We start from the raw sequence: 56069 nt of genomic DNA, 5'->3' as shown, positions 1-56069 counted from the left end.
GCCCCAGCAGTACGCGGCCGGCGCGGGCTCGGCCGGACCGGGTGCCCAGCCGCAGCCCCAGCCGCAGTCCGCCCCCACGGGGGCGCAGCAGGGGGCCTCCGCGGCGCCGGCGTCGCCGCTGCCCGGGGAACGGCAGGCACAGCAGCCCGCCGGGCCCTACCACCCGCCGCAGGCCTACCAGACGCCCGCTCCGGCGAGTGCCGCACGTCGGCCGCGCACAGGAGCGAGCACGACGCCCCGTACCCGCAAGGCGCGCCTGCGTGTGGCCAAGGCCGACCCGTGGTCGGTGATGAAGGTCAGCTTCCTGCTCTCCATCGCGCTGGGCATCTGCACGATCGTCGCGTCCGCGGTGCTCTGGATGGTCATGGACGCGATGGGCGTCTTCTCGACGGTCGGCGGAACGATCTCCGAGGCGACCGGCTCCAACGAGTCGAACGGCTTCGACCTGCAGTCCTTCCTGTCGCTGCCGCACGTCCTGACGTTCACGTCGATCATCGCGGTCATCGACGTCGTCCTCGCGACCGCGCTGGCGACACTCGGCGCGTTCATCTACAACCTCTCCGCCGGCTTCGTGGGCGGCGTCGAGCTGACGCTGGCCGAGGACGAGTGACCTGCTGCTAAACCGCGGCTGACCGTCCCCCGACAACCGATTTTGGGACTGCCCCGGTCGTGCGCTAATCTTCAGGAGTCAGCGCGCGGCACACACACCGCAGAGCGCGGCGGGGCTATAGCTCAGTTGGTTAGAGCGCATCCCTGATAAGGATGAGGCCACAGGTTCAAATCCTGTTAGCCCCACCAGCGAAAAGACCCCCGGTCCACACGGCCCGGGGGTCTTTCGCATGTCCGGTTGTCAGTGGCGGATGAGAGCCTGACGCAATGATCGTCGAACGGGCATACGCGCATGTCGCCGAGGGCGAGCTGGAGGAAGGCGGCCAGTGGCCGTGGTCGGTGCCGTGCGTGCGGCAGCTGCTGGACGACGGCCTGAAGTTCACCGCGCCGGTGACGTTCCTGGTGGGGGAGAACGGCTCGGGCAAGTCGACCCTCGTCGAGGCGCTGGCCGAGGGGTTCGGCCTGGACTCCTGGGGCGGATCCGCGGGCTACAAGTACGCGAGTCGGCGTGAGCCGTCGGCGCTGGGCGGGCGGATACGGTTCGAGGCGACGCCGGCCGGCCGCCGTATGTTGCGGGGGCCTCGGACGCGCCGCAGAGGCTTCTTTCTGCGGGCGGAGACCGCGCTGGACGCGCTGGGCCGGGAACAGGAGACGGGAAGGCTGTCCGGGGCCGCGGACGAGATGAGCCACGGCGAAGGCTTTCTGATGGCCTTCCGGGAGCGGTTCCAGGAGCCGGGGCTCTATGTCCTGGACGAGCCCGAGGCCGCGCTGTCCTTCGCTTCCTGTCTTCAACTGGTCGGGCATCTGCATGAACTGGGGCGTTCCGGTGCGCAGATCATCTGCGCCACGCACTCACCCGTGCTGACGGCGCTGCCCGGCGCCGAGATCATCGAGGTGGGCGACCACGGAATGCGTCCCGCCGACTGGCGGGATCTGGAAATCGTCGACCACTGGCGGCGCTACCTCAATGATCCGTGGGCCTATCTCCGGCACATCGTCCAAGAGGGATGAAGCACGCCATAGGGGCCGTCGTCGTGAGCGGTGCTGCATGAGCGGTGCTGCAAGAGCGGTACGGCGAAAGCGGTACTGGGTAAGCAAGCTCGCTGTGAACGAGCGGTCTGCAGTCAACAGGCCTTGCGCATTGGGATAAGGGGTGACGGCTCAGGGGCGAGCCGTCGGTTCAACGCTGGTGCGGAACGAGTGGCTGCCCCGAGGAGCCGGCGTGTGCGCACTCCCGGGTGGCCGAGCCGGAGGTGGCCGCGTCCGCTGCCGCTTCCGTGTCCGAGAGGGGGCGGTGCCGGCAGCTGGGGGTCTTGCCGTGGGCCTCGGCTCGGATGCGCTGCTTCATCGTGGGAGGCAGCGCCCTCGCATAGGACCAGGCCCATTGGGGCATCGCCGGCACCGTCAGCTCCGCGCTGCGGTCCTTGTCGTCGCTGTTGCTCTTGCGGGACGTCTCGGTGTGCGGTACCGCCGCGGCGGAGGTGGTCGAGACGAAGCCGAGCGCCGTGAACAGCGCGAGGAAGGCGGTGACGATGGTGGTCCACAGCTTCATGACCGTGTTTCGGGTCATGGCCCCTCACTTTCGGGTTGGGCGATTTGCGTACTTTCCTCATGATGTGTATGGGGGCCGAGAAGTCATGGACCGACGCCCATGACGCGGCGATCTTCAGATGAACACCACTCGAATGGGCGCAAGAAGCACGAAGAGTGCGGAAAGGTGGAGGAAGGGGAGCGAAGTCACCGTCTGTCGGGGTGTGATCACCCTCCGATCGGAGCGATGTAATCCGCTTCTACTGCGGTGTTCCGGACGGAAGTTGAGCGCCCACGCAGGTCACCGATCGGTATCGGTCGGTGTGTATAGTCGGGCGCCAGAGGTCCCCTACGTCAAGGAAAGACGAGGTCGCGCGGTGAAGAAGCTTCTCCTGGTCGCACTGGCCGCCATCGGCGGGCTCCTCGTGTACCGCCAGATCCAGGCGGATCGCGCCGAGCAGGATCTGTGGACGGAGGCGACTGACTCCGTGCCCACGGGTTCGTGAGTCACCACATCGGAATCTGAAGCAGACCCCGGCCGCCCAGCGGTCGGGGTTTTGTGTGCCCGGGGTGCGTGTGTGCCCGGGGTGCGTGTGCGCTCCGGGTCCTGGCTTGATCGGGGTCCTTGGCGTGATCGGGCCGCGCAGCGTCATGACTTCGAGTTGCGGGAGCCGCTCGGAGCCCTTAGAGACGGGCGTATCGGACGGTCGTACGGATTGGGTGGGTGGCGAGCGGCCGGGCTGGGCAGGATGGGCGACGGTCCATGGTCCGGCGGCGACGAGGGGTGGCGCGTGATGAGGCGGCGGCGTACGGCGCGGTGGCGCCGGGCGAAGGTGCGGCGCGGTCATCTCCCGGCACGCGCGCGCGTGGCCGTCGTAGGGGCGCTGTTGCTGTGCACGACAGCCGCCCTGCCGGGCGGGTCCGCACTCGCGGCCGGCACCCCCAGCCCTTATGCCTTCGCGCCGGACGCCCGGTCCGTCACCGGTGCGGCGGGCACCTCGGACGCCGCACCCCTCACACCTGGCGCGACGTACCGGAGCTCCCTGCCGAGCGACGGAAGGACGTACTACAGCCTCGAACTAGACGCCGTCTCTGACGTATATGTCTCCGCGACCGCCATCCCCGCCCCCGGCAGCACCGTCCGTGCGGGCGACGGGATCAAGGTCTCCGTGGAGGATTCCGACGGCCGCTCCTGTTCCTCCGGCACCAAGACCTTCGGCATCGTCAGCACCCCGCGGCCGATCGCGGCGTGGGGCGCGCGCGAGATCTCCGTCAAGCGGTCGCGCTGCGAGACCGCGGGCACCTACTACGTGATCGTCGAGCGCGTCAGTACGGCAACCTCCACGCCGGGCACCTGGGACCTGGAGCTCTTCGCCACCTCGGAGCCGCCCCTGAGGCAGACCGGCGCGACGACGGCCCCCGAGGCCTGGGATTCCGCCTCGCAGGCACCCCTCACCGGTGAGGCCACCCGCCGCGAGGGCGGCTCCGGCTTCGCGGCGGCGGAATCCATCGGCACCGGCGTCTGGAGCTCCGACATCGAGCCCGGCCGGACGCTCTTCTACAAGGTGCCGCTCGACTGGGGGCGCCAGCTGTACGCCACCGCCGAACTGGGCAGCTCGAACAGCGGCGCCGGCAACGCGGGCGGCGCCCTGAATCTCTCGCTCTACAACCCCGTGCACGGCTTCGTCGACGACGCGAGCGCCACCTACGACGGCCGCCAGAAGACCGCCGAACTCGATCCCCTGCCGCCGGTCACGTACGAGAACCGGTACGCCGGACCCGCCCCGCTCAGCGCGATGCGGTTCGCCGGCTCCTACTACCTCGTCGTGCACCTCGCGGCTGGAGTTGCCGAGAAGTTCGGCGAGGGGCCGTTCCGGCTGACGTTGCGCGTGCGGCTGGAGGGTGCGGCGCAGTCCGGCCCCGCATACGCGGGGGCACCTGAGCCGCGGGGCGTCATCGAGGCGGGGACAGGTGACTGGGGGGCTGCTGCCGGGGGTGGGGCCGGGAGCGGAGCCGGGGGCGGCGGTGACGCTGCGATGACCGTGCTCGCGGTGAGCGGGATCGGCACGGGGACTGTGGTGCTGGTGGTGCTGGGGGTGTGGACGGTGGTGGCTCGACGGAGGGCTGGAGCCGTCTAGGGCGGGGCAGCGGAGGGACAGCGCGAGGGACAGCGGCGAGGCCTCGGCGGACTCAGATGCGGGTCAGCGCCCAGAAACCCACGGCGTAGCAGGCCAGCGCCAGCAGCAGGAGCGGTACGGCCACTTTGGCGGGCGGTCCGGGACGGCGCCGTGCCAGGCCGTGGGCTCTGCGGCGGGCGGCGCGGTGGCCGCCGCGGCGGTGCGGCTGCGCGATTGAGGGCGCCGAAGGTGGAACCTGTGGGCTCTGAGCGGTGTACGAAGCAGTAGAGGCATCGACGCGTTGGTGTTGCACCGGCGTCGGGGGCTGAGTCGGGTACTGCGGTGCGCGTGGTTGAGGGGAGGCGAGGACGTGCGTGGTGTCGTAGGGAGAGGTGTGGGGCGAGCGGTGCTGGGCGCCCTGGTGCGCCTGGCCGGTCTGGCCCTGTCCCTGGCCCTGTGGCTGGTTCTGTACGTGTGCCTGTGCCTGCACGTGTGCCGGGTGCGGCTGTGGCGGGGGCGTTTGAGTCTGCGGGGAGAAGGCGGTGGGCGGGGGTGGCAGATGGAAGCTGCCGGTGTCCGACATGCTGAGGGGTCCGTCCTTGGGGCCGGACCGCGAGGGGACGGACGATTCCTCGGAAGCCGGGGCCGGGGTGGCCACGCCCTGGCGCGGATCGCTCGGTGTGGTGCCCCTCGGCGCCGAGTCGGTGCCGGTGGCCCCGGATCCGGTGTCGGGCGCCATCGACCCGGTACCCATAGGCCAGGAGCCGGAGTTGACCGAGCCCGCAGGGCCGGAGCCGGGTCCGGAGCCCGTGCCGGACTGCCGCAGGCCACCCGTGTCACCTTCGACTCCAGGCGCGCGTTTCAGTGGTCCGCCCGCCTCGAACCCCGTTGGCAGGGGCCCGATTTGGTCGAAGATCTCGATGAGCTCGTCGTCGGGACCGGGTTCCGGCAGCAGCTCGGCGGCCGAGGCGAGCGCCTTGCGCGCACCCGTGGCCGTGCGGAACCGCGCCTGCGGATCCGGCTGCAACAGCGAGGCCACGACCTGCCACAACGGTTCCGGAATGCCCGTGGGCGCACTGGGAGTTCCGTGCTCGGCGAAGTACTGCACGAGCGCTTTGACGTCAGGCTTGGCGCCCTCCAGCAGATACAGGGCGACGAGTCCCACGGCGAAGAGGTCGGCGGGGAAATCCGGTTCCGCTCCCATGAGTTGCTCGGGCGCGAGATAGCCAGGGGTTCCCACCACGAGGTTGGTCTCGGTCAGGCGGGGCTCACCCAGCCGCATGGCGATGCCGAAGTCGGACAGGCGCAGCCGTGGGCGCCCTGTGCCGGTGGCTTCGAGCAGCAGGTTGGCGGGCTTGATGTCACGGTGGACGACACCCTCCGCGTGCACCGCGGCCAGCCCCGAGAGGAGTTGGTCGAGGAGCGTGCAGACGAAGGAGGGCGGCAAGGGGCCGTAGTCCCCGACGAGATGGACCAGCGAACCGCCGGCCACGAGATCCATGGTGAACAGGACCTTGTCGTCGTCGGCGGCCCAGCTGGCGGGCGCGAGTACATGGGGGTGATCGATCCGGAGGGCCTGTTCGCGGACGAACCGCAGCAGAGAGTGCGCGTCACTCTGCTGGAGCACCTTGGCGGCCACATACCGGCGTCGGCGGTGGTCCCAGGCACGCCAGACGGCACCGACGCCGCCGCGCCCGATCGGGTCGACCAGTTCGTACCGGCCGGCGAAGACCTCACCCATGGTTGTGCGTCGCTCCTCCCCCTTCGGTTACCCCCCTTGCTTCCCCCTCGACGAGCGATATGACTCCCCCTCGCTGAACCGCGTTCGCGCCTTCCACGGTGAGGGACACGCCCCCGTCGTGCCCGTCGTGATCAGACCGCGCGCGACCAGACCCCGCGTGACCTCGCCGATGAGCCGCACGACCCCTCGTGCCGCTCAGGACGTAGGCCGTCGGCCCGGTTGCCGAACCCCCTTCGGCGACCGGGCCCCGGAGTCAGTTCTGGTGGGACTGGTAGTGCGTGACCGCGTCGGAGGTGCGGCCGGCGCCGTACACCCGGAGGAACTCTGCCAGTTCCGGGTGGCTGGGGGCGAGGGTGTCCGCAGCCTCGATGATGTCTCCGGCGGCCGCGACCGAGCGCAGCAGCGACTGGATCTCACGGACCACCCTCTTGACCGTGGGTGCGCCCGAACTGCTCGTCGTCTGCGTCGTGTTGCTCAGCACCGAGCCCCCCTGCGACTTCTTGATCTCTTCCATGCGCTCGGTGGCCTCGGCCGCGCTCACGCTGCCGTCCGCCACCTGCCCCGCCAGGTCCTGGAGCAGTTGCACCCGCTGGACCACGGCGGGATTGCCGATCTTCGCCCGCTGACCGCTCATCAGCTGCGACAGCATCGGTGCGGACAGTCCCAGTACCCCCGCGAGACGAGCCTGGTTGAGACCAAGATCGTCGATGAGCTTACGGAAGAGCGTCCCCAGCGGCTCCCCGTACCAGTTCCGCTGCAGATCCCGCGCTCTTGCGGTGGCTTCCTGCTGTGCGGCGTCCATTGCGTCTCCCCATCGCTTCCCCAAAAACTGTGGTTCGCTGTAGCGAACCACGCCGAGCATCTTACGGAGAGTGGTCGTTCATCGGGACCCCCAATCTTTTTGCGAGATACGGGGGGCGACCCGGTAGTCTGGTCTGCGACGCCCGCCGGTACGTGGTTCTTCCGGTCGGACGCTTCTCTTCCGGGGCCTTAGCTCAGTTGGTAGAGCGCTGTCTTTGCATGGCAGATGTCAGGGGTTCGACTCCCCTAGGCTCCACACCTCGGACCGGTCAGACGCCGCATGGCCTCTGGCCGGTCTTTGCATGCCCGGGCTCCAACGGAAGCGACTCGCTGAGTGACGTGCGTCACGCGGTGGGGAGGTGCGGCCATTGCAGATATTTGCGCAAACGAGCGAGGCGGACGGAGTCCGCGGGTGGTTGCGCAGATGGCAGAGGCGGTGCCAGGGGGCGCGCTGGGATGCGGAGTCCCTGCGTGAGCTGGCACGAACGTGGTCGCGTAATCAGAAGGATACGGCCCGTTAAGGAAACCTGCGCGGAATCCTCACGTGCAGGCCGTTGCAAACGTCATCGTGCGGAAGGGCGTAAACACTCACCGGCGGACGGCGCTTCGGCGGTACACCCGCAGACCGTGACCCATGTTCCACGTGAAACATCGCTGTGGGGCGGGAGGCCCTCAAGTCTCCCGCCCCACAGCGCAGTTCGATGCGCGGGCCGTCACCGCACCTCACGTCATCGCTCTCACCTCACCGGCCCTCGTCGCGCCGGGCGGCCTCCTCTTCGGCTTCCTTCGCCTGGACCTCGGGGTCGAGGACGGACTGGCCGCTGCCGTCCACCGACGTGAGATGGCCCGACTCGGGGACCTCGGTCGCGGCGGGAGGCTCGACCAGCCAGTCAGGGTTGGCCTGCTTGTCCCACCACTTCCAGGCGGCGAAAGCGCCGCCCGCGAGGACGCCGAGCACCGCCAGCACCTTCGCGGCACGGCCGGCCTTGGCGCGCCGCTGATGCTTGCGGACCAGCTTCTGGATCTCCTTCGGCGAGACCTGACCGCGTAGCGCGGCCATCGCGGCGACACCGCGCGCGGTGGCCTCATCCCTGACGGGTCCGGCCGCGGCCGCCGCCTGCTCCAGCTTCGGCCGGGAGTAGTCGGCGGCCTGCCGGGCAGCCTTGCGGGTGCGGACGGCAGCCTCATGGGCGGCGTGGTCGACCTTCGGCGGCACATGTGTACGGGCCTGCTCCAGGCGTGGCGCGACATACGTGCCGTACTGCAGAAGAGCCTGTGCGCGGGCCTGCTCGGTGGCCTGCGTCACCTTCGGCGCGAGCCGTACGCGTGCCTCGTGGGCGTAGTGCGTAGCCCTGTCCTTGGCGGTGTCGGCGTAGGGCGCCACCACTTCCGCGGCGTGCAGCACGCTGTCCTTCGCCGAGCCGGTCGCGGCGCGCACGCTGTCGATGCGGGTCACGGGTTCCTCCTCCTCGGTGGCGTACGGTATTTCGACTTTCCACCCTTTTACGGATCATGCCTGCCGGGACGCTCTGCGGCATGTGAGGGCGGGCATATGGGTGCCGATGTGCTTGATCAAGTGCAATAACGGACCAATGCGGGGCAACGGTGGCTTGTCGTCGACAATGCCACGGTTCTCTCCGTCGCGCCCCCGCCACGGACCGACTCGATGGGTTTTCTGTAAGTAATCGGCCCGGTTGCGTGCGGGTGAACGAGTGCCGGGGGACGGGCGACGCCGTCCGTGCGAGGATCGGGGGGTCACAGGAAGACAACGGAAGGCAGATCGTGGCCGAGCAGCTTTACGCCACCCTGAAGACCAACCAAGGCGACATCGAGGTCCGGCTCTTCCCGAACCATGCGCCGATCACGGTCAAGAACTTCGTCGAACTCGCCCAGGGCGAGCGTGAGTGGACGAACCCCACCACCGGGGAGAAGTCCACGGCCAAGCTCTACGACGGCACGGTCTTCCACCGCGTCATCAGCGGCTTCATGATCCAGGGCGGTGACCCCCTGGGCAACGGCACCGGCGGCCCTGGCTACCAGTTCCAGGACGAGTTCCACCCGGACCTCCGCTTCGACAAGCCGTACCTGCTCGCCATGGCCAACGCCGGACCGGGCACCAACGGCTCGCAGTTCTTCCTCACCGTCTCCCCGACGACCTGGCTGAACCGCAAGCACACCATCTTCGGCGAGGTCACCGACCCCGCCAGCCAGAAGGTCATCGACGCCATCGCGACCGTCCAGACCAACCCGCGTACCGACCGCCCGGTCAAGGACATCGTCATCGAGTCGGTCGTCGTGGAGACCCGCGAGGGCTGAGTCCGACACCTCCCGCAGGGAACCAAACGCCCCGCTCGTCCGTAAGGATGAGCGGGGCGGTGTGCTGGGACGCGCACCGCGTACGACGACCTAGGGGACCTCATGGACCAGCCGGCAGGCAGCCCGCAGGACGCCCAGAGCCTGCCCGTCTGCTATCGCCACCCGGACCGCGAGACCGGCATCCGCTGCACCCGCTGCGAGCGCCCGATCTGCCCCGAATGCATGGTCAGCGCCTCCGTCGGCTTCCAGTGCCCCGACTGCGTCCGCGGCGGCTCCGGCACCGGACACGCCCCCAGCGCCTCCCGTCCCCGCACCATCGCCGGCGGCACCGTCACCGCCGACCCGCGCCTCCTCACCAAGATCCTCATCGGGATCAACCTGGCGGTTTTCATCGCCGTCCAGACCAGCGAATCGCTCCTGAACGACCTCGTCCTCCTCGGAGCATGGCCGCCGGCGCCGTTCACACCCACCGAGGGCGTCGCGGGAGGCGAGTGGTACCGCCTGGTCACCTCGATGTTCACGCACGAGGCGCCATGGCACATCGGCTTCAACATGCTCAGCCTGTGGTTCCTCGGCGGTCCCCTGGAAGCGGCCCTCGGCCGTGCCCGCTACCTCACGGTCTACTTCGTCTCGGGTCTGGCGGGCAGCGCCCTCGCCTATCTGCTGGCCACTCCGACCACAGCCACGCTCGGCGCCTCCGGTGCCATCTTCGGCCTGTTCGGCGCCACCGCCGTCCTGATGCGACGGCTCAACTACGACATGCGGCCGATCATCGCCCTGCTGGTGATCAACCTGATCTTCACCTTCAGTCCTGGGTTCAACATCTCCTGGCAGGCCCACATCGGAGGCCTCGTCGCCGGTGTCATCACGGGCTACGCGATGGTTCACGCCCCACGCGAGCACCGCGCTCTCGTGCAGTACGGAACGTCCGCTCTCGTTCTGGCCGCCGTGGTGCTCCTGACCGTGCTCAGGACTGCACAGCTCACCTGAGCACGGCCTTCTTCCACCTGAGCCCCCTTGTTGTCCACAGCGGGTGCCGGATCTTGTGCACACTGTGCGGGAACAACTGTGCCCCCTGTCAGAGACCTGCGTTTCCGCAGGTCAGGCAGGGGGCGAACAGGTTTTCGGTTACGGGGGTCCAGCCGGTAGTTCCGTCACACCGGCGTCAACAGTCGATGGGTTATCCACAGATCGTCTTTCTTTTTCAACACTGTGGAAAACGGCTGTGGATAACTCAGCGGATAGCCCTGGGCAGAGCTGTGTTCACCGCGAAGTGACCGCCCGTTCGACGGCTACTTCCACTGGGTGGAGACGCCGAATCCGGCGGCGATGAAGCCGAAGCCCACCACGATGTTCCAGTTGCCCAGAGCGTCGATGGGCAGCGAACCGTCGGTCACGTAGAAGACGACGATCCAGGCCAGGCCGATGAGGAACATGGCCAGCATCACGGGCGCGACCCAGGCGCGGCTGTTCAGCTTGATGGCGGTCGCTTGCTTCGACGGCGGCGGCGTGTAGTCGGCCTTCTTGCGGATACGTGACTTCGGCACGAGGGTCTCTCCTGTCGATGCGCTGCGTGGCCGCGCAGGGAACTGTGGCTGGCTCGGGGCAGCGTACAAGGGGACTCTGATTGCTCCCCCGGGCGTCCGTTAGCGTAGTGCTTCCGCGGCGTCGAAGGAGATAAGGGTACGTTGAGCAATTCTGCCGACTCCCCCGGGACGGGATCCAGTCCTCTCCGCGGCCGATTCCGGCCGGTGCGGGTGCTGACCGCGGCCGTCTTCGCTCTCGCCGGGCTCATATTCTTCACCAGTTTCAACACGGCCAAGGGCACCAACATCCGCACGGACGCCTCGTTGCTGAAGCTTTCGGACCTCATCCAGGAGCGCAGCCACAAGAACGGCCAGCTCAACGAGTCCAACGCGGTCCTGCGGGACGACGTGGAGGCGCTGGCCGAGCGCGACGACGGCAGCACCAAGGCCGAGGACGACAAGTTGGCGGCGCTGGAGCGGAACGCGGGGACGCAGAAGCTGTCGGGCGAGGCGATCTCGGTCACGCTCAACGACGCCCCGCCGGACGCCACCGCCAAGCTCCCCGGATACCCCGAGCCTCAGCCCGACTACCTGGTCATCCACCAGCAGGACCTCCAGGCCGTGGTCAACGCGCTGTGGCAGAGCGGCGCCAAGGGCATCAAGGTCATGGACCAGCGGCTGATCTCCACCAGCGCGGTCCGCTGCGTGGGCAACACCCTGATCCTCCAGGGCCGGGTCTACTCGCCGCCGTACAAGATCACGGCGGTCGGGGACCCGGAGAAGATGCAGAAGGCGCTCGCGGCCTCGCCGGCGATCCAGAACTACATGGTGTATGTCAATGTCTACGGTCTCGGCTGGAAAGTCACCGAGGACGGGACGGTGACTCTGCCGGGTTACTCGGGCACAGTGGATCTGCAGTACGCCAAGCCCGTGGAGTGAGCCCTCTCTAGCCCTCTCTGGAGCTGCCGGTGCGCGTCGTCGTCAGGACCGTCAGCGAACTGTGCATCACCGTCGGCGCCGTGATCGTCTTGTTCGTCGTCTATGTGCTGTTCTGGACCGGCGTGAAGGCCGACCACGTCATGGACGACCAGATCGACCGGTTACAGGAGCAGTGGGCACAGGGGGCCGTTCGCCCGACGGCCGCGGCTCCCGGCAGCGAGGCCGGTCCGGGCGAGGGCACGCAGGCGAGTCCGCCGACGCCCGCCCCGTACGCCGCTGACAAGCCCTTCGCGATCATGTACATCCCGCGCCTTGGTTTCACGTGGAACAAGCCGGTACTCGAAGGCACCGCCGCAAAGACCCTCAAGAAGGGCCTCGGCCACTACGTGGACACCGCCCAGCTGGGCCAGAAGGGCAACTTCTCGGTTGCCGGCCACCGGCGTACGTACGGCGACCCCTTCAAGGACTTCCCGCAGCTGCGCCCCGGTGATGCCGTGGTCCTGACCGACGGGACCACCTGGTTCACGTATCGGATCGACAAAGGCCCTTACAAAACGCTGCCCTCGGACATTGAGGTGATCGACGCTGTGCCCCGTAAGTCGGGGTACACGCGTGAGGGCCGCTATCTGACCCTGACCACGTGTGATCCGGAGTGGGGCCACAGCCACCGGCTGATCGTGTGGGCGCATCTGGACTCCACCCAGCCTGTGGAGGCCGGGAAACCGGAGGCGTTGCGCCGTTAGTCTGGTGGCTGTACGGCGTGAGTCTGGTGCCGTGGTGCGACGGAAGGGACGGCATGTACGGCTGGATCTGGCGGCATCTGCCGGGGAATGCGTGGGTGAGGGCGCTGATCTCGCTCGCTCTGGTCGTGGCCGTTGTCTACGTCCTGTTCAACTACGTCTTCCCGTGGGCCGAACCGCTGCTGCCCTTCAACGATGTGACGGTGGACAACCAGTGAGCGCGCGCATCCTCGTCGTGGACAACTACGACAGCTTCGTCTTCAACCTGGTGCAGTACCTCTATCAGCTGGGCGCCGAGTGCGAGGTGCTGCGCAACGACGAGGTGTCGACCGCGCACGCCCAGGACGGCTTCGACGGCGTGCTGCTGTCGCCGGGCCCCGGGACGCCCGAGGAGGCCGGGGTCTGCATCGAGATGGTGCGCCACTGCGCCTCGACCGGGGTGCCCGTCTTCGGTGTCTGTCTCGGCATGCAGTCGATGCAGGTGGCGTACGGCGGTGTCGTGGACCGTGCGCCGGAGCTGCTGCACGGCAAGACCTCGCTGGTCGAGCACGAGGGCAAGGGCGTCTTCGCGGGCCTGCCGACGCCCTTCACGGCGACCCGCTACCACTCACTCGCGGCCGAGCCGGGGACGGTGCCGGCCGAGCTCGAGGTGACCGCGCGCACGCACGACGGCATCATCATGGGCCTGCGACACCGCGAACTCCCCGTCGAGGGCGTGCAGTTCCACCCCGAGTCGGTACTGACCGAGCACGGGCACCAGATGCTGGCCAACTGGCTGGTCGAGTGCGGCGACCAGGGTGCGGTGGCGAGGTCGGCGGGGCTCGCCCCGGTGGTGGGCAGGGCCACGGCGTGACCGCGCTGCGCCCCGAGCGCGAGTCCGGCGCCACCTACGGGGAGTCCTTCACGGATTCCTACGGCGGCGCCGGCGACCAGGGCACCTCGTACGGGCAGCAGCCGTACGAGGGTTCCGGTGCGCTCGGGGAGTGGCCTGGCGGGGAGGACTACGTCACGCAGGCGCAGGGAACCGAGGAATACGGCGCCGACAGCTACGGCAGCGGCGGTCACGGCTACGACCACGGCCACGGCGGTGACACCTACGGCACCGAGGTGTACGGGACTGAGGGTTACGGAGCCGCGGGACACCGCGCTGAGGAGCCCGCCGTGTCCGAAGAGCCGTACGCGGAGCCGTACATACCGCCGGCCGACGACGAGACCGTGGCTCTGCGGATACCCGATCCGCCCCCCACCGGTGACTCAATATCGGCTTCTGCCGCCTCTTCCGCCGCTTCCGCCACAGGAACCCCTACGGGTGGCCGTGCGGCCCGCAGAAAGGCCGCCAAGCGGCGTCACGGGCGTCATGGGGGTTCCCGGGGGTCGTCGGAGGCCGCCGAGGCGGGTTCGGAGAGTTCCGACGCGCCCCTCTCTCGGGTGGAGGCCCGCAGACAGGCCAGGGCCCGCAAGCCCAGCCCGGGAGTGCTCGCCAGCCGCGCGATCGGCGAGATGTTCATCACCACCGGCGTGCTGATGCTGCTGTTCGTGAGCTACCAGCTGTGGTGGACGAACGTCCGGGCGCACGCGCAGGCGGACAAGGAGGCCAGCAGCCTTCAGGACGACTGGGCGAGCGGCAAGCGCAACCCGGGGACCTTCGAGCCGGGGCAGGGCTTCGCCATCCTGCACATCCCCAAGCTGGACGTCGTCGTCCCGATCGCCGAGGGCATCAGCAACAAGAAGGTGCTCGACCGGGGCATGGTCGGCCACTACGGCGAGGGCAAGCTGAAGACGCCGATGCCGGACGCCAAGTCCGGCAACTTCGGGCTGGCCGGGCATCGCAACACCCATGGTGAACCGTTCCGGTACATCAACCGGCTGGCCCAGGGCGACCCGATCGTCGTGGAGACGCAGGACAAGTACTACGTGTACAAGATGGCGTCGATCCTCCCGGTGACGTCGCCGAGCAACGTGAGCGTGCTGGATCCGGTTCCGCCGGGGTCGGGTTTCACCGGGCCGGGCCGCTACATCACACTCACCACGTGTACGCCGGAGTTCACCAGCAAGTACCGGTTGATCGTCTGGGGCAAGATGGTCGAGGAACGGCCGCGCAGCAAGGGCAAGCCGGATGCGCTCGTCAGTTAAGGGCAGATGAATAGTGGCAGCCACCACCGACGGCACCGAAGAGCACACGGCAGCCGCGTCCCGGCGCCCCCCGGCACGCCGCCGCGGCATGGGCCGGATCGCGACGGCGGTCAGCGTGTTCGGCGAACTCCTCATCACGGCGGGCCTGGTACTGGGCCTGTTCGTCGTCTACTCCCTGTGGTGGACGAACGTCATCGCCGACCGTGAGGCGGCCAAGCAGGCCGACAAGGTGCGTGACATCTGGGCCCACCAGGACGACGAGGACTCCGGTCGTCCCGCCGAGTTCGACTCCAAGAACGGCATCGGCTTCCTGCACGTCCCCACGATGAGCGGGGACGACATCCTGGTCGAGAAGGGCACGACGTCGAAGATCCTCAACGACGGCGTCGCGGGCTACTACACCGACCCGGTCAAGGCGACGCTGCCGACCTCGGGCAAGAAGGGCAACTTCTCCCTCGCCGCCCACCGCGACGGCCACGGCGCGGAGTTCCACAACATCCACAAGGTCGAGAAGGGCGACCCGATCGTCTTCGAGACGAAGGACAAGTGGTACGTCTACAAGGTCTACGGCGTTCTCCCCGAGACCTCGAAGTACAACGTCAAGGTCCTGTCGGCCATCCCGAAGGAGTCGGGGAAGACGAAGGCGGGCCACTACATCACGCTGACGACGTGCACGCCGGTGTACACGAGCCGGTACCGGTACATCGTGTGGGGCGAGTTGGAGCGCGTGGAGAAGGTCGACGCGGAGCGGACGCCGCCGCAGGAGCTGCGGTGACCGAGGACCTTGGGTGACCGAGGACCTTCGATGACCGAGGAGCGATCCGCTCTCGGTGATGCTCGTCCGAAATTGCGAACCGATTTCCGGTGACGCCTGACCCCCGCTAAATAAGGAATACCGCATTCCGTATTAGCCAGATCCGTGGATAACCGTAGTTCCAGGATAGGTCATTCAGGCACAAAAGGGTGCAACCCTCCGGGGAACCTCGGACGAGCTTTCGAAAATTGGTTGATCTTGCCCCGAGGCTTGTCATATTGTCGGGCTGCACAATTCCTTACCCGACCCTTCACATTCTCGGGGGCTTGAATGGCTGTGCTCCGTCGCCTTTCAGTTGCGGCAGTAACCGCATCTCTCGCTGTCGGCGTGTTCTCCGGAACCGCTTCCGCCGGCAGCTATAACGGCGTGTGCGAAAGCTCGAACGGCGGTGAGGTCTGTCTCTACGACGCCTCGAATACCACGGGCCGTGTCTATGACACGCTCTACAGCAAGCCGACGTACAGCGGCACGTATTACGGGACGAACGTCGGCATCGACAACACGGTGAACTCCACCTGGAACCGTGACCCGGACACCTACGTCTACTTCTGGCAGTTCGCGAACTACAGCGGACTGGGCCTGGGTCAGGCCGGTGGCACCAAGGAGAACTGGGGGGACCTCAGCGAGGCCAACTCCTGGAGCTCGCACTGCTTCTCCAGCAACTCCACCTGCCCGTACTGACAGGTAGCACACAGACCATCGACTGCGGCCTGCTCTGTGGAGCAGGCCGCAGTTTTCTGTAAGCATCGGTGATGAGCAGGTCACTTTCCATGAAAAGAAGTTCCACGGCGACACTTTTTCTCACAGTTGCAGCAGTTCTTTCGGGGTGTACCGCAGATCAGTCACCGAGTAGCGGAACGCCCTCTTCCGCTGTGACGATCAAGCCGGAGCCCGAGCTTTACCGGGGCGCCGCACCTGAACTGCCGCTCGATACTTACAGCCTCACTCAAGCACAGAAGCACGATTTGGAAGACGCGATCTATGTGCTTGCGAAGAAGTGTGTCGAGGGATTCGGCGGGTCCTGGCCCGAACCGGCGGATCCAGCCGGCGCCGCTACGGCGGCGTCGCGCCGATACGGTGTGGCGGACGAAAGGTTCGTGGACAAGTTCGGCTACAGCCCCCCGGCTCCCGAGGGAATGAGCTGGACGGAGATCGGGCAGGCTCGTGAGAAGTCACGCGAGCGGACGGCGGGCATACCGGAGGAGACGCGCAAGGTCTACACCGGGGAGGTCTCGCGAAGTGACGGAAAGAAGGTCCCGCAGGGCGGGTGCCGAGGTTCCGCGTATCGCGCCCTGGGCATGAAGGGGATCAGCGTCCCCTACTCCGACGAAGTCGATCGCATCGCGTTGTCGGCCTGGAAGGAATCGCGCGACAGCGAGATCGTCAAGAGGGCTGCACGGAAGTGGAGCCAGTGCATGCGTGAAGCGGGGTACCGCTACAACACGCCGGAAGAAGTGATTGAGAAGCCGGCGTGGAATCTGAAGGACTCCCCGCCCTCGTGGGTCGATCTGACCAAGCCGTCGGCAGGAGAAGTGCGCACCGCAGTGGACGATGTCCGGTGCAAGCGGAATTCGCTGTTCATCGAAAGCTGGAAGGCTGTGGAAACCGAGGAGCAGAAGGTTGCTCTCGAAGAGCATCGAGATCTGCTCAAGCGAGCCCGCACGACGATAAAAGATCTCAATGTCGATGTGCAGAGAATCATCGGCGCGAAGCAGTGAAGTGGCGGAGCCCCTGACCTCGAAGAACCGTCTCCGAGGCCAGGGGCTCCGCCGTGCAACGCACAAAATCACGGCCTGGAACTAAGCGCCATCACCCGCAGTGCGTCGCCTTGCTGGCGTAGCTGGCCACACCGCCGCTCGGGGACACGATGGTGCCGCCGATCAGGAGGCAGCGGCCCGCTGCGTTGAAGGAAACCGGGCCTCCGTAGTAGGAGTACTTGGTGGAGCTCCCGAACGGGGGGTCCTGCCGCTCGACGTCGACCGTGCAGCCGCCACCGGCACTGGTGCCGGCCACGCAGCGGTTCATGTAGACCATCTTGAACGTCGGCGTCCCATAGCCGCCCGCGCTGTTGGCCACGTTGACGGCGCAGTTCACCCCGGTTGACGAGTCGTAGTAGAGGTGAATGTAGCCGTAAACCGACCCGCCGTTCGTCTTGACGGCATAGGTGTCGATTTCTGAACCACCGCAGCCGTAGGCCCCCGCGTGCGCGGCAGGAGCAATAAACAGGCTGGCCGCCAGGGTGGCGAAAATTATCGAAAGTCGAGCCACTGCTTTCTTCAACTGGATTCCCGGTGAGTGAGTGATGTGATTTGCGTGACGATCCTAGCCAGGAGGTGAAGGGGTAGCAACGGATTTACGTATGCCGATGCGGGTAATGGAGGGCTTTCGGCCCGGCTCTTCTCCTGCATTTAGTCTGATTTAGCCGGGCGGGATGCATAACTGCCTTTTGTTATTTCCCGCGGCAATTATTTCGCGATATGGACGTCAAGAAACGACTGAGCCCGGGCACCCTCAGGGGGTACCCGGGCTCAGTCGTACGAGGGGCGGTCAGTCCTCCGTGCGGGCGGACGTTCCGGTCACGCCGCCGAAGATATTGCCGCCGTCGCCGCCGCCGTTGTTGCCGCCCTGGTCGAAGGCGACCAGGTTGACCGCCGTGCCCTTGGCGACGGGCGTGCCCGCCTGGGGGTCCTGGCTGAAGACGACGGCTTGGTCGTTCTGGGAACCGGTGATGTTCCCCACCGTCAGACCCGCGTCCTCAAGGGCCTTCTTGGCGTCCTTGAGCGACTGCTGGGTGACGGCCGGCACCGACACCTGCTCCTGCTCGGCGGCCTTGCCGACCTGGATGGTCACCGTGGAGTTCTTGTCCGCCGAGCTGCCGGCCTCCGGCGAGGTGCTGATGACCTTGCCAACCTGGTTCGGGTCCTGGGTCTCCACCTCGACACAGGTTCCGACCAGCTCATTGGCCGTCATCTGTGCCTTCGCCTCGTCACAGGTCTTGCCGAGGACCGCCGGAACGGTGGACTTCGCCTCTTCCTTGGCGACGGTGAGGGTGATCGTCGTGCCCTTCTCGACCTCGTCGCCGCGCGGCGGGTCCTGGTCGAGGACGGTGCCGGGATCGTCGGAGGACACCTCACGCGTCTTCGTCTTGATGTCGAACTCGTAGTCGTCGCCCGTGAGCTTTGTCCTGGCCTCTTCCAGACTCAGGCCGATCACGCTCGGCACGGTCACCTTCGGGGCCCCGGTCGAGATGACCAGGGTGACCTTGGACTGCTTCTTCACCTTCTGGCCGGCGTCCGGGTTCTGGGAGCAGATCTTGCCCTTGGCCTGGTCCTCGCAGGGCTTCGGCGTGAAGGTCAGTTTCAGTTCGGCGTTCGTGGCCGAGTCCTGCGCCTCCGCCTTGGTGTTGCTGACGAAGTCGGGCACCGTCGTGGTGTCGTTGGCCACCCCGTTGCCCGAGAAGATCCACTTGCCGATCAGGACCGCGCCCACCAGGACCAGCACAGCGGCGACGACCAGCAGGATCGTCGAGGTGTTGGACTTCTTCTGGCGGCGCCGGTCCACGCGGTCGTCGTAGCTGTAGCCGCCGTCGTCCGGGTTCATGGGCGGCATCATCGACGTGGAGCCGGCGTCCGTGGCGCGCAGTGCCGTGGTCGGCTGGTCGTCGGGGTAGCCGCCGTAGCCCACCGAGCCCATCGCGGCCGTGGCGGCGACGGGCTGGCCGTCGAGGCAGGCCTCGATGTCGGCGCGCATCTCGTCGGCCGACTGGTAGCGGTAGTTGGGATCCTTCGTCAGGGCCTTCAACACGATCGCGTCCATCTCGGGCGTGATCTCGGGGTCGAAGACGGACGGGGCCTGGGCCTCCTCGCGGACGTGCTGGTAGGCCACGGCCACCGGGGAGTCGCCCACGAAGGGGGGCCGCACCGTGAGGAGCTCGTAGAGCAGGCAGCCCGTCGAGTACAGGTCCGAGCGGGCATCCACCTGCTCGCCCTTCGCCTGCTCCGGCGAAAGGTACTGGGCGGTGCCGATGACGGCCGCCGTCTGCGTCATCGTCATGCCGGAGTCGCCCATGGCGCGGGCGATGCCGAAGTCCATGACCTTGACCTGGCCGTTGCGCGTCAGCATGACGTTGGCCGGCTTGATGTCGCGGTGGACGATGCCGCTGCGGTGGGCGTACTCAAGGCCCTGGAGGATGCCGATCGTCATCTCCATGGCGCGCTCCGGCAGCAGCTTGCGGCCGGAGTGAAGAAGCTCACGCAGCGTGGAACCGTCTACGTACTCCATGACGATGTACGGGATCGACACATTGTCGATGTAGTCCTCGCCCGTGTCGTAGACCGCGACGATCGCGGGATGGTTGAGCGAGGCGGCCGACTGGGCCTCCCGGCGGAACCGGGCCTGGAAGGACGGGTCGCGCGCGAGGTCCGCTCGCAGCGTCTTCACCGCCACGGTGCGGCCGAGGCGGGTGTCATGCGCGAGGTAGACCTCCGCCATGCCACCACGACCGAGCACCTGGCCCAGTTCGTACCGGCCGCCGAGGCGACGCGGCTCTTCCATAGCTACCTACCAGCCCTCTCCGTCGGTCCCGCCGTCACCCTTGTGGGTGTGGCGGTGGTCCGTCCGGGCATACCGTACCCGGCTCGTCTTGTGTGACCTGGCCAAGCCCGTAACCCGATACAGGACCGGTATCGCAACGTGCACCGATGTGAAGGGGACGTGAGCGGGGTCACTTCTTGCTGTCGATGACCGCCTCCATGACGCTCTTGGCGATGGGGGCCGCGAGGCCGCCGCCGGAGATGTCGTCGCGGACCGCGTTCTCGTCCTCGACCACCACGGCCACCGCCACCGGCGAGCTGTCGTCGCTGAGCTTGGCGTATGAGATGAACCACGCGTAGGGGTTCTCACTGTTGTCCACGCCGTGCTGGGCGGTACCGGTCTTGCCGCCGACCTTGACCCCTTCGATCTGCGCCTTCTTACCGGTGCCGTCCTGGACGACGGTCTCCATCATCGACTGCAGGATCTGCGCGTTCTCCGCCGACATCGGCTTGCTCAGCTCCTCGGGCTCGGTCTTTTCCAGAGCGTCGAAATTGTGCGTCTGGAGCTCGTCGACCATGTACGGCTTCATCAGCGTGCCGTTGTTGGCGATCGCCGAGGTGACCATGGCCATCTGCAGCGGGGTGGTGGCGGTGTTGAACTGGCCGATGGAGGACAGCGCGACCTCGGAGGGCGCCATGTCCTCGGAGAAGACCGAAGCGGTGGTGCGGACCGGCGTGAACTGCTCGGTGGTGAAACCGAACTTCTTGGCCTGCTCCAGCATCTCGTCGTTGCCGAGGTCGTAGCCGATCTTGCCGAAGACGCTGTTGCAGGACCACTGGAGGGAGACCCGCAGCGTCGCGTTCTTGCAGGGGATGTCCCCCTCGTTCTTCAGCGGCGTCACGGTGCCCGGCATGGTCCACGGCAGCGGGGAGTCCGTCTTCTCGTCCGCCGTCTTGTACAGGCCGTTCTCCAGCGCGGCCGCCGCGGTGACGACCTTGAAGGTCGAGCCGGGCGGGTAGACCTCGCGCAGCGCCCGGTTGAGCATCGGGTCGTCGGGGTTGTTCTTCTTCTGGAGCTTCTTCCATGCCTCTTCGTCGGAGGTGCTGCCGCCGGCGATCGTGGAGGGGTCGTACGACGGGAAGGAGGCGAGCGCCAGGATCTTGCCGGTGGACGGCTCGATGGCGGCGACGGCGCCCTTGCCGCCCTGGTTCTTCAGACCTTCGTACGCGGCCTTCTGCGCGGCGGCGTTGAGGGTGGTGACGACGTTGCCGCCCTCCTTCTCCTTACCCGTGATCATGTCGAGGGTGTTGCGGAAGAAGAGCCGGTCGTCGGTGCCGCTGAGGATGCCGTCCTGGACGGACTCCAGCTGGTTGGCGCCGTAGGCCTGCGAGACGAAGCCGGTGACCGGCGCCCACATGGCGCCGTCCTTGTACGTGCGCTTGAACTTGAAGTCGCCCGACGTGGTCTCCGTGTGCCCGGTGATCGGGTTGCCGCCGACGATTATGTCGCCGCGGGGAGTGGCGTAACGGGCGATGAGGACCCGGCGGTTGTGGGGGTCCTCCCGCAGCGTGTCGGCCTTGACGTACTGGAGCCAGTTGTCCCGGATGAGCAGGGAGAGGACGAGGAGGCCGCAGAAGATCGCGATCCGGCGCAGTGGCTTGTTCATGACGGGCGGACCACCTGGGTCATTTCAGCGTCGGGACTGGGTGCGGGGGCGGGTGCCGGGCGGCGCGCGGTGTCGCTGATGCGGATGAGTACGCCGATGAGCGCCCAGTTGGCGATGACGGAGGAACCGCCGTATGCCAGGAAGGGCATCGTCATACCGGTAAGGGGGATGAGGCCCATGACGCCGCCGGCGACGACGAAGACCTGGAGCGCGAAGGCGCCGGAGAGACCGACGGCGAGCAGCTTGCCGAAGGGGTCGCGGGCGGCGAGGGCGGTGCGCACGCCGCGTTCCACGATCAGGCCGTAGATCAGCAGGATCGCCATGATGCCGGCCAGGCCCAGTTCCTCGCCGAAGGTGGCGAGGATGAAGTCGGAGTTGGCGGCGAAGCGGATGAGCTCGGAGTGACCCTGGCCCCAGCCGGTGCCGAGGGTGCCGCCGGAGCCGAAGGCCCACAGGGCCTGCATGGCCTGCTCGGAGTGGACGATGCCGTCCTGGACCCCTTCCCGGCTGAGCGTGTACTCGCGCATCGGGTCGAGCCAGGCCTGGACACGGGTCTTGACGTGCGGTTCGAAGCTCGCCACGCCGACGGCGCCGGCCGCGGACATCAGCAGACCGAAGACGATCCAGCTGGTCCGCTCGGTGGCGACGTACAGCATGATGACGAACATTCCGAAGAACAGCAGCGACGTACCGAGGTCGGTCTCGAAGACCAGGATGAGGATCGAGATCATCCAGACGACGATGATCGGGCCGAGGTCGCGGCCGCGGGGCAGGTACAGGCCCATGAAGCGGCGGCTGGCGAGGGCGAGGGCGTCGCGCTTCACCATGAGGTAGCCGGCGAAGAAGACCGCCAGCACGATCTTGGCGAACTCACCTGGCTGGATGGTGAAGCTGCCGACCTGGATCCAGATCTTGGCGCCGTAGGTGATGTCGGCGCCGAGGCCCGGCACCAGCGGGAGCAGCAGCAGGAACAGCGCGCCGGCCATGGAGATGTAGGTGTAGCGCTGCAGGGTGCGGTGGTCCTTGAGGAAGACCAGCACCGCGATGAAGAGGGCGATCCCCATGGCCGTGTAGATCAGCTGGTTGGTCGCCTTGCCGCCGGCCTGTCCGATCTGCTGGAGCAGCTTGGACTGGTCGAGCCGCCAGATGGCGACCAGCCCGAGCCCGTTGAGCAGTGTGGCCAGCGGCAGCAGCAGGGGGTCCGCGTACGGCGCGAACTTGCGTACGGCGAGATGGCCGATGCCGGCCAGCAGGCCGAGGCCGATTCCGTAGCTCAGCAGGCCGGCCGGTACCTCGTCATTGATCGCCAACCCCACATTGGCGTAGGCGAATACCGGAATGACGACCGCGAACACCAGCAGCGCGAGCTCGGTGTTGCGCCTGCTCGGCGCACCGATGGCGCCGATCGTGGACGTGTGATGCGTCGGCGGGTTCGTAGTACTGCTCATCGTGTGACGGGGCCTCTCACGGCTTGCCTACTGCGTACCGCAGTTCGAGACGACCTTCTGCTCTTCCTCCGAGAGAGTGGGGCCGGGGCTTGGCGTCGCAGTCGCAGTCGGTGTCGGGGAGGTGGACGGGGGCGGGGACTTGGTGGACGCCGACGGGTTCGGTGTCGGTGTCGCCTTGGACGTAAGGGAGGTACGGGTGGTTCCCGTGGTGCCTCCGGCCTCGCCCTCGCCGGTCCGGGAGTTCTTGTCGCTCTCGGCGGACTGCTGCTCGGACCGCTTCTTGCACGCGGAGGCCTGCAGCGCGAGCTCGTCGATCTTCGTCTGGGCGTCCTTCAGGCCGCCCTCGGTGATCGTGTCCTCGACGAGCTTCTGCTGGTAGGGCGGCAGGTACTTGAGTTCGATCTCGGGGTGGTCCTTCTCCACCTTCGACAACGAGACCCAGGCCAGGTCCTGGCTGATCCCGCGGTAGAGGGCGACGTGCTCGTTGTTGGCGCCCACGTAGTACTGCGTCTGCGTCCAGCGCCAGCCGCCGTACAGGCCGCCGCCGATGACGGCGAGCGCGAGGGCCGAGTAGAAGGATCTCTTCAGCCACTTGCGGCCACGGCCGGGCTTGACGAAGTCGTCGTCGGTGTAGTCGCCGAAGCTGCCCGCCGGGACGTACCCGGTGGTGTCGCCGGAGCCGGGCGGGCCGAACTCGCCGCCCCCGCCGCCCTGTCCGGGCACCTGGCGGCCGAGCCCGGAGGCACGGCCCGCGGGGGTCTGCATGATGCCGTTGTCGTGCAGGTGGTGCTGCTGGTTCTCGGCGACCGCGCCGACCACGACCGGGGTGTCGGACAGCTGCCCGGCCAGGGTGTCGCCGGTGTCCAGGTCGAGGACGTCGGCGATGATCACGGTGATGTTGTCGGGGCCGCCGCCGCGCAGCGCGAGCTGGATCAGCTCCTGGACGGTCTCCTGCGGGCCCTGGTAGCTGGCGAGGGTGTCCTCCAGGGTCTGGTGGGACACGACGCCGGAGAGGCCGTCGGAGCAGATCAGGTAGCGGTCGCCGGCGCGCACCTCGCGGATGGACAGGTCCGGCTCGACGTGGTCGCCGCTGCCCAACGCCCGCATCAGCAGGGAGCGTTGGGGGTGGGTGGTGGCTTCCTCTTCGGTGATGCGGCCCTCGTCGACGAGGCGCTGCACCCAGGTGTGGTCCTGCGTGATCTGCGTGAGGACGCCGTCCCGGAGCAGGTACGCGCGCGAGTCGCCGACGTGGACGAGGCCGAGGCGCTGCCCGGTCCACAGCAGGGCGGTGAGCGTGGTGCCCATGCCCTCCAGCTGCGGGTCCTCCTCGACCATGGCGCGCAGCTGGTCGTTGGCGCGCTGTACGGCCGTACCGAGCGAGGTGAGGATGTCGGAGCCGGGGACGTCGTCGTCGAGCGCGACGATGGTGGAGATGGCCTCGGAGGAGGCGACCTCGCCGGCCGCGGCGCCGCCCATGCCGTCGGCGATGGCGAGCAGGCGGGGTCCGGCGTATCCGGAGTCCTCGTTGCCCTCCCGGATCATGCCTTTGTGCGATCCGGCGGCGAAGCGCAGTGACAGACTCATGCGCACCTCGCCCGTCGGCTCCGGGTACATCCGCACGGTGCCCACCCTCCGGTCGGGAGCGCGCCGGGGCCCCTGGTGGGGGCCGCCGCTGCGTGCTCGCTCCGCTCGCTCATTGTCGTACTACTTCCGCAGCTCGATGACGGTCTTGCCGATGCGGATCGGCGCGCCCAGCGGAATCGGTGTCGGGGTCGTGAGCCGCGTTCGGTCGAGGTACGTGCCGTTGGTGGAGCCCAGGTCCTCGACGATCCACTGGCCGTCGCGGTCCGGGTAGATCCTGGCATGCCGGCTGGAGGCGTAGTCGTCGTCCAGCACGATCGTGCTGTCGTGCGCCCGGCCCAGGGTGATGGTCTGGCCCTGGAGCGCGACGGTGGTGCCGGTCAGGGTGCCCTCGGACACGACCAGCTTGCTGGGGGCGTTACGGCGCTGGCGGCCGCCGCCCTGCTGGCCGCGCTGCTGAGGCGGCGCCGCCTGTCGTGCGGCCTGCTGCGGCCGGGCGGCCTCGCGGCGCGATCCGCGCTGCGTGACACGCGTACCGAACAGGTCGCTGCGGATGACCTGCACGGCCACGATCACGAACAGCCACAGGACGGCCAGGAAACCCAGCCGCATGACCGTGAGGGTCAGCTCTGACATTGCCCCCGCTTCACCCTTCGGCTTGCCTATAGATAACGGTGGTGCTGCCCACGACGATCCGCGAGCCGTCGCGGAGCGTAGCGCGGGTGGTGTGCTGCCCGTCCACCACGATGCCGTTGGTGGACCCGAGATCCTGGATCGTCGAGGGCGTTCCGGTCCGGATCTCGCAGTGCCGGCGGGAGACGCCGGGGTCGTCGATCCGCACGTCGGCGTCGGTGCTGCGGCCCAGCACGAGCGTGGCGCGGGAGATCTGATGGCGGGTGCCGTTGATCTCGATCCAGTAGCGGGTGCGGCCACCGGCCGCGGGTGCGGCGGGGGGTCGCTGGCCGCCCGCGGACTGCGGGTAGCCGTAACCACCGGGGCGGCCGCCGGGGGGCGGCGCGGCCGGCATGGGCGGGGCGCCCGCGGGCGAGGCGGCCGGCGGATAGCCGTAGCCGCCCTGGCCCTGGGCGCCACCGGGCCGCCCGGCCGGGGCGGGGGGAGCGGCGGGAGCCTGTCTGCCACCGCTCTGCTGGTCGGTGGAGCCGGCGAGCGTACGGCTGCGCACGCGGTACAGGCCGGTGTCGAGATCGTCGGCCTTCTCCAGGTTGACCTTGATCGGTCCCATGAAGGTGTAGCGCTGCTGCTTGGCGTAGTCGCGGACCATGCCGGCGAGCTCGTCGCCGAGCTGGCCCGAGTAGGGGCTCAGCCGCTCGTAGTCCGGCGTGCTCAGCTCCACGATGAAGTCGTTGGGGACGACCGTGCGGTCGCGGTTCCAGATGGTGGCGTTGTTGTCGCACTCACGCTGGAGCGCTCCCGCGATCTCCACGGGCTGGACCTCGGACTTGAACACCTTGGCGAAGGTGCCGTTGACCAGACCTTCGAGACGCTGCTCGAACTTCTTCAGGACTCCCATGGGGCACCTCCTCCGTCGTTGCCTTCGTCCTGCATCCCGCCGGGCGGGCACTGCCTTACCTGGTACTGCTTACTGATCGTATCCACGCGCCGGTGAATCGGCTGGTTCCCCCTGTCGGCACGGTCGACGGGTGTCGACGCCCTCGAAGTTCCCTGTGGAGCTCCCCTTCGAACTCCTCAGGGACACAGTCTTGCCATGGATCGTAGAGGGGGCCGAAGTCCAGTGTCCCGCACCTGACTGTGGACCCCGACCGGCTCCTGGGGAGATGAGCGGTACCGGTACGAGGTTGATACGTGAACAGGTACTCGTTGATACGGAGCGGAGGGCGCCGCGGATCGGTCGTCGCCGGGTGGGTTGCGCCGACTGCGCTGGTGGGCGGCTGCACGGCGGCTGCCTGGGGATAAGGGATGTGAATCCACCCTGGACGGCGTGCTAATGTTCTGCGTGTCGGAAGGCGCCGGACCGCAAGGGAAGGGCCCGAGGACACACCCAATGCGCGGGTGGCGGAATAGGCAGACGCGCTGGATTCAGGTTCCAGTGCCCGCAAGGGCGTGGGGGTTCAACTCCCCCCTCGCGCACACAGCGAAACGGGCTCACCGTGATTACGGTGAGCCCGTTTCGGCGTTCTCGGGATGATCATCGGGCCCCGGTGTGATGATGCTTACATGCGGTCGGCCGCCGGTTGTTGATCTTCGGCGTGGCGCCGGAGTGTGTCCTCTCTCTCACTCCCGCAGTTCGCGCAGTGCCTCCTCCAGCCATGCGGGCTCCGCCTGCTGGGCCGCTCTGGCCATGACCGACATGCCTCTGCGGTAGTGGTCCTCCTCGTCCTTGATCCGTACCGGGGCTCCGGTCGCGTGGTGATCATCGGTACGGCGGCCCAGTACGGGATGACGCTTCTGCTCCTCCGGAAGCGCCCGGGGACGGGACTCAGCCGGCCGCGGTGACCGCGGCGAGGCTCACTGCGGCGGGCAGGGCCTGGGCGAAGAGGATGCGGCGGTTGGCGGTGGCCGCGCCGTACACGCCCGCGACGACGATGCAGGACAGGAAGAAGATCTGGACGCGGTAGCCGGTCGGGTCGTCGGCGATCAGGCCCCAGACCAGGCCCGCGGCCAGGAAGCCGTTGTAGAGCCCCTGGTTGGCCGCCAGCGCCGCGGTGGAGCGGGCCATCTCGGCGTCGAAGCCGGAGAAGCGGCGGCCCGGGCCGCGCTGCCACAGGAACATCTCCAGGACCAGGATGTAGACGTGCAGCAGCGCCATGAGGGCGACGAGGACGACAGAGAGCGTATGCATGCGGTGATTGTGCCGGTGAGCTGTGGGCGGCGGTTCGGTGGCCCTGGCCCTGGCCGTCGCCCCGTCGTCCCGTCGGCCGGTCGCCTGGTGGCCCGGTGGCGCGGTGCCGTGGTGGCCCGGTGGCGCGGTCGGACTTTCGGCTGAGCGGGTCCCTGGGAGGGCTACGAACGGTGACCGTTCGGCCGAGGTGGCCGACGGTGCCTCGGCGCGAGATTGGAGCTCCCCTTCCCCGAGGAGCCCACCGATGCCAACCGAGTCACTCTCCGTCGTCGCCGGAGTCCGGCCCGGCGGCACCGTCCCCGCCCGGCAGGTGCCCGTCCAGGACGGCCGTAAGCCGTCCCGACCGGCTCTCCGTGCTCTCGGCGCACGCCTCGACGTGCTGTTCTGGCTCGGATGCGCGGTCTTCGCGCTGTCGCTGGCCCTGGTCACGACCCTCACCCCGCACCGGATCTGGGGCGTCTGCGCCGCCGTCGGGTACGCGGTCGCGGCGGAGCTCTCCCGTCGGTCGCCGCGCCCCTGGAGCGGGCGCGGTGCGGTCGCCGCGCTGCTCGGATCCGTCGTGGTCCCGCTGGCGCTGGTGATCGCGGTGGGGGCCGCGCAGTCGGAGGTGCACGTCGTCGAGCACTCGGGCGGCTTGCTGCTGGACTCCGGAAGCCCCTACGTGCCGCATCCGGCCGACCTCGACGACTACAACCCGTACCTGCCCGGCATGGCGCTCTTCGGGATACCCCACGCGCTGTTCGGCGGCGCGCCGATCGCGGACGCCCGGGTGTGGTTCTCCGCGGTGTTCCTGGTGAGCATGCTGGTCGCCGCACGGCGCGCCGGGTGCAACTCCCCTGGGGCGGAAGGGAAGTCGTGCGCACGTGCCGCGCTTCTCCTCGCGGCCTTCCCCGCGGTGGCGCTGCCGCTGGTCGTCGGCGGGGTCGACCTGCCGGTGATCGGGTTGATGTGCCTGGGGCTGGCGTTGGCGGGCCGGGGCGGGTCGGGTACGGCGGCGGGGCTGGCGATGGGGGCCGCGGCCGCGCTGAAGTGGACGGCTTGGCCGCTGCTGCCGGTGGGGCTGGTGCTGCTCGCGGTGACCGCGGGACGTCGGGCCGCCCTGCGGGCCGGTGCCGTCGCCGTGCTGGTGGCCGCGCTGGCCGTGGTGCCGGTGGCCCTGGCCGATCCGCACGCCTTCGTCGAGCATGTGGTGCTCTTCCCGCTCGGTGAGGGCGACGTGCGCTCTCCGGCGGCCAGCCCACTGCCCGGGTACCTGCTGGCCACGTACGTCCCCGGCGGCTCCGTCCTCGCCATGGCCGCCCTCGCGGCCGCCGCCGTCGGCGTGGCGGTGTCGTTGGCGGTACGTCCGCCGCGGACCGTCGTCGCGGCCGCGGACCGGCTGGCGATCGGGTTGGGGCTGGCGATGTGCCTGATCCCGGCGACGCGGTTCGGGTACCTGGTCTACCCGCTCGTTCTGGCCGCCTGGTTCCGGCGTACGGAACTGCTGACGGCTGCTCGCCGGGCCGGCCGGCTGGTGGGGGTCGGTCGTGGGTGAGGGGCGAGGAACGCGGCTCGGGGGAGTGACCGGAGGCCGGGGCGCGCATCTGGCGCGGGTCACCGTGCTCGCGGTGGTGGGGCTGGTCGTGGCGCTGTGCCTGCCGTCGATGGGGCAGGGGGCCACGGGGCAGCAACCGGCTGGGGACCCGCCGGGTCTCTCGACGGGGTTGTCGACCGGTTCCTCAACGGGTTCCTCAACCGGTGTGACGGTGCGGGGAGTCGGCGACTCCGGGGCAGGCTGGTGAGGCCGGGTGCCCGGTGTGGTGGTCGACTCCCCGCCACGCGTGCGTAGGTCCCGCCACGCGTGCGTAGGCCCGCGCGCGTAGGGCCCGGGCCGTCCGAGCGGGGCTCCACGCGCGCGTGGCCACCGACGCGGTCAGGCCGCGTGCCGCTGGGCCAGCTGCTTCGCCTTCGCGGCGGCCTCGTCGAGGGCACGCTCGCGGGAGGCCTCGAAGAGCGGGACCAGGTCGGCCATCCCCGGGTCGGCCGGGGCCATCGTGAGCTCCGGGACGATGAAGTCGAGGTCGGCGCCGAGGAAGTCGGCCAGCACCGCCGTCAGGTAGTTCTGCACGTACTCGTAGCCCGCGCGCGGAGTGCCCGGCCCGTAGGCGCCGCCGCGGCTGGCCACGACGGTGATCGGGGTGCCCTTGACCGACTGGGCGTCGCCCGCCGTACGGCCGAACAGGACCACGTTGTCCAGCCAGGCCTTCAGCGTCGACGGGATCGTCAGGTTGTACATCGGGGCGCCGATCAGCACCGCGTCCGCACGCTCCAGCTCCTCGATCAGCCGCACCCGCTCGGCGAACGCGGCGGCCTGCTCGGGGGTGTGGGTCGCCGGATCGGAGAAACCGGCGGTGTGCGCGTGGGCGGTGATGTGCGGCACGGGGTCCGTGGCGAGGTCGCGGTGGATCACCGTGCCCTCGGGGTGCTGTTCGTGCCAGGTGCGCCGGAAGGCGTCGGCGACCGCCCGGGAGGAGGAGGCGTCGGCCGGGAAGACCGAGGAGTCGATGTGCAGGAGCGTTGCCATGAGGGTCTCCAGAGGGGATGGGAGCGGGCCCGGACAGCTGCCCGCAGGGACTGAAAATTCGTACTCGACTATGGATAACACAGTCACTTACTTTTTTTCACCCCCGTACGAGAGGGCAGTATCCTGAGAGGCATGGCGGGCGAGCAGAGTCACGACGTAGGGCCGTGCAAGCGGGTCGACGCGGCGATCACCCAGGTCTTCCAGCTGCTCGGAAAGCGCTGGACCGGCCCGATCGTGTCCGTCCTGACCGCAGGGCCGGCCTACTTCGTCGACCTTCGCCGGGCGGTTCCGGGCATCAGCGAGCGCATGCTCTCCGACCGGCTCACCGAGCTCGGCGCCGCGGGACTGGTGGTGCGCGAGGTCTACGAGGGGCCGCCGCTGCGGGTGGTGTACCGGCTGACGGATGCGGGCGCCGCGTTGGGGCCCGCGCTGACCGAGCTGGGTGAGTGGGCGAAGGCGTATCTGGGGGACGGGGAGCGGTCGGGAGGCTGCTGAGGTCGCTCTCCTAGCGGGTCTTCCGCGGCCGCGTCTACCGGGACCGGGTCTTCCGGGACCGGGTCTTCCGCGACCGGGTCTTCCGGGACCGGAATTTTCCGTGGCCGGGCGTTCCGCCGCCGGATCTTCCATGACCGGGTTTTCCACAGCCGGGCGTCGCCAGTCAGGTTTCCACAACCGTGTCTTCCGGAATCGCGGAGTTGTCCACAGGGGCGGAGTTGTCCACAGGGTCTGACGCGTTTCGGCCACCGGTTGTAACGTCGGCACGAGTTGATGTTCGTGTCGGTGGTCGTGCGGGAGCGGGGGAGGCGGTCGATATGACCGAGGTCGGTGCCGGAGCTACGGCGGAGGCGGCCGTGGGGGCAGCGCAGTCGTCGTCGGAATCCGCGGCGCGTCGGCTGCCCCGCGTGCGCGGCTTCGCCGAGTGGCCCGGTGGCGGGTCGCCCAAGGAGGAGGGCAAGGCGCTGCGCAGGCGGGTGCCGCGCGGTGAGCACGCCCTTCTCGATCTCGACGCCGACCGCCCCGACGCCGTGGCCGCCGTCGAGGAGTCCAGCCTCGGCCGGCTGCCCGAGCTCACCCCGATCCGGGTCGGCCGGATGGCGGCGACGCCCTTCGCGTTTCTGCGCGGTTCGGCGGGGCTCATGGCGTACGACCTCGCCCGCACCCCCATGACCCGGATCCGCGCCCAGATCTGCGGCGACGCGCACGCGGCCAATTTCGGCCTGTACGGCGACCCGCGGGGCGGCCTGATCATCGATCTGAACGACTTCGACGAGACGCTGTACGGCCCTTGGGAGTGGGACCTCAAGCGGCTCGCCACCTCGCTCGTGCTCGCGGGCCGGGAGGCCGGCGCGGACGAGGACAGGTGCCGCAAGGCGGCGCGCGACGCGGTCGGTGCCTACCGGCGCACCATGCGGCTGCTGGCCAGGCTTCCGGTGCTGGACGCGTGGAACGCGATCGCGGACGAGGAGCTCGTATCGCACACCGACGCCCATGATCTGCTGGGCACGCTGGAGCGGGTCGCGGAGAAGGCGCGGGCCAACACCAGCGGGCGCTTCGCGGCCAAGTCGACGGAGCCGACCGAGGACGGCGGCCGCCGGTTCGTCGACGCGCCGCCCGTACTGCGCCGGGTACCGGACGCGGAGGCGGCGGCGGTGGCGGCGTCGCTGGAGAGCTACGTCACCACGCTCTCCGAGGACCGTCATCCCCTCCTCGCCCGCCACACCGTGCACGACGTGGCGTTCCGTGTGGTGGGCACGGGCAGCGTCGGTACCCGCTCGTACGTCGTCCTGCTCCTGGACCACCGGGGCGAGTCACTGGTCCTCCAGGTGAAGGAGGCCCGCCCCTCGGTCCTCGTCCCGCATCTGGTGACGGCCGGCTTCGAGGCGCCGGAGGCGGAACACGAGGGGCGGCGCGTGGTACTCGGCCAGAAGCGCATGCAGGTGGTCAGCGACGTGTTGCTGGGCTGGACGACGGTCGACGGACTTCCCTTCCAGGTACGCCAGTTCCGCAACCGCAAGGGCAGTGTCGACCCGGCCGCGCTGGCCGCCGACCAGATAGACGACTACGCCCGCATGACCGGCGCCCTCCTGGCCCGTGCCCACTCCCACAGCGCCGACCCCCGACTGGTCTCCGGCTACTGCGGCAAGAACGACGAACTGGACGAGGCGATCGCCACGTTCGCCGTCACCTACGCCGACCGCACGGAGGCGGACCACAGCGCGCTGGTCACGGCGGTGCGGGCCGGGCGGATCGCGGCGGAGGTCGGGGTGTGACCTGGTGCGGATTGGTGCGGACGAGAGGCTTCGCCTCTCGACGCCCGTCGGCGCCAGTCAGCCCGTCCGGCGTTTGAGGACGAGGCCCCTTCAGGGCCGAAGCGGGGTCCGGGGCGGCAGCCCCAGCAGGCCCGCGACGACGCCAGTGCCGTCCCAGCGGCAGTGCCCGGACTCGGCTCAGCTGACGCAGTCCCCCGTGGCCTACGCTGGTCGGGTGACGACGCCGGAAGCTGAGCAGTCCCAGCCCGAGCCCGCTGACGCGGGGACGCGGGGCGGTGCCGAGGTGCCCGCCGGTGGAGCTGAGCGAGGTGGTGAGGCGCAGGTGACGGCCGAGGACGGGGCCGAGCGGCCCGAGGAGCGGCTGGAGCGGGCCGTGCGGGCCGCCGAGCAGGCGTTGATCGAGTACGAGATCGCCGTGGAGACCTTCCGCGTGGAGGTGGAGAACTTCTCCCGGCTGCACCACCAGAAGCTCGGCCCGATGTACGCCCGCCTCGACGAGCTGGACGCCCGGATCGCCGAGGCCACGGCCGCCCGCACCGGCGACCCCGAGGACATCCGCAAGGCCGACGAGGCGCGCGCCCGGGTGCTGCCGATGCCGGGCGTCGAGGAGCTGTTCCACGGCTGGATGGACGGCGGGGGGCTGTTCCCGGAGGCCGCGGCGATGCTCACGGACCAGCCGGTACGGCCGCCGCAGCGGGTGCGGCCCAGCGACGAGGCCCGCAAGCTCTACCGCGAGCTGGCCCGCAAGGCCCATCCCGATCTCGCCCAGGAAACGGCCGAGCGTGCCCGGCGCGAGGAGTTCATCACCCGCGTCAACGCGGCGTACGCCCGCGGTGACGAGGCGCTGCTGCGGGAGCTGGCCGAGGAGTGGGCCGCCGGACCGGTGCCCAAGGAGCAGGGCCCCACCCCCGCCGAGGAGCTCTACGCCCGCCTCGAATGGCTCGCCCAGCGCAAGGAGATGCTCACGCTGGTCGCGAAGGACCTGGAGGAGGGCGCGATCGGCGCGATGCTCCGCCTCGCCCCGGACGACCCCGACCGCCTCCTCGACGAGATCGCCGACCAGCTCCTGGCCCAGGTGGCGGAGCGGGAAGCGGAGCTGGCGGCTCTGCTCGGCTAGGCGGTGCGGAGACAGCCCTCCAACGCCCCGCGCCCGTCAGGTAGCGTCGGAGCCATGAACTTCGGATCTCCCGTGCCCACAGTCGAGGTCACCGACCTCAAGGCCGACGACTTCCTGCTGGACGTCCGCGAGGACGACGAGTGGCAGGCAGGTCATGCCGAAGGCGCGCTGCACATCCCGATCAGCGAGTTCGTCGCCCGCTACGGCGAGCTGACCGAGGCCGCCCCGCAGGACGCCCGCGTCCATGTCATCTGCCGCTCCGGCGGGCGTTCGGCGCAGGTCGCGATGTACCTCGTCCAGCAGGGCATCGACGCCGTGAACGTCGACGGCGGTATGCAGGTGTGGGCGGCGGTCGGACGCCCTGTGCTGGACGACGAGGGGCAGCCGGGGTACGTGCTGTAGGGCACACCCCGGGGCCGCAGGTCAGCTGAGCGGATGTGCCGCCAGCAGGTCCCCGAGCGCCTCCTCGTGGGCCGCCGCCGGGCCGAGCGCCAGTTCCAGGTGCTTGGCCCAGGCGTGGTACCGGTGCAGCGGATAGTCGACGTCGGCGCCGAAGCCGCCGTGCAGATGCTGGGCCGTCTGCACGACCCGCCGTACGCCCTCCGAGGCCCAGATCTTGGCCACGGCCACGTCTCCCGAGGCGGGCAGCGACCCCGGTGCCCCCGACGCGATCCGCCACGCGGCCTGCCAGAGTGTGGCCTCCATCGCGCGCAGGTCGATGTAACGGTCGGCGGACTGCACGGCGACCGCCTGGAACGTGGCGATCGGATGCCCGAACTGCTCCCGCTTGCTCGCGTAGTCCGAGGTCATCCCCAGCACCCGCTCACCCAGCCCGAGCGCCAGCGCACACGTGCCGGTGGCCAGTAGCTCCCGCAGCCACTCCCAGGCGCCCTCGGCGTCCAGGACGTCCCGCGCCGCGAGCCGTACCGAGTCCAGCCGTAGCTCCCCGAGCCGCTCCCCGCTGGTCGAGAACTGCTCGGCGAGCGAGACCCCCTCCGCGGCGCGCGGCACCAGTGCGAGGACGGTCCGGTCGGCGGCCGTACGGGCCGGCACGACGACGAGATCGGCGCCGTATGCCCAGGGCACGGCGGTCTGCACCCCGTCCAGCACCCACCCCGTACCGTCCTGCCGGGCGGTCACCGCGAGCTCGGCCGGGTCGTGGCCGGTGCGGCCGTGCGCGGCGACCGTCAGTACGACCTCACCGCGCCCCGCCCGGGTCAGCACCCCGGCCTTCAGCTCGGATCCGCCGTACACCTGGACGGCGGCCATCGCCGCGCTGCTCTCCAGCAGCGGCACCCGGGCCAGTACCTTCGCCGACTCGCGCAGCACCAGGCACAGGGCGACGGCGTCGAGGCCGGCTCCACCGTGCTCCTCCGCGAGCAGCAGGCTCAGCAGGTCCGCGTCCGCGAGCCGGGCCCACAGCGGACGGTCGAAGTCGTCGGCGACGGCGCCCGGCGTGAGCGCGGGAGAGGGCACCGCGTCCGGCGCGACCCCGGCGAACACCCCGCGTGCCGCCTCGGCCGCCGCCTGCTGCTCCTCGGTGAAGGTGAAGTCCACGGTCCCTGCCCTTCCACACGCACGGCGATCTGACGGAGCGTCAAGATAGAACAGGTTCTAGAAGAAGGGAATGGTCCTCGTCGGACCCCCGTAAGGTGTGGGCAACGGCGGCCCGACAGGGGCTGTGCCCGGCGGGTGGGCCTGAGTACCGTTCCCGTGCGAGCGCTGAGGGAAGACGAACCGGAATCAGGGAACGGGGCAGCATGGACGCCTACGACGCGGGCTCGGCCGCCCGTCACGGGCCGGGGGAGGAGCCGCGGGACACCCCGTCCGCCGTCGCGCCCTCGCCCGCTCCTCCTGCTTCCCCCACTTCTCCCGCTCCTCCTGCTTCCCCCGCCGCTGCCGCCCCGTCGGCCCTCGAACCCCGCACCGGTGTGGCCGCCCTCTCCCTGCGGTACCAGATCGGCGCGGCCCTCGCCCTCGCGGTCGTGGCCATCGCGGTCTGTGTCCACACCGGCATGGTCTTTCTGCATGTCGCCCCGCCGAACACGGTCACCAAGCAGCACGGCAAGGCGATCGACGACTGGATATACCCGGAGTTCGAACAGAACTGGAAGCTGTTCGCCCCCAACCCGCTGCAGCAGAACATCGCGGTGCAGGTCCGCGCCCAGGTCGGCACGGCCGACGGCGGCACCCGCACCACCGGCTGGTACGACCTCTCGGCCCAGGACGGCCGGGCCATCGACGGCAATCTGCTGCCGAGTCACACCCAGCAGAACGAGCTGCGCCGGGCCTGGGACTTCTTCGTCGCCACGCATGACGCCCAGAACCGCCCCGTGGGCCTGCGTGGGGCCCTGTCCGAGACGTATCTGCGGCACATAGTGGAGCTGCGCCTCGACCGGGCGAACGCGGCCGGCGAGGGCGGCGCTCTCGAACGCGTCCAGGTCCGCTCCCGCACCACCAATGTGCGCCCGCCGAAGTGGAGCGACGAGCAGGTCTCGGACAAGCCGACCTACCGGATGCTGCCATGGTGGTCGGTGTCGGCGGACAAGGCGAGCAAAACAGACAGGGCGGGCGGGGTCGGAGCCGTCAGCGGGGCCGAGGAGGGTGCCCGGTGAACCGCTTCGCCCTCGCGATCTCCGCGGCCATCGCCCGGGTCACCGAGTCCGCCCTCGGCCCCTATCAGACGGCCGTCATCCGCATCGGCTTCACCGCGACCTGGCTGCTGTTCCTGCTGCGCGAGTTCCCCCACCGCCAGGAGCTGTACGGACCCGACGGTCCCTGGGACTTCGACCTGGCCCAGCAGCTGATCGGGACGAACGGCTCCTTCACCGCCCTGATCTGGTCGAACAGCCAGTTCTGGTTCGAGAGCGTCTACGCCTTCGCCGTCCTGACCAGCGTGCTGCTGCTGCTCGGCTGGCGCACCCGCACGATGTCCGTGCTGTTCATGGTGGGCGTGCTCTCGCTCCAGAACCGCTCCATCTTCATGGGCGACGGCGGCGACAACGTCCTGCACCTGATGTGCGTCTACCTCGTGTTCACGCGCTGCGGCCGGGTCTGGTCGCTGGACGAGCGCCGGGCCGGGCTCGCGCGCGAGGCACGCGCGCGGGGCGAGCGGGCCCGGCCCGACCGGCTCGGCCCGGCCCTCTGGGGCGTGCTCGGGGCCGCGCTGGTCTCGGTGACGGTGGCGGGCCGCCTCGACGGTGACCTGACCGTGCCGGTGATCCTGTGGGGCGTCTGGCTGTCGCAGGCCGTGTGGTGGATCGTGGGCCGCCGCGCGACGACCCCCGAGCCCCGCATCCTGCTCGACGTCGTCGGCAACATCGTGCACAACGGCGCCCTGCTGGTGATCATGGCCGAGGCGTGTCTGATCTACGCGACCGCCGGCTGGTACAAGATCCAGGGCTCCCGCTGGCAGGACGGCACCGCCGTCCACTACCCGCTGCAGCTCGACTACTTCTCGCCCTGGCCCGGTCTCGCCGAGCTGCTGTCGTCGAGCGGGACGATGGTGATGCTGATCACCTACGGCACGGTCATCGTGCAGGTCGCCTTCCCGTTCACGCTGTTCAACCGGCGGGTCAAGAACGTCCTGCTCGCCGCGATGATCACCGAGCACGCCGTGATCGCGGTCGTCCTCGGACTGCCGTTCTTCTCGCTGGCGATGATCGCGGCGGACGCGGTCTTCCTGCCGACGTCGTTCCTGCGCCGCCTGGGCGACTGGGCCGCACGCGCGCGTGGCGGCCTGTCGCGTCTGACGAAGCGCGGGGACGACCCTACGGAGCTCCCCGCACCGCGCACCCCGGAGAACCCCGAGCACGCGCACGTAGGCTTCACGGCATGACCGTGACCTCGTGGAACAGGCTTGCCGACACCTCGGTGCTGCTCGACGGTTTCCACGCCCTCAAGCACGCCGTGCGCTTCGGAGCGGAGATCCCGGTGGCGGTCGCCGTCGACCGGGACGCCGCGCTCGCCCTCGCCGAGGAACTGGCGCCGGACGTACGGGATGCCCTGGCCGCACTCCTGACCGAGGTCCCGGAGACGACCTACACGGCGCTCGTGCCGCGCCCGCACCCCACCGCGGTGGCCGCCTTGGCCGTACGACCGTCTCGCGCCGCCCACCTGGAGAAGCTGGCGCACCGCCCCCGCACCGCTCCTGTCGTGGTCCTCGACAACCCCCGCAACCTCGGCAACGCGGGCGCGGTGATCCGCCTGGCCGCCGGCTTCGGCGCGACCGGCGTGGTCACCACCGGCACGCTGGACCCCTGGCATCCCGCGGTCGTACGCGGCGGGGCGGGACTGCACTTCGCGACGGCGGTGGAGCGGCTGGACGTGGACGAGCTGCCGCCCGGCCCGGTCTTCGCGCTGGACCCGGAGGGCGACGACATCCGGGGCATCAAGCTCCCGGACGACGCCGTCCTCGCCTTCGGATCGGAGCGAAGTGGCCTGTCGGCCGAACTACGCGCGCGTGCCGACCATTTGCTGTCCCTGCCGATGCGCCCCCAGGTCTCCAGCTACAACCTCGCGACGAGCGTGGCGATGACGCTGTACCACTGGAGTCTCACCGGGGGCGCGCTTCGGGCCTAGGCCTCCCGACGCACCTCGACCACCCGGAACCGGTTCGCCACGAACGCCCCGTCGCACAGCGCCGAGTTGGCCGCCGGGTTGCCGCCCGACCCGTGGAAGTCGGAGAACGCGGCCGTCTGGTTGACGTACACCCCACCCGTGAGGTTCAGCGACAACTGGGCCGCCTCCTCCAGGCAGACCTCCTGGATCGCGCCCTCGACCTCGTCGTCGGTGGTGTACGCCCCGACGGTCATCGCGCCCTTCTCCCGCACGGTCCGCCGCAGCAACTCCACCGCGTCCGACGCCGAGTCCACCGCCACGGCGAACGACACCGGGCCGAAGCACTCGCTCATGTAGGCGGCCTCGTCGTCCGGCTTGGCCCCGTCCAGCTTCACGATCACCGGCGTACGGACCACCGCGTCCGGGAACTCGGGGTTCGCGATCTCCCGGGAGGCGAGGGCGACTTCGCCCAGCCCCGCCGCGGCCTCCAGACGGGCCTTGACGTCCGGGTTGACGATCGCGCCGAGCAGCGCGTTCGCGCGGGCGTCGTCGCCGAGGAGGCCGTCGACCGAGCGGGCGAGGTCGGCGACGACCTCGTCGTAGGTCTTGGGGCCCTCCTCGGTGCGGATGCCGTCGCGGGGGATCAGCAGGTTCTGCGGGGTGGTGCACATCTGGCCGCTGTACAGGGACAGGGAGAAGGCCAGGTTGGACAGCATGCCCTTGTAGTTGTCCGTCGAGTCGACGACGACCGTGTTGACGCCGGCCTTCTCCGTGTAGACCTGCGCCTGGCGGGCGTTGGACTCCAGCCAGTCGCCGAACACGGTCGAGCCGGTGTAGTCGATGACCCGGATCTCGGGGCGGGTGGCCAGGGTCTTGGCGATGCCCTCGCCCGGCCGCTCGGCGGCCAGCGCGACCAGGTTCGCATCGAAGCCCGCCTCGGTGAGCACCTGCCGCGCGACCTGCACGGTCAGCGCGAGCGGCAGCACCGCGCGCGGGTGGGGCTTCACCAGGACCGCGTTGCCGGTGGCGAGGGAGGCGAACAGGCCCGGATAGCCGTTCCACGTCGGGAAGGTGTTGCACCCGATGACCATGGCGATGCCGCGCGGGACCGGCGTGAACTGCTTGTTGAGCGCGAGCGGGTCGCGCTTGCCCTGCGGCTTGGTCCACTCCGCCGCGTCGGGTGTGCGGACCTGCTCGACGTACGCGTACGCCACGGCCTCCAGGCCGCGGTCCTGCGCGTGCGGGCCGCCCGCCTGGAAGGCCATCATGAAGGCCTGGCCGGAGGTGTGCATGACCGCGTGCGCGAACTCGTGCGTCCGGTCGCTGATCCGCTTGAGGATCTCCACGCAGACCACCGCGCGCATCTCCGCGCCCGCGTCCCGCCACGCGCGCATGCCGGAGCGCATGGCGGGCAGCAGCTCGTCGATGTTCGCGTGCGGGTACTCGACGCCCAGCTCGATGCCGTACGGGGAGGTCTCGCCGCCCACCCAGCCGTCCGTGCCGGCCTGGCCGAGGTCGAGGCGGCCTCCGAGCAGTGCGTCGAAGGCGGCCTTGCCCGCCGCCGCGTCCAAGCTGCCGTTCTCGCCGTAGGCCTTGGGGTGCTCGGGGTGCGGGGACCAGTACGCGCGGGTGCGGATCGCCTCCAGCGCCTGGTCGAGGGTGGGCCGGTGCTTGGCGATCAGCTCGTGGGCGGTCAGTTCGGCGGCCATGCGGGACCAACTCCTCGTTTCCAGAGCTCTCCGTTGAGCTCATGACCTGGGGCAGAAACATGGGCAGGAACAGGCGGTCAGAGTTAGAGTAACCGAACGATCGGTCGGTTCAAGGGGGTCCGCCGCATCTGTGGAAAACCCCGTGCGGGAGGATCGCGCACATGACAGCACTCGACCTCAGCAGCCCCGTGGCCGTCGTCGGCACCGGCACCATGGGCCAGGGCATCGCCCAGGTCGCGTTGATCGCGGGCCATCCCGTACGGCTGTACGACGCCGCTCCAGGGCGCGCCCAGGCCGCGGCCGACGCGATCGGCGCCCGCCTCGACCGGCTCGTCGAGAAGGACCGTCTCACCGGCGCCGACCGCGACGCCGCCCGCGCCCGGCTGCTGCCCGCCGGGTCGCTCGCCGACCTCGCGGACTGCGCCCTGGTCGTCGAGGCCGTCCTGGAGCGCCTGGACGTCAAACAGGAGCTGTTCCGGGAGCTGGAGGGCATCGTCGGCGAGGACTGTCTGCTCGCCACCAACACCTCGTCGCTGTCCGTCACGGCGATCGGCGGCGCCCTGCGCCTGCCCGGCCGCTTCGTGGGCCTGCACTTCTTCAACCCGGCCCCGCTACTCCCCCTCGTCGAGGTCGTCTCCGGGTTCGCCACCGACGTCACGTACGCCACGCGCGCGTACGAGACGGCACGGGCCTGGGGCAAGACGCCGGTCGCCTGCGCCGACACCCCCGGTTTCATCGTCAACCGCATCGCCCGGCCCTTCTACGCCGAGGCCTTCGCCGTCTACGAGGCGCAAGGAGCCGACCCGGCCACCATCGACGCCGTCCTGCGCGAGTGCGGTGGATTCAGGATGGGCGCGTTCGAGCTGACCGACCTGATCGGGCAGGACGTCAACGAGTCCGTCACGCGCTCCGTGTGGGAGTCCTTCTTCCAGGACGTGCGCTTCACGCCCTCGCTCGCCCAGCGGCGCCTGGTCGAGTCGGGCCGGCTCGGCCGCAAGAGCGGGCACGGCTGGTACGACTACTCCGACGGGAACGGGGGCGCCGAGCGCGACGAGCCGCACACCGCGGAGAAGGGCCGGCCGCCCGCCTACGTTGTCGCCGAGGGCGACCTGGGCCCGGCCTCCGAGCTGCTCGCGCTGATCCGCGAGGCGGGCATCCCGGTGCGCGAGGAGGACGAGGACCACGGCAGCCGCCTGGTGCTGCCGAGCGGTGGCCAGCTCGCGCTCGCCGACGGCCAGACGTCGGTGGAGTTCCGGGACGTCGTCTACTTCGACCTCGCCCTCGACTACCGCCGGGCCACCCGGATCGCCCTGTCCGCCTCCCAGGACACCTCGCCCCAGACCCTCGCCGAGGCCACCGGTCTCTTCCAGGCGCTTGGCAAGGACGTCAGCGTCATCGGCGACGTCCCCGGCATGATCGTCGCCCGCACGGTCGCACGGATCGTCGACCTGGCGCACGACGCCGTCGCCAAGGGTGTGGCCACCGAGGAGGACATCGACACGGCGATGCGGCTGGGAGTGAACTACCCCCTCGGCCCCTTCGAGTGGAGTCGCAGGCTCGGCCGCAACTGGGCGTACGCCCTCCTCGACGACCTGCACCTGCGCGACCCCTCCGGGCGCTACGCGCCGTCCCTCGCGCTGTACCGCCACGCGTACGCCTCCGACAAGCGGGAGGGCAACACCTCATGACCACCGCCAAGCGCGACACATACACCCCGGAGACGCTGCTCTCCGTGGCCGTGCAGGTCTTCAACGAGCGCGGCTACGACGGCACCTCCATGGAGCACCTCTCCAAGGCGGCCGGCATCTCCAAGTCGTCGATCTACCATCACGTCACCGGCAAGGAAGAGCTGCTGCGCCGCGCGGTCAGCCGCGCCCTCGACGGGCTCTTCGGGATCCTCGACGAGGAACACGCGCGCGTGGGCCACGCCGCCGACCGGCTGGAACACGTCGTCCGGCGCATGGTCGAGGTGCTCATAGGCGACCTGCCCTATGTGACGCTGCTGCTGCGTGTGCGCGGCAACACCGACACCGAGCGGTGGGCCCTGGAACGGCGCCGCGACTTCGACCACCAGGTCGCCGCACTGCTGAAGGCGGCCGCCGCGGACGGGGAGGTGCGCGCCGACGTGGAGGTGCGCCTGGCGACCCGGCTCGTCTTCGGGATGATCAACTCGATCGTGGAGTGGTATCGCCCGGACGGCCGTGGCATGAACGAACGCGAGGTCGCGGACACGGTGGTGCGGCTGGTCTTCGGAGGGCTGCGCAAGGAGCACTGAGGGCTTTGCAGGCCGGCTGATGGCTGCCTCCGGCAACGTCGGAGCGACGTCAGCTGCGGTGCGGCAGCGCCCTGGGCGCGGGGCTGTATCGACATGCGTCTCCGCCGCGTGGGCGCGACCAGCCACGACGGTGGCGCGGACGAACGACGGTGGATCGCGCCTTTGCCGGCGGAGCGCCTCGTGATCGCCCGGACCCCTCCGCGTCATCGGTCGGGGCGGATGCTGCGGATCACCGCTGCCGTCGCCGGTCTCGCCTGCGCCGCCGTCCTTTCCGTGGCGTCTGTCGTGCTCATGGGCATGGCCATGGCCTCCGGCTGACCTCCGGGACGGACCGGTCAGCCCTGCGGCTCCAGATCCTCCTCCTCGAACACCAGCAGCGTGCGCGTGCTGAGCACCTCGGGAATGGCCTGGAGGCGGGTGAGGACCAGCTCGCGCAGGGCGCGGTTGTCGGGGGTGTGCACCAGGATCAGTACGTCGAAGTCGCCGCCCACCAGGGCGATGTGCGCGGCGCCGGGCAACTGGCGGAGCTGCTCGCGGACCGTGCGCCAGGTGTTCTGGACGATCTTGACGGTGATGTACGCCGACGTTCCGTGGCCCGCGCGCTCGTGGTTGACGCGGGCGCCGAACCCGCGGATGACGCCGTCCTCGACGAGGCGGTTGATGCGGGCGTAGGCGTTGGCGCGTGAGACATGGACCCGCTCGGCGACCGACCGTATCGACGCGCGGCCGTCGGACTGGAGCATCTGGAGGATGTCCTGATCGATGGCGTCGAGCGGGCGGGGTGGTGGAAGGAGGGAGCCGCCGTCCGGACTCTCGGCCATTTGTTCAGGCGACATGTCCCCCCACCTTCCTTCCGTGGACGTACTGCGTTCATTGGAGGCTGTGGAGAACCGTTTGTCCACAGCCTGAGGCCGCCTGTAGCCAAAATGTGCCGGCGACCGAACAATCGGTAGGGAGGCGCGTCACCGAAGCCGCGCCTCCCGTAGCCACTCCCACGAGGAGGTGCCGTCATGACGGTCATGGAGCAGCGGGGCGCGTACCGGCCATCGCCGCCGCCCGCCTGGCAGCCCCGGATGGACCCCGCGCCGCTGCTGCCCGACGCCGAGCCCTACCGCGTCCTCGGCACCGAGGCGGCGACGAAGGCCGACCCGGGCCTGCTGCGCCGGCTGTACGCCGAGCTGGTGCGGGGCCGCCGGTACAACACGCAGGCGACCGCGCTCACGAAGCAGGGCCGCCTCGCCGTCTACCCGTCCAGCACCGGCCAGGAGGCCTGCGAGGTCGCCGCCGCGCTGGCGCTTCAGGACCGCGACTGGCTGTTCCCCAGCTACCGCGACACCCTCGCCGCCGTGGCGCGCGGGCTGGACCCCGTGCAGGCCCTGACCCTGCTGCGCGGCGACTGGCACACCGGCTACGACCCGCACGAGCACCGCGTGGCCCCCCTGTGCACGCCGCTCGCCACCCAGCTCCCGCACGCCGTCGGTCTCGCGCACGCCGCCCGCCTCAAGGGGGACGACGTGGTCGCGCTTGCCATGGTCGGCGACGGCGGCTCCAGCGAGGGCGACTTCCACGAGGCGCTGAACTTCGCCGCCGTATGGCAGGCGCCGGTCGTCTTCCTCGTCCAGAACAACGGATTCGCGATCTCCGTCCCGCTCGCCAAGCAGACCGCGGCCCCGTCGCTGGCCCACAAGGCCGTCGGCTACGGCATGCCCGGCCGCCTGGTCGACGGCAACGACGCGGCCGCCGTGCACGAGGTCGTCGCCGACGCCGTACGGCACGCCCGCGCGGGCGGCGGGCCCACGCTGATCGAGGCGATCACCTACCGCATCGACGCCCACACCAACGCCGACGACGCGACCCGCTACCGCGGGGACTCCGAGGTCGAGACCTGGCGCGGGCACGACCCGATCGCCCTCCTGGAGCACGAGCTGACCGAGCGCGGCCTCCTCGACGAGGCCGGCATCCAGGCCGCCCGCGACGCCGCCGAGACCATGGCCGCCGACCTGCGCGAACGCATGAACCAGGACCCGGTGCTCGACCCGATGGACCTGTTCGCCCACGTGTACGCCGAGCCCACCCCGCAACTGCGCGAACAGCAGGCCCAGTTGCGGGCCGAGCTCGAGGCCGAGTCGGAAGGGTCGCACCGATGACCACCGTCGCCGTCAAGCCGGCCACCATGGCGCAGGCCCTCACCCGCGGGCTCCGCGACGCCATGGCGGAAGACCCCACCGTGCATGTCATGGGCGAGGACGTCGGCACCCTCGGCGGTGTCTTCCGGGTCACCGACGGCCTCGCCAAGGAGTTCGGCGAGGACCGCTGCACGGACACGCCGCTGGCCGAGGCGGGCATTCTGGGCACGGCCGTGGGCATGGCCATGTACGGCCTGCGCCCGGTCGTGGAGATGCAGTTCGACGCGTTCGCCTACCCGGCCTTCGAGCAGCTGATCTCGCACGTCTCCCGCACACGCAACCGCACCCGCGGCAAGATGCCGCTCCCGATCACGATCCGCGTTCCCTACGGCGGCGGCATCGGCGGCGTCGAGCACCACAGCGACTCGTCCGAGGCGTACTACATGGCGACTCCGGGGCTCCATGTCGTCACGCCCGCGACCGTCGCCGACGCCTACGGCCTGCTGCGCGCCGCCATCGCCTCCGACGACCCGGTGGTCTTCCTGGAGCCCAAGCGGCTGTACTGGTCGAAGGACGCCTGGAACCCCGAGGACCCGCAGAGCGTTGAACCGATTGGCCGCGCGGTGGTGCGGCGCTCGGGGAGGAGCGCCACGCTCATCACGTACGGACCGTCCGTGCCCGTCTGCCTCGAAGCCGCCGAGGCGGCCCGGGACGAGGGGTGGGACCTGGAAGTCGTCGACCTGCGCTCGCTGGTGCCGTTCGACGACGAGACGGTCAGCGCCTCGGTACGGCGGACCGGGCGAGCGGTCGTCGTACATGAGTCGGGCGGGTTCGGCGGACCGGGAGGGGAGATCGCGGCCCGGGTCACGGAGCGCTGCTTCCACCATCTGGAGGCGCCGGTGCTGCGCGTGGCCGGGTTCGACATCCCCTACCCGCCGCCGATGCTGGAGCGTCACCACCTGCCCGGCGTGGACCGGATCCTGGACGCCGTGGGGCGTCTGCAGTGGGAGGCGGAGAGCTGATGGCCCAGGTGCTGGAGTTCAGGCTGCCGGATCTCGGCGAGGGCCTGACCGAGGCGGAGATCGTGCGCTGGCTGGTCGAGGTCGGTGATGTCGTCGCGGTCGACCAGCCGGTCGTCGAAGTCGAGACGGCCAAGGCGATGGTCGACATCCCCTGCCCCTACGCCGGCGTGGTCACGGCCCGCTTCGGCGAGGAGGGCAGGGAGCTTCCCGTGGGCGCGCCGCTGCTGACGGTGGCCGTCGGGGCGCCCGCCACCGGCGCCGAGACCGAGGGCTCCGGGAACGTGCTGGTGGGGTACGGCACCTCCGAGGCACCGGCGCGGCGCAGGCGGGTACGGCCGACCCCGCCGACGACACCGGCGGGGCAGCCGGCGGGCATGGCGGCGAACGGTGCCGCGACGCGCGAGGGCACGGCGACCGCCGAGCATGCCCCCGCCCCTGGCGTCGCGCGCCCCGTCGGCACAGCGGCGGGGCACGGCCCTGCCGGCCACGGTCCCGACGTGGCACCGGCCGACGAGGAGAACCGCAGCGAGGGCCCCGTACCCGTGATCTCCCCGCTCGTCCGCCGCCTCGCCCGTGAGCACGGCCTGGACCTGAGGGAGCTACACGGCTCCGGACCGGACGGGCTGATTCTGCGGGCCGACGTGGAGTACGCGCTGCGGGCCGCCGAGGTGCGCGGACGGACGGCCCAGCCGCCGGCCGAGCCGCACCCGCGGGTGACGCCGACGACCCCGGCCCCCTCCGCTGCCGCCCCGCCCACGCAGGCCCCCGTCCGCTCCTCCGCCCCCCTCGGCGGCATCCGCACGCCCCTCAAGGGCATCCGCGGCGCCGTGGCCGACAAGCTCTCCCGCAGCCGGCGGGAGATCCCGGACGCCACCTGCTGGGTGGACGCCGACGCCACGGAGCTGATGCGGGCGCGGACGGCGATGAACGCCGCCGGTGGGCCGAAGATCTCCCTCCTCGCCCTGCTGGCCCGTATCTCCACCGCCGCCCTGGCTCGGTTCCCCGAGCTCAACGCCACGGTCGACATGGAGGCCAGGGAGGTCATCCAGCTCGACCATGTGCACCTCGGTTTCGCGGCACAGACCGAGCGGGGACTCGTCGTCCCGGTGGTGCGGGACGCGCACGCGCGGGACGCGGAGTCGCTGACCGCCGAATTCGCCCGGCTCACCGAGGCGGCCCGCGGGGGCACCCTCACACCCGCGGAACTCACCGGCGGCACCTTCACGTTGAACAACTACGGCGTGTTCGGCGTCGACGGCTCCACGCCGATCATCAACCACCCCGAGGCCGCGATGCTCGGCGTCGGCCGCATCATCCCCAAGCCCTGGGTGCACGAGGGAGAGCTTGCGGTGCGGCAGGTCGTCGAGCTCTCGCTCACCTTCGACCACCGGGTCTGCGACGGCGGCACGGCGGGCGGCTTCCTGCGGTACGTGGCGGACTGCGTGGAACACCCGGCGGTGCTGCTGCGCACGTTGTGACGGATCCCCCGAGGCCCGCTGCTTCCCCTGCGTTCCCTGTGATCGCGGAGGCACGCATACTCGGGGGGTGACCGCGTACGAACCGACGGGCGCGCAGGACGCCGCCGATGCCGGGCACGACGTCGCGTACGACGCCGTCGTGCTCGCCGGAGGCGGCGCGCGCCGTCTCGGCGGAGTGGACAAGCCCGGGGTGCGTGTCGGTGGGCGCCCGCTGCTCGACCGGGTGCTCGCCGCCTGCGCCGACGCGCGGACCACCGTCGTCGTCGCCGAGCCCCGGCCGACCGCGCGGCCGGTGGCCTGGGCGCGTGAGGACCCGCCCGGCGGCGGCCCGCTCGCCGCCCTGGACGCCGGGCTGCGGCAGACCACGGCGGAGCAGGTCGTCGTCCTCTCGGCCGACCTGCCCTTCCTCGACGAGGGCACGGTACGGCGGCTGCTGGCCGCCCTGCGCACCAGCGGCGCCGACGGCGCGCTGCTCACCGACGTCGGCGGCCGCGACCAGCCCCTTGTCGCCGCGTACCGCGCGCCGGTGCTGCGCCGTGAACTGGCCGCGCTCACCCGAGGGAACGACGGCCTCACCGGTCTCCCCCTGCGCCGGCTGACCGGCGCGCTCGGTCTCGTCCGCGTCCCCGACCCCGTCGCGTCCTTCGACTGCGACACCTGGGACGACATCGCCACCGCCAGGGCACGCATCAGGGAGCATGGGCACGTGTTGGATGAATGGATTTCCGCAGTCAAGGACGAACTGGGCCTCGACCTCGACGTCGACACCAAGTTGCTGCTGGACCTCGCCCGTGACGCCGCCCACGGCGTGGCGCGGCCCGCGGCCCCGCTGACCACCTTCCTCGTCGGGTACGCGGCAGCGCAGGCCAAGGGCGGTGAGGGCGGCCCCGAGGCCGTCGCCGAGGCCTCCCGCAAGGCCGCCGCCCTCGCCCTGCGCTGGGCGGAAGAGGCCGCGGCCGCCCCGTCCGCCGCGGCCCCCGACGCCACCACCGAGGCCGCCGTCCCCGACAGCCGTCCGGACGCCGGATGACCCCCCGCGGCATCCGGGCCGACGAGGACGCCGAGGACCTCGACGTCGAGGAGGTGCTCGCTCTCGTGAACGAAGACAACGGCCAACACACCCCGGCCGACCACGTCCCCGCACCCGCCCCGCACGCCACGGGCTCCGACCAGCCGGACCGGCACCAGCCGGACGAGCACGAGCCAGACCGGCACAGCGCGGATCGGCACAGCCCGGACCAGCACAAGTCGGATCGCCACCACAAAGCCACCCCTTGGCCCGAGGCCCGCGAGATCGCCGCCCGCGCAGCCCGAGCCGCCCAGACCGGCCCCCGGGCCGCCGGCCGCGCTCCCGTCTCGGTCCCCCTCGACGCCGCCCTCGGCCTCGCCCTGGCAGCGCCCCTGACCGCCTCCACCGACCTGCCCTCCTTCGACACCTCGGCCATGGACGGCTGGGCCATCGCGGGCCCCGGCCCCTGGGCCGTTCGGAAGGAAGGCGTGCTGGCCGGGCACGCCGAGCCGGAGCCGCTCACCGACGGGGAGGCCGTCCGCATCGCGACCGGCGCCCGCATCCCCCCGGACACCACCGCCGTCCTGCGCAGCGAGCACGGCCGCACCGACACCAAGGGCCAGCTGCACGCCACCCGGGAGGTTCAGCCCGGCCAGGACATCCGCCCACGCGGCCAGGAGTGCCGTAGCGGCGACCACCTGCTCGCCGTCGGCACCCTCGTGACCCCGGCCGTGCTGGGGCTGGCGGCCGCCGCCGGATACGACACCCTCACCGCCGTCCCCCGCCCCCGCGTCCAAGTCCTCGTCCTCGGTGACGAGTTGCTGACCTCGGGACTCCCGCACGACGGGCTGATCCGTGACGCCCTCGGCCCGATGCTGCCGCCCTGGCTGCGCGCACTCGGCGCCGAGGTCACGGCCGTACGCCGACTCGGCGACGACGCCAAGGCCCTGCACAAGGCGCTCACCACCTCCGCCGCCGACCTCATCGTCACCACCGGCGGTACCGCGGCCGGCCCCGTCGACCATGTCCATCCCACCCTGCGCCGCATCGGCGCCGAACTCCTGGTGGACAGCGTCAAGGTGCGGCCCGGCCACCCCATGCTGCTGGCCCGCATCAAGGAGAACCAGCACCTCGTCGGCCTCCCCGGCAACCCCCTCGCCGCCGTCTCCGGCCTGCTCACGCTCGCCGAACCCCTGCTGCGCACGCTGGCGGCCCGGCCCGCCCCGGAGCCCTACACGCTGCCGCTGAGGGACGCGGCACACGGGCATCCGTACGACACCCGGCTCATCCCCGTCGTCCTGCGCGGTGACCATGCCGTGCCCCTGCACTACCACGGTCCGGCCATGCTGCGGGGCATGGCGGCGGCCGATGCCGTGGCCGTCGTACCGCCGGGCGGGATCCGCGCCGGTCAGGAGGCCGAACTGCTCGACCTGCCCTGGGCGATGGCCGGCATCGAGGTGTGTTTCACGTGAAACTTCCGGGCCAGGACGCGATCGCCCGTCAGGCGGACGAGAGGGTCGCGACCTATCGGGTGAAGCTCCCGAAGAAGATCGTGGAGCATCCGTTCCGCCAGGTGGCCAAGCGGGTTCTGCTGGCCCTGATGCTGCTCGTGGCGACCGCCTTGATCGTCTACGCCGACCACGAGGGCTACAACGACAGCTCCGACGGTTCCGTCGACCTCCTCGACGCCTTCTACTACGCGACCGTCAGCCTCTCCACCACCGGATACGGCGACATCACCCCGGTCAGTGACGCCGCCCGGCTCACCAACATCTTCGTCATCACGCCCATGCGAGTGCTGTTCCTGATCATCCTGGTCGGCACCACGCTCGAGGTCCTCACCGAACGGACCCGCGAGGAATGGCGTCTGAACCGCTGGAGGTCCACCTTGCGCGACCACACCGTCGTCGTCGGCTTCGGTACGAAGGGGCGGTCGGCGATTCAGACCGTCTGTGCGACGGGCCTGAGGAAGGACCAGGTCATCGTGGTCGACCCGAGTTCCAAGGTGATCGAGGCGGCCGTCGCGGACGGGTACGCCGGGGTCACGGGGGACGCGACGCGCAGCGAGGTCCTGAAGCGGGCCGAGGTCCACAAGGCGCGGAAGATCATCATCGCGACCCAGCGGGACGACACGGCCGTCCTGGTGACCCTGACGGCCCGGCAGCTCAACCGCGGCGCGAAGATCGTGGCCGCCGTGCGCGAGGAGGAGAACGCGCCGCTGCTGAAGCAGTCCGGCGCCGACGCGGTCATCACCAGCGCCAGCGCGGCCGGCCGGCTGCTCGGCCTCTCCGTGCTCAGCCCCGCCGCCGGCATGGTCCTGGAGGACCTGATCCAGCAGGGCAGCGGGCTCGACATCGTCGAACGACCGGTCATAAAGGCCGAGGTGGGCAGGAAGCCGCGGGAGATGGACGACCTGGTGGTGAGCGTCCTGCGCGGGCACCGCGTGCTCGGATACGACGATCCGGCCGTCGGGACACTGGAGTTGACGGACCGGCTCATCACCATCGTGCGGGCGACGCCGGGCAGTCAGGTCGCACCCGATGACCGGCGTCTGCCCCCGGGGATGAAGCCCGTCTGACGCCCGGGGGCTGAAGGGCCTTCCGACGTCCGGCCCGGCTACTTGCGGTTGTACAGCCGCATCGTGATCGGCCCGAAGACCACCACGAACAACCCCGCCCACCCCAGCGACCAGGCGATCTCGTCCGCCGGCCAGTCGCCCGCCATCATTCCGCGGACGGCCGAGGACAGATGGGTGATCGGGCTGTTGTTGACGAAGGCCTGGAGCCAGCCCGGCATGGTCTTCGGGTCGACGAACACGTTGGACAGGAAGGTGAGCGGGAAGATCACCATCATGCTGACGCCCATGACCGACTTCTCGGAGCGCAGCATCAGCCCGAACATCGTCCAGATCCACGAGAACGCGAACGAAAAGGCGACCAGCAGCGCGATCCCGGCGAGGACCCCGCCGACGCCGCCGTCCGGGCGGTAACCCAGGATGATGCCGACGGTGAGCATCACGATGGACGCGATGGTGTAGCGCAGGGCGTCGCCCAGCAGATAGCCGACCATGGTCGACGGCCGCCAGATGGGCAGCGAACGGAACCGGTCGAAGACACCCTTCTCGATGTCGGTGTTCACCGAGACGCCGGTGTACATCGTGATCATCACGACCGACATCACCAGGATGCCCGGCAGCAGGAACTGGATGTACTCCTTCGGCGACCCGGCCAGGGCGCCCCCGAACAGGTACGTGTACATCAGCACCATCATGATCGGGAACGCGGTGACGTCGAAGAGCTGCTCCGGCACATGCTTGATCTTCAGGATCGCCCGCCAGCCGAAGGTCATGGAGGCCGACCAGGCGCTGGGCCGCGGCGGTCGTTCCCCGGAGACCAGCAGCGCGGCGAGCGACTCGGCGCTGACGGGGGCGAGTTCCCTGCTCTCGGTCTGCGTCACGGTGCTCATGCCGCCACCTCGTCCTTGTCGTCCTTGCTGCTGCCGTTGCCGTTGCCGTTGCCGTTGCCGTTGCCGTCGTCGTGGCCGGGGGCGTCATGCGTGTCGTGTCCCGTCAGGGCGAGGAACACCTCGTCCAGGCTGGGCTGGCCCAGCGAGAAGTTGTCGACGGTGATGCCGGTGCGGGCCAGCTCGGCGAGCGCGCGGGCGGCCTGTTCCGCCGCGCCCTGGCCGTTGCTCGCCCCGGAGCCGACGCGGGCGGTGAGCGCCACGGGATCGGGTTCCAACTGCACGTCCGCGTCCAGGGTCAGCCGCAGCACCCGCTCGGCCTCCGGCCGCTGCGCCGCGTCCCGCAGCCGCAGATGGACGGACCCGGCGCCGACGGACGCCTTGAGCTCGCCCTTGGTCCCCTCGGCGATCACCTTGCCGCGGTCGATGACGGCGATCCGGGACGCCAGCTGGTCGGCCTCGTCCAGGTACTGCGTGGTCAGCAGCACGGTGGTGCCCTGGGCGACGACCGCGCGCACGATGTCCCACACCTGGTTACGGCTGCGCGGGTCGAGGCCGGTCGTCGGCTCGTCGAGGAAGAGCAGGTCGGGGGTGTTGAGGATGGACGCGGCGATGTCGATGCGGCGCCGCATGCCGCCGGAGTAGTTCTTGACCTGTTTCCCGGCCGCGTCCGAGAGCCCGAAGGCCTCCAGGAGCTGCCCGGCCCGCTCCCGCGCGGCGTGCTTGCCGTGCCCGAGGAGCCGTCCCAGCAGGACCAGGTTCTCCGTGCCGGTCAGGTCCTCGTCCACGGAGGCGTACTGGCCGGTCAGGCTCACCCGGCCGCGCACCTCGTCGGCCTCGCGGACGACGTCGTGGCCGAAGACATGGGCCTCGCCGCCGTCGGGTCGCAGGAGGGTGGCGAGCATCTTCACCGTGGTGGTCTTGCCTGCGCCGTTCGGGCCGAGGACGCCGTAGACCGTGCCGGCCGGAACCGCGAGGTCCACGCCGTCGACGGCCCGTGTCTCACCGAACGTCTTCACCAGGCCCGCGGTCTCGATCGCGAGACCGGACGTCGTCTGCGTGCTCATGCTTCGGGGTCCTTCCGATGGCCTTCCGCGTTCTTGGGCTATGCATGGGGAGACTTTTACGGTCGCGCAAACTCATCGGTGCCGCACCGGGATTTTCGACCGGATCCGCCCCAGGACCGAGGGGACAAGGCGTGCGGGCCGGGGAGTAGCGTCCGTCCCATGCATGCGATCACGATTCCCGAACCTGGTGGGCCCGAGGCGCTGGTGTGGGACGAGGTCCCCGATCCCGTGCCCGGTGAGGGCGAGGTACTGGTCGAGGTGGTGGCCGGGGCCGTCAACCGCGCCGACATCCTGCAACGGCAGGGCTTCTACAACCCGCCGCCCGGCGCCTCCCCCTACCCCGGCCTGGAGTGCTCCGGCCGGATCGTCGAGCTCGGCCCCGGAGTCGCCGGCTGGGCCGTCGGCGACGAGGTGTGCGCGCTGCTCTCGGGCGGCGGCTACGCGGAGAAGGTCGCAGTCCCGGCCGGCCAACTGCTGCCCGTGCCCAAGGGCGTGAGCCTCACTCAGGCCGCCGCCCTGCCCGAAGTGGTGTGCACGGTCTGGTCGAACGTCTTCATGGTGGCCCACCTGCGCCCCGGTGAGACCCTGCTCGTGCACGGCGGCTCCAGTGGCATCGGCACCATGGCCATCCAGCTCGCCAAGGCCGTCGGTGCCAAGGTCGCCGTCACGGCGGGCAGCGAGGAGAAACTCGGCCGGTGCGCCGAGCTGGGCGCCGACATCCTGGTCAACTACCGGGAACAGGACTTCGTCGCCGAGGTCAAGAAGGCCACCGACGGGGCCGGCGCCGACGTCATCCTCGACAACATGGGCGCCAAGTACCTCGACCGCAACGTCAAGGCCCTCGCCGTCAACGGCCGCCTCGCCATCATCGGCATGCAGGGCGGCGTCAAGGGTGAGCTCAACATCGGCGCCCTCCTGGCCAAGCGCGGCGCCATCAGCGCGACCTCCCTGCGCGCCCGCCCTCTCGGTGAGAAGGCGGCGATCGTCGCGGCCGTACGCGAGCACGTCTGGCCCCTGCTGGACGCCGGCCATGTCCGCCCGGTCGTCGACCGCGAGGTCCCGATGAACGACGCGGCCGAGGCACACCGGGTGCTGGAGGAGAGCGGTCACATCGGCAAGGTGCTCCTGGTGGCGCCGTAACGCCTCTCGGCCGCCCCGACCCGCCGGACAGGCCCTAACCGCGCCGCAGCCGGAGACCGACGAAAGCTAGACCCAGACCGAGCCCGACGAGGACCAGACCGGTACCGAGCGGCAGGACCTGTAGTACGGGCTCGGCGGGGTCCTCGGCGTGCGCGACGGGCTGCCGTACGGGTGTGTCGGCCGGGGCGAGGGGAGCAGTGGAGGTCTCGTCGGGGCCGTCCGGACTCTCGGGCGGCGGTCTCCCCACGTCGCCGTCTGCCTCCTCCCTGTCCCTGTCCCCTTCCCGCTCGTACGGCTCCTGCCGCGCCGCCGCTTCCTCGTCCTCCAGCGGCCCCTTCTCCCGCCCCGGCCGCTCCCGCCCCTCACCAGCCCGGCTCCCGGCCCGGGAGGGCTCGTCGGACGGGGTGGGACGGGAGGCGCCGGGCCCGTGGGCACTGGAGGTGGGGGATGCCCCGGCATGCCTGTCCTGCTTGCCCGGCTTGTCCTGCCGGGGCTCCTCGGACCTTCCGGACCCGCCGGGCTTCCCGGGCTTCCCGGGCTTCCCGGGCTTCCCGGACTCCCCCGACCCGGCGGAGGAGGCCGAAGGGGACCTGGACGGACCGGCGGCGCTGGGGGATGGCCGGGACTCGGCCGTGGGGCTGGGCCGGCCCGGACCGGAGCTGGAGGAATTCTCGGAGTCGGCCGTAGGGAGACCTGTAGGCGCGGAGGGAGTCCGCGAAGCACCCGGCAGGCCGGAGGGCGCCCCGGACGCGGTCGGCCCACGCGGGCCCTCGAAGCAGTACGCCGTCCCGGCCGCCCCGTAAGGCCCCACGACCAGCCCCGCCACCAGCACACCCAGCGTCCCGGCCGTCCGCAGCGCCCCCCTCGACAAGCCGCGCCGGTCACCGCAAGCAGCGCGCGGCCGCTCCCGCCCTCCGCGTACCACCGTCGGCCATGAAGTCATGGAACAAGCGTCACAGCACTGGATGTACCCGGCATTCCGGACTGCGCCAACCGACCGAACCGGCGCACAACCCGGATACGTCCATACGGCGGCGACCCACCGCTCCACGGAATCTCCTCCGGCGTAAACGGTGGATCACCCCACACCGGGGGCACCACGATGATGAGCTGTACGGGTGCGAGAGAATGGCGGCATGGAGATGCCGAGGAACGAAAGGTCGTCCGAGAACCCCCAGATCCTGGTCGTGGGCCAGGACGGGATGGCGCTCAGCGGCGGCAAAGGAGACGAGGACTCCCGCGAGATCCCGGTGACGGAGCAGGTCGAGCAGCCGGCGAAGGTCATGCGGATCGGCAGCATGATCAAGCAGCTGCTCGAAGAGGTGCGCGTGGCTCCGCTGGACGAGGCGAGCCGGGTCCGGCTGAAGGAGATCCACGCCAGCTCCGTGAAGGAGCTGGAGGACGGCCTGGCCCCGGAGCTCGTCGAGGAGTTGGAGCGGCTCTCCCTGCCGTTCACGGACGAGGCGACGCCGAGCGACGCGGAACTGCGGATCGCGCAGGCCCAGTTGGTCGGCTGGCTGGAGGGCCTCTTCCACGGCATCCAGACCACGCTCTTCGCCCAGCAGATGGCCGCGCGCGCCCAGCTGGAGCAGATGCGCCGCGCCCTTCCGCCGGGAGTCGGTGGCCACGAGGAGGGTGGCGAACACCGCCAGGGCGGGCCGTACCTGTAAGACACCCATAAGACGTCCGATGCGTGCGACGCGTACGCGAAGGGCCCGGCAGCCGTTGCTGCCGGGCCCTTTCAGTTCGCCGGCGTCACTTTCGTCGGCGTCGCTTTCGCGCGATCACTCCGGATTGCCCGTGGAGACCTGGAACTCCAGCTCCGGCGGGTTGTCCGGGTCCATGTCCATACGCGCCGTGGGCGACTGCCGCATGATGGTGCCCTCGCCGAACGTGTTCTCGTCGACGTCGACCTTCTTGTACTTCCAGTTCGCGGCGTCGAGGCACTTGACCACCGACGGCCAGTACTTGAACGAGAAGTCAGGCATCTGCACCTTGTCGGGGTCGAGGAGCGACTCCCGCGGCTCGGTGCACTCGGTCGTCTCGACCGTGTCGCCGCTGTCCCCCGCCCGGTATCCGGGTGCCTTCGACGTCGACTCCGACGCCGTGGCGGTAGCGTCGCCGCCTCCTCCGCCGTCGTCCTCGGTGCCGCCGCCGCTCAGCGTCAGAGCCGCGATCAGGCCGCCCACCGCGACGACCGACACGATGATCGAGCCGATGATCACCGGCCGGTTGTTCTTGCCGCCACCCGAACCGGGCCGCTGCTGGGGCGACATGGTGTACGGCGGCGGGGTCGGGTTGCCCGGCTGCGGGGAGTACGAGGCAGGCGGCGGTGTCTGGTAGCCGGGCTGCTGCTGCGGGTAGCCGTACGCGGGCGAGGGCATCGACGGCGGCGGGGTGCCGTACGGGTTCGGGGGCGGGGTCTGCGGATACGGCGTCTGGACCGGGCCCGCGGGCGGAGGCGTCTGGCCGACCGGCGGGAACACCGAGGCGCCGACACCCTGGCCGTTCTGCGTCTGCGCGCCCGGCACGATGCTGGGCGGAGCCGCCTGGAAGGACGCGACCACGCGCAGGCACTCGTCGCGCATGGACTCGGCGCTCGGGAAGCGTTCGTTCGGGTTCTTCTTCAGTGCGCGGGCGACCAGCGCGTCCACGGCCGGGGGCAGGGCGCGGTTGATCGAGGACGGAGCCACCGGCTCCTCCTGCACATGCGCGTACGCGATCGCCAGCGGGGAGTCCGCGTCGAACGGCAGCCGCCCGGTGACGAGTTGGAACAGCATGATGCCGACCGAGTAGAGGTCGGAGCGGGCGTCCACACCGCGGCCGAGGGCCTGTTCCGGCGAGAGGTACTGCGGGGTGCCCACGACCATGCCGGTCTGTGTCATGGACGTGACACCGGACTGCATGGCGCGCGCGATGCCGAAGTCCATCACCTTGACGACGCCGCGCTTGTTCA

At 70.1% G+C, this 56069-nt stretch carries 55 protein-coding genes and 3 tRNA genes (2 of these 58 cut by a window edge); 37 read left to right on the top strand and 21 right to left on the bottom strand.

Annotated features, from left to right (window positions below):
- The 3 genes from ADK36_RS10575 to ADK36_RS10565 form a co-directional block, all read left to right on the top strand.
- Positions 1-610, top strand: partial view of a DUF3566 domain-containing protein gene (locus ADK36_RS10575; protein WP_053197085.1) — the 3' portion only. 218 nt of this gene lie to the left of the window's left edge; the window shows 610 of its 828 coding nt (coding positions 219-828); its start codon lies off the left edge, out of view; the stop codon is at positions 608-610.
- A gap of 111 nt (positions 611-721) precedes the next feature.
- Positions 722-798 (top strand) — tRNA-Ile (locus tag ADK36_RS10570).
- Between the two features lie 78 nt (positions 799-876).
- The gene (locus ADK36_RS10565) at positions 877-1620 is read left to right on the top strand and encodes an ATP-binding cassette domain-containing protein (protein WP_048581434.1); all 744 of its coding nucleotides are present in this window, start codon (positions 877-879) and stop codon (positions 1618-1620) included.
- Positions 1621-1789: 169 nt separating this feature from the next.
- Here the strand turns inward: ADK36_RS10565 and ADK36_RS10560 are convergent, their stop codons facing one another.
- Entirely contained in the window at positions 1790-2179 is a 390-nt protein-coding gene (locus ADK36_RS10560) for a DUF6344 domain-containing protein (RefSeq protein ID WP_048581433.1), read from the bottom strand.
- Between the two features lie 337 nt (positions 2180-2516).
- Between ADK36_RS10560 and ADK36_RS50065 the strand changes: the two genes are divergently transcribed.
- A complete protein-coding gene (locus ADK36_RS50065) occupies positions 2517-2645 on the top strand; it encodes a DLW-39 family protein (RefSeq protein ID WP_003999697.1) in 129 nt (42 codons plus the stop codon).
- Between the two features lie 243 nt (positions 2646-2888).
- On the top strand, positions 2889-4277 hold the full coding sequence (locus tag ADK36_RS10555; RefSeq protein WP_234329732.1) for a hypothetical protein: 1389 nt from the start codon (positions 2889-2891) through the stop codon (positions 4275-4277).
- A 52-nt stretch (positions 4278-4329) separates the two neighbouring features.
- Here the strand turns inward: ADK36_RS10555 and ADK36_RS10550 are convergent, their stop codons facing one another.
- Together ADK36_RS10550 and ADK36_RS10545 are read right to left on the bottom strand one after the other, a co-directional pair.
- Entirely contained in the window at positions 4330-5997 is a 1668-nt protein-coding gene (locus ADK36_RS10550) for a serine/threonine-protein kinase (protein ID WP_053197083.1), read from the bottom strand.
- A gap of 253 nt (positions 5998-6250) precedes the next feature.
- The gene (locus ADK36_RS10545; protein ID WP_030049476.1) at positions 6251-6799 is read right to left on the bottom strand and encodes a DNA-binding protein; all 549 of its coding nucleotides are present in this window, start codon (positions 6797-6799) and stop codon (positions 6251-6253) included.
- A 182-nt stretch (positions 6800-6981) separates the two neighbouring features.
- On the opposite strand from ADK36_RS10545, the gene ADK36_RS10540 reads away from it, so the two are divergent.
- A tRNA-Ala gene (locus ADK36_RS10540) sits at positions 6982-7054 on the top strand.
- Between the two features lie 486 nt (positions 7055-7540).
- On the opposite strand, the gene ADK36_RS10535 is transcribed toward ADK36_RS10540, so the two are convergent.
- Entirely contained in the window at positions 7541-8254 is a 714-nt protein-coding gene (locus ADK36_RS10535; RefSeq protein ID WP_048581431.1) for a DUF5324 family protein, read from the bottom strand.
- 326 nt (positions 8255-8580) lie between these two features.
- On the opposite strand from ADK36_RS10535, the gene ADK36_RS10530 reads away from it, so the two are divergent.
- Both ADK36_RS10530 and ADK36_RS10525 read left to right on the top strand, forming a co-directional pair.
- Positions 8581-9114: a peptidylprolyl isomerase gene (locus ADK36_RS10530; protein ID WP_048581430.1), complete on the top strand. Its 534-nt coding sequence runs from the start codon at positions 8581-8583 to the stop codon at positions 9112-9114.
- Positions 9115-9216: 102 nt separating this feature from the next.
- On the top strand, positions 9217-10104 hold the full coding sequence (locus tag ADK36_RS10525; RefSeq protein WP_053197081.1) for a rhomboid family intramembrane serine protease: 888 nt from the start codon (positions 9217-9219) through the stop codon (positions 10102-10104).
- Positions 10105-10406: 302 nt separating this feature from the next.
- Here the strand turns inward: ADK36_RS10525 and crgA are convergent, their stop codons facing one another.
- On the bottom strand, positions 10407-10661 hold the full coding sequence (gene crgA / locus ADK36_RS10520) for a cell division protein CrgA (protein ID WP_030047324.1): 255 nt from the start codon (positions 10659-10661) through the stop codon (positions 10407-10409).
- 141 nt (positions 10662-10802) lie between these two features.
- On the opposite strand from crgA, the gene ADK36_RS10515 reads away from it, so the two are divergent.
- From ADK36_RS10515 to ADK36_RS10485, 8 genes are all read left to right on the top strand, one after another.
- A complete protein-coding gene (locus tag ADK36_RS10515; protein ID WP_078916196.1) occupies positions 10803-11579 on the top strand; it encodes a DUF881 domain-containing protein in 777 nt (258 codons plus the stop codon).
- Between the two features lie 29 nt (positions 11580-11608).
- The gene (locus tag ADK36_RS10510) at positions 11609-12322 is read left to right on the top strand and encodes a class E sortase (RefSeq protein WP_053197079.1); all 714 of its coding nucleotides are present in this window, start codon (positions 11609-11611) and stop codon (positions 12320-12322) included.
- 17 nt (positions 12323-12339) lie between these two features.
- A complete protein-coding gene (locus ADK36_RS47825; RefSeq protein WP_199830144.1) occupies positions 12340-12537 on the top strand; it encodes a hypothetical protein in 198 nt (65 codons plus the stop codon).
- The gene (locus ADK36_RS10505) at positions 12534-13172 is read left to right on the top strand and encodes an aminodeoxychorismate/anthranilate synthase component II (protein WP_030047330.1); all 639 of its coding nucleotides are present in this window, start codon (positions 12534-12536) and stop codon (positions 13170-13172) included. The genes ADK36_RS47825 and ADK36_RS10505 overlap by 4 nt, the downstream gene beginning before the upstream one ends.
- A complete protein-coding gene (locus ADK36_RS10500) occupies positions 13169-14452 on the top strand; it encodes a class E sortase (RefSeq protein ID WP_053197077.1) in 1284 nt (427 codons plus the stop codon). Before ADK36_RS10505 ends, ADK36_RS10500 begins: the two co-directional genes overlap by 4 nt.
- A 13-nt stretch (positions 14453-14465) precedes the next feature.
- Positions 14466-15227, top strand: a complete 762-nt coding sequence (locus ADK36_RS10495) for a class E sortase (RefSeq protein ID WP_048581424.1) — start codon at positions 14466-14468, stop codon at positions 15225-15227.
- 405 nt (positions 15228-15632) lie between these two features.
- Complete coding sequence (locus ADK36_RS10490; protein WP_048581423.1) at positions 15633-15947, top strand: peptidase inhibitor family I36 protein; 315 nt, start codon at positions 15633-15635, stop codon at positions 15945-15947.
- Positions 15948-16138: 191 nt separating this feature from the next.
- Positions 16139-16984 (top strand): hypothetical protein, encoded by an 846-nt coding sequence (locus ADK36_RS10485; protein ID WP_048581422.1) that lies wholly within the window; start codon positions 16139-16141, stop codon positions 16982-16984.
- A 91-nt stretch (positions 16985-17075) separates the two neighbouring features.
- On the opposite strand, the gene ADK36_RS48725 is transcribed toward ADK36_RS10485, so the two are convergent.
- From ADK36_RS48725 to ADK36_RS10450, 7 genes are all read right to left on the bottom strand, one after another.
- The gene (locus ADK36_RS48725; RefSeq protein WP_159029137.1) at positions 17076-17546 is read right to left on the bottom strand and encodes a hypothetical protein; all 471 of its coding nucleotides are present in this window, start codon (positions 17544-17546) and stop codon (positions 17076-17078) included.
- Between the two features lie 267 nt (positions 17547-17813).
- Positions 17814-19820, bottom strand: a complete 2007-nt coding sequence (gene pknB, locus ADK36_RS10475) for a Stk1 family PASTA domain-containing Ser/Thr kinase (RefSeq protein ID WP_053197073.1) — start codon at positions 19818-19820, stop codon at positions 17814-17816.
- A 169-nt stretch (positions 19821-19989) separates the two neighbouring features.
- Positions 19990-21465 carry a peptidoglycan D,D-transpeptidase FtsI family protein gene (locus tag ADK36_RS10470; RefSeq protein ID WP_048581419.1) on the bottom strand — a complete coding sequence of 492 codons (1476 nt, stop codon included), beginning with the start codon at positions 21463-21465 and terminating at the stop codon, positions 19990-19992.
- Positions 21462-22913 carry an FtsW/RodA/SpoVE family cell cycle protein gene (locus ADK36_RS10465; protein ID WP_048581418.1) on the bottom strand — a complete coding sequence of 484 codons (1452 nt, stop codon included), beginning with the start codon at positions 22911-22913 and terminating at the stop codon, positions 21462-21464. The genes ADK36_RS10470 and ADK36_RS10465 overlap by 4 nt, the downstream gene beginning before the upstream one ends.
- Positions 22914-22940: 27 nt before the next feature.
- The gene (locus ADK36_RS10460) at positions 22941-24527 is read right to left on the bottom strand and encodes a Stp1/IreP family PP2C-type Ser/Thr phosphatase (protein ID WP_053197115.1); all 1587 of its coding nucleotides are present in this window, start codon (positions 24525-24527) and stop codon (positions 22941-22943) included.
- Between the two features lie 90 nt (positions 24528-24617).
- Positions 24618-25130, bottom strand: a complete 513-nt coding sequence (locus tag ADK36_RS10455; RefSeq protein WP_048581416.1) for an FHA domain-containing protein FhaB/FipA — start codon at positions 25128-25130, stop codon at positions 24618-24620.
- A gap of 10 nt (positions 25131-25140) precedes the next feature.
- Positions 25141-26025: an FhaA domain-containing protein gene (locus ADK36_RS10450; protein WP_048581415.1), complete on the bottom strand. Its 885-nt coding sequence runs from the start codon at positions 26023-26025 to the stop codon at positions 25141-25143.
- A 494-nt stretch (positions 26026-26519) separates the two neighbouring features.
- Between ADK36_RS10450 and ADK36_RS10445 the strand changes: the two genes are divergently transcribed.
- Positions 26520-26603: transfer RNA gene (locus tag ADK36_RS10445), tRNA-Leu, on the top strand.
- A 349-nt stretch (positions 26604-26952) separates the two neighbouring features.
- Here the strand turns inward: ADK36_RS10445 and ADK36_RS10440 are convergent.
- Positions 26953-27315, bottom strand: a complete 363-nt coding sequence (locus ADK36_RS10440) for a DUF1304 domain-containing protein (RefSeq protein WP_053197071.1) — start codon at positions 27313-27315, stop codon at positions 26953-26955.
- A 244-nt stretch (positions 27316-27559) separates the two neighbouring features.
- Between ADK36_RS10440 and ADK36_RS10435 the strand changes: the two genes are divergently transcribed.
- Complete coding sequence (locus tag ADK36_RS10435) at positions 27560-28849, top strand: glycosyltransferase 87 family protein (protein WP_078916194.1); 1290 nt, start codon at positions 27560-27562, stop codon at positions 28847-28849.
- A 378-nt stretch (positions 28850-29227) separates the two neighbouring features.
- On the opposite strand, the gene ADK36_RS10430 is transcribed toward ADK36_RS10435, so the two are convergent.
- Entirely contained in the window at positions 29228-29878 is a 651-nt protein-coding gene (locus ADK36_RS10430; RefSeq protein ID WP_048581413.1) for an FMN-dependent NADH-azoreductase, read from the bottom strand.
- Positions 29879-30010: 132 nt separating this feature from the next.
- On the opposite strand from ADK36_RS10430, the gene ADK36_RS10425 reads away from it, so the two are divergent.
- The 4 genes from ADK36_RS10425 (at position 30011) to ADK36_RS10410 (ending at position 33667) form a co-directional block, all read left to right on the top strand.
- Positions 30011-30373 carry a winged helix-turn-helix transcriptional regulator gene (locus tag ADK36_RS10425; RefSeq protein ID WP_048581412.1) on the top strand — a complete coding sequence of 121 codons (363 nt, stop codon included), beginning with the start codon at positions 30011-30013 and terminating at the stop codon, positions 30371-30373.
- A gap of 317 nt (positions 30374-30690) precedes the next feature.
- The gene (locus ADK36_RS10420) at positions 30691-32148 is read left to right on the top strand and encodes a DUF2252 domain-containing protein (RefSeq protein ID WP_053197070.1); all 1458 of its coding nucleotides are present in this window, start codon (positions 30691-30693) and stop codon (positions 32146-32148) included.
- 214 nt (positions 32149-32362) lie between these two features.
- Positions 32363-33265 (top strand): J domain-containing protein, encoded by a 903-nt coding sequence (locus ADK36_RS10415; RefSeq protein WP_048581410.1) that lies wholly within the window; start codon positions 32363-32365, stop codon positions 33263-33265.
- A 72-nt stretch (positions 33266-33337) separates the two neighbouring features.
- Positions 33338-33667 carry a rhodanese-like domain-containing protein gene (locus ADK36_RS10410; protein WP_030050646.1) on the top strand — a complete coding sequence of 110 codons (330 nt, stop codon included), beginning with the start codon at positions 33338-33340 and terminating at the stop codon, positions 33665-33667.
- A gap of 21 nt (positions 33668-33688) precedes the next feature.
- Here the strand turns inward: ADK36_RS10410 and ADK36_RS10405 are convergent, their stop codons facing one another.
- Positions 33689-34822: an acyl-CoA dehydrogenase family protein gene (locus ADK36_RS10405; protein WP_048581409.1), complete on the bottom strand. Its 1134-nt coding sequence runs from the start codon at positions 34820-34822 to the stop codon at positions 33689-33691.
- Positions 34823-35025: 203 nt separating this feature from the next.
- On the opposite strand from ADK36_RS10405, the gene ADK36_RS10400 reads away from it, so the two are divergent.
- The 3 genes from ADK36_RS10400 to ADK36_RS10390 are packed head-to-tail and all read left to right on the top strand — an operon-like array spanning position 35026 to position 37846.
- Entirely contained in the window at positions 35026-35880 is an 855-nt protein-coding gene (locus tag ADK36_RS10400; RefSeq protein WP_048581408.1) for a DUF5819 family protein, read from the top strand.
- Positions 35877-37103 carry an HTTM domain-containing protein gene (locus ADK36_RS10395; RefSeq protein WP_053197068.1) on the top strand — a complete coding sequence of 409 codons (1227 nt, stop codon included), beginning with the start codon at positions 35877-35879 and terminating at the stop codon, positions 37101-37103. Before ADK36_RS10400 ends, ADK36_RS10395 begins: the two co-directional genes overlap by 4 nt.
- A complete protein-coding gene (locus ADK36_RS10390) occupies positions 37100-37846 on the top strand; it encodes a TrmH family RNA methyltransferase (protein ID WP_053197066.1) in 747 nt (248 codons plus the stop codon). Before ADK36_RS10395 ends, ADK36_RS10390 begins: the two co-directional genes overlap by 4 nt.
- Here the strand turns inward: ADK36_RS10390 and paaN are convergent.
- Positions 37843-39534: a phenylacetic acid degradation protein PaaN gene (paaN, locus tag ADK36_RS10385; RefSeq protein WP_053197064.1), complete on the bottom strand. Its 1692-nt coding sequence runs from the start codon at positions 39532-39534 to the stop codon at positions 37843-37845. The two genes, ADK36_RS10390 and paaN, sit on opposite strands and share 4 nt — an antisense overlap.
- Before the next feature lie 161 nt (positions 39535-39695).
- On the opposite strand from paaN, the gene ADK36_RS10380 reads away from it, so the two are divergent.
- The 3 genes from ADK36_RS10380 (at position 39696) to ADK36_RS48720 (ending at position 42127) form a co-directional block, all read left to right on the top strand.
- Positions 39696-41222, top strand: coding sequence for a 3-hydroxyacyl-CoA dehydrogenase (locus tag ADK36_RS10380; protein ID WP_048581404.1), 1527 nt, complete (start codon positions 39696-39698; stop codon positions 41220-41222).
- Positions 41219-41809 (top strand): TetR/AcrR family transcriptional regulator, encoded by a 591-nt coding sequence (locus ADK36_RS10375; RefSeq protein ID WP_048581403.1) that lies wholly within the window; start codon positions 41219-41221, stop codon positions 41807-41809. The genes ADK36_RS10380 and ADK36_RS10375 overlap by 4 nt, the downstream gene beginning before the upstream one ends.
- A gap of 93 nt (positions 41810-41902) precedes the next feature.
- A complete protein-coding gene (locus tag ADK36_RS48720; RefSeq protein WP_159391109.1) occupies positions 41903-42127 on the top strand; it encodes a hypothetical protein in 225 nt (74 codons plus the stop codon).
- 17 nt (positions 42128-42144) lie between these two features.
- Here the strand turns inward: ADK36_RS48720 and ADK36_RS10370 are convergent, their stop codons facing one another.
- The gene (locus ADK36_RS10370) at positions 42145-42630 is read right to left on the bottom strand and encodes an Lrp/AsnC family transcriptional regulator (RefSeq protein ID WP_048581402.1); all 486 of its coding nucleotides are present in this window, start codon (positions 42628-42630) and stop codon (positions 42145-42147) included.
- Between the two features lie 189 nt (positions 42631-42819).
- On the opposite strand from ADK36_RS10370, the gene pdhA reads away from it, so the two are divergent.
- From pdhA to ADK36_RS10340, 6 genes are all read left to right on the top strand, one after another.
- The gene (pdhA, locus tag ADK36_RS10365; protein WP_048581401.1) at positions 42820-43956 is read left to right on the top strand and encodes a pyruvate dehydrogenase (acetyl-transferring) E1 component subunit alpha; all 1137 of its coding nucleotides are present in this window, start codon (positions 42820-42822) and stop codon (positions 43954-43956) included.
- Complete coding sequence (locus ADK36_RS10360) at positions 43953-44957, top strand: alpha-ketoacid dehydrogenase subunit beta (protein ID WP_053197061.1); 1005 nt, start codon at positions 43953-43955, stop codon at positions 44955-44957. Before pdhA ends, ADK36_RS10360 begins: the two co-directional genes overlap by 4 nt.
- Positions 44957-46435 (top strand): dihydrolipoamide acetyltransferase family protein, encoded by a 1479-nt coding sequence (locus tag ADK36_RS10355; RefSeq protein ID WP_053197059.1) that lies wholly within the window; start codon positions 44957-44959, stop codon positions 46433-46435. Before ADK36_RS10360 ends, ADK36_RS10355 begins: the two co-directional genes overlap by 1 nt.
- 67 nt (positions 46436-46502) lie before the next feature.
- The gene (locus ADK36_RS10350) at positions 46503-47465 is read left to right on the top strand and encodes an NTP transferase domain-containing protein (protein WP_053197058.1); all 963 of its coding nucleotides are present in this window, start codon (positions 46503-46505) and stop codon (positions 47463-47465) included.
- A complete protein-coding gene (locus ADK36_RS10345) occupies positions 47462-48916 on the top strand; it encodes a molybdopterin molybdotransferase MoeA (protein ID WP_048581397.1) in 1455 nt (484 codons plus the stop codon). The genes ADK36_RS10350 and ADK36_RS10345 overlap by 4 nt, the downstream gene beginning before the upstream one ends.
- Positions 48913-50022: a potassium channel family protein gene (locus ADK36_RS10340; protein ID WP_048581396.1), complete on the top strand. Its 1110-nt coding sequence runs from the start codon at positions 48913-48915 to the stop codon at positions 50020-50022. The genes ADK36_RS10345 and ADK36_RS10340 overlap by 4 nt, the downstream gene beginning before the upstream one ends.
- A 38-nt stretch (positions 50023-50060) precedes the next feature.
- Here ADK36_RS10340 and ADK36_RS10335 read toward each other — a convergent pair whose 3' ends face one another.
- The gene (locus ADK36_RS10335; RefSeq protein ID WP_048581395.1) at positions 50061-50909 is read right to left on the bottom strand and encodes an ABC transporter permease; all 849 of its coding nucleotides are present in this window, start codon (positions 50907-50909) and stop codon (positions 50061-50063) included.
- The gene (locus ADK36_RS10330) at positions 50906-51973 is read right to left on the bottom strand and encodes an ATP-binding cassette domain-containing protein (protein ID WP_053197056.1); all 1068 of its coding nucleotides are present in this window, start codon (positions 51971-51973) and stop codon (positions 50906-50908) included. Before ADK36_RS10330 ends, ADK36_RS10335 begins: the two co-directional genes overlap by 4 nt.
- A gap of 159 nt (positions 51974-52132) precedes the next feature.
- Between ADK36_RS10330 and ADK36_RS10325 the strand changes: the two genes are divergently transcribed.
- On the top strand, positions 52133-53113 hold the full coding sequence (locus ADK36_RS10325) for an NAD(P)H-quinone oxidoreductase (RefSeq protein WP_048581393.1): 981 nt from the start codon (positions 52133-52135) through the stop codon (positions 53111-53113).
- A 34-nt stretch (positions 53114-53147) separates the two neighbouring features.
- On the opposite strand, the gene ADK36_RS10320 is transcribed toward ADK36_RS10325, so the two are convergent.
- On the bottom strand, positions 53148-53360 hold the full coding sequence (locus tag ADK36_RS10320) for a hypothetical protein (RefSeq protein ID WP_048581392.1): 213 nt from the start codon (positions 53358-53360) through the stop codon (positions 53148-53150).
- 223 nt (positions 53361-53583) lie between these two features.
- Here ADK36_RS10320 and ADK36_RS10315 point away from each other — a divergent pair, with 223 nt between their 5' ends.
- A complete protein-coding gene (locus ADK36_RS10315; RefSeq protein ID WP_053084667.1) occupies positions 53584-53916 on the top strand; it encodes a hypothetical protein in 333 nt (110 codons plus the stop codon).
- Positions 53917-54249: 333 nt separating this feature from the next.
- Positions 54250-54783, top strand: coding sequence for a bacterial proteasome activator family protein (locus ADK36_RS10310; RefSeq protein WP_048581391.1), 534 nt, complete (start codon positions 54250-54252; stop codon positions 54781-54783).
- A gap of 114 nt (positions 54784-54897) precedes the next feature.
- Here the strand turns inward: ADK36_RS10310 and ADK36_RS10305 are convergent, their stop codons facing one another.
- On the bottom strand, positions 54898-56069 hold the 3' portion of the coding sequence (locus ADK36_RS10305; protein WP_053197054.1) for a protein kinase domain-containing protein. The gene runs 475 nt beyond the window's last position; the window shows 1172 of its 1647 coding nt (coding positions 476-1647); its start codon lies off the right edge, out of view; its stop codon occupies positions 54898-54900.

The organism is Streptomyces viridochromogenes, assembly GCF_001270495.1.
Taxonomy (GTDB): Bacteria; Actinomycetota; Actinomycetes; order Streptomycetales; family Streptomycetaceae; genus Streptomyces; species Streptomyces viridochromogenes_A.
This window is presented reverse-complemented; position numbering and strand designations above follow the sequence as displayed.

What these genes read in the sequence shown, in the direction of transcription:
- ADK36_RS10545 (WP_030049476.1), bottom strand. Translation starts at nt 6,799, where the DNA reads ATGGACGCCGCACAGCAGGAAGCCACCGCAAGAGCGCGGGATCTGCAG.
- ADK36_RS10420 (WP_053197070.1), top strand. Translation starts at nt 30,691, where the DNA reads ATGACCGAGGTCGGTGCCGGAGCTACGGCGGAGGCGGCCGTGGGGGCA.
- ADK36_RS10370 (WP_048581402.1), bottom strand. Translation starts at nt 42,630, where the DNA reads ATGGCCGAGAGTCCGGACGGCGGCTCCCTCCTTCCACCACCCCGCCCG.
- ADK36_RS10435 (WP_078916194.1), top strand. Translation starts at nt 27,560, where the DNA reads ATGCCAACCGAGTCACTCTCCGTCGTCGCCGGAGTCCGGCCCGGCGGC.
- ADK36_RS10560 (WP_048581433.1), bottom strand. Translation starts at nt 2,179, where the DNA reads ATGACCCGAAACACGGTCATGAAGCTGTGGACCACCATCGTCACCGCC.
- ADK36_RS10355 (WP_053197059.1), top strand. Translation starts at nt 44,957, where the DNA reads ATGGCCCAGGTGCTGGAGTTCAGGCTGCCGGATCTCGGCGAGGGCCTG.
- ADK36_RS48720 (WP_159391109.1), top strand. Translation starts at nt 41,903, where the DNA reads ATGCGTCTCCGCCGCGTGGGCGCGACCAGCCACGACGGTGGCGCGGAC.
- ADK36_RS10330 (WP_053197056.1), bottom strand. Translation starts at nt 51,973, where the DNA reads ATGAGCACGCAGACGACGTCCGGTCTCGCGATCGAGACCGCGGGCCTG.
- ADK36_RS10325 (WP_048581393.1), top strand. Translation starts at nt 52,133, where the DNA reads ATGCATGCGATCACGATTCCCGAACCTGGTGGGCCCGAGGCGCTGGTG.
- ADK36_RS10470 (WP_048581419.1), bottom strand. Translation starts at nt 21,465, where the DNA reads ATGAACAAGCCACTGCGCCGGATCGCGATCTTCTGCGGCCTCCTCGTC.
- ADK36_RS10380 (WP_048581404.1), top strand. Translation starts at nt 39,696, where the DNA reads ATGACAGCACTCGACCTCAGCAGCCCCGTGGCCGTCGTCGGCACCGGC.
- ADK36_RS10375 (WP_048581403.1), top strand. Translation starts at nt 41,219, where the DNA reads ATGACCACCGCCAAGCGCGACACATACACCCCGGAGACGCTGCTCTCC.
- ADK36_RS10525 (WP_053197081.1), top strand. Translation starts at nt 9,217, where the DNA reads ATGGACCAGCCGGCAGGCAGCCCGCAGGACGCCCAGAGCCTGCCCGTC.
- ADK36_RS10550 (WP_053197083.1), bottom strand. Translation starts at nt 5,997, where the DNA reads ATGGGTGAGGTCTTCGCCGGCCGGTACGAACTGGTCGACCCGATCGGG.
- ADK36_RS10465 (WP_048581418.1), bottom strand. Translation starts at nt 22,913, where the DNA reads ATGAGCAGTACTACGAACCCGCCGACGCATCACACGTCCACGATCGGC.
- ADK36_RS10390 (WP_053197066.1), top strand. Translation starts at nt 37,100, where the DNA reads ATGACCGTGACCTCGTGGAACAGGCTTGCCGACACCTCGGTGCTGCTC.
- ADK36_RS10425 (WP_048581412.1), top strand. Translation starts at nt 30,011, where the DNA reads ATGGCGGGCGAGCAGAGTCACGACGTAGGGCCGTGCAAGCGGGTCGAC.
- ADK36_RS10335 (WP_048581395.1), bottom strand. Translation starts at nt 50,909, where the DNA reads ATGAGCACCGTGACGCAGACCGAGAGCAGGGAACTCGCCCCCGTCAGC.
- ADK36_RS10440 (WP_053197071.1), bottom strand. Translation starts at nt 27,315, where the DNA reads ATGCATACGCTCTCTGTCGTCCTCGTCGCCCTCATGGCGCTGCTGCAC.
- ADK36_RS10360 (WP_053197061.1), top strand. Translation starts at nt 43,953, where the DNA reads ATGACCACCGTCGCCGTCAAGCCGGCCACCATGGCGCAGGCCCTCACC.
- ADK36_RS10430 (WP_048581413.1), bottom strand. Translation starts at nt 29,878, where the DNA reads ATGGCAACGCTCCTGCACATCGACTCCTCGGTCTTCCCGGCCGACGCC.
- ADK36_RS10555 (WP_234329732.1), top strand. Translation starts at nt 2,889, where the DNA reads ATGGGCGACGGTCCATGGTCCGGCGGCGACGAGGGGTGGCGCGTGATG.
- ADK36_RS10400 (WP_048581408.1), top strand. Translation starts at nt 35,026, where the DNA reads ATGGACGCCTACGACGCGGGCTCGGCCGCCCGTCACGGGCCGGGGGAG.
- ADK36_RS10345 (WP_048581397.1), top strand. Translation starts at nt 47,462, where the DNA reads ATGACCCCCCGCGGCATCCGGGCCGACGAGGACGCCGAGGACCTCGAC.
- paaN (WP_053197064.1), bottom strand. Translation starts at nt 39,534, where the DNA reads ATGGCCGCCGAACTGACCGCCCACGAGCTGATCGCCAAGCACCGGCCC.
- pdhA (WP_048581401.1), top strand. Translation starts at nt 42,820, where the DNA reads ATGACGGTCATGGAGCAGCGGGGCGCGTACCGGCCATCGCCGCCGCCC.
- ADK36_RS10565 (WP_048581434.1), top strand. Translation starts at nt 877, where the DNA reads ATGATCGTCGAACGGGCATACGCGCATGTCGCCGAGGGCGAGCTGGAG.
- pknB (WP_053197073.1), bottom strand. Translation starts at nt 19,820, where the DNA reads ATGGAAGAGCCGCGTCGCCTCGGCGGCCGGTACGAACTGGGCCAGGTG.
- ADK36_RS10310 (WP_048581391.1), top strand. Translation starts at nt 54,250, where the DNA reads ATGGAGATGCCGAGGAACGAAAGGTCGTCCGAGAACCCCCAGATCCTG.
- ADK36_RS10450 (WP_048581415.1), bottom strand. Translation starts at nt 26,025, where the DNA reads ATGGGAGTCCTGAAGAAGTTCGAGCAGCGTCTCGAAGGTCTGGTCAAC.
- ADK36_RS10460 (WP_053197115.1), bottom strand. Translation starts at nt 24,527, where the DNA reads ATGTACCCGGAGCCGACGGGCGAGGTGCGCATGAGTCTGTCACTGCGC.
- ADK36_RS10455 (WP_048581416.1), bottom strand. Translation starts at nt 25,130, where the DNA reads ATGTCAGAGCTGACCCTCACGGTCATGCGGCTGGGTTTCCTGGCCGTC.